This is a genomic window from Pseudomonas sp. NPDC099000, assembly GCF_044759925.1.
In the GTDB taxonomy this organism is placed as follows: domain Bacteria; phylum Pseudomonadota; class Gammaproteobacteria; order Pseudomonadales; family Pseudomonadaceae; genus Aquipseudomonas.
The window spans coordinates 54,735-112,405 of record NZ_JBIWAF010000004.1 but is presented as its reverse complement, the minus strand read 5'-3'; the positions used below and the strand labels follow the sequence as shown (position 1 = coordinate 112,405).

Below are 57,671 nucleotides of genomic sequence, written 5' to 3'. Positions count from 1 at the left end.
TGAATGTCGCCCGCGTTCACCGGGTAATACAGCGAGGTGTTGGTGCCCGGGTAGGTCGACAGGTTCTGGTACTGCGCTTCGGCCTTGGCGTGGTCCTTGATCCCGGCAGGAGTTTTCAAGTGCAGCGTGTAAATCGCTACGCCCGGATTGGCCGCTTCGAGGCGAACCTGCGAGGCGCTCAAACCGGTTTTCGACAGTTTGTCGTCGCCTTCGATGGCGCCCGCGTCGGTGATCAACACCACGTAGCGCGCGCCGAACTGGCTCCAGTCGACCTTGTCGATGCTTTCCATGACACCGGCAAAGGCGTCTTCGTCGAAACTGCTGCTGGAGACCTTGGCCTGCTTGAGGTCGGCGACTTTGGCGAGGAAGTCGGAGCTGTCCTTCACCTGAGTCGGGTCGGCGTACATCTTGGTGGTGTATTCCAGGCCCGGCACCGCCTGGGTGTTGGAGCGGAACGCCACCAGACCGAACTTGACCTGCTTGCCGAGGTTCTGTGCTTCGATCTGTTGATAGACCTTGCGGATCGCCTCGCGGGTGCGGTCGATGTAGGGGTCCATCGAGATCGTCGAGTCGATGACAAACACCACCGCCGCACTGAATTCCTTCAGCTGGTTGGCCGCTTTATCCTTGGCTTCCTTGCCGCCGGCCGCGCTGTTGGCAGCACTGCTCTTGGCGTTCTTGTCATCCGGTTTACTGACCGATGCGACGTTGAGCAGACGCGTGCGGAAACCGCCTTCGGTCATCACTTCTTCGCCGCTGAGTACCGGCAGCAGGTAGAACTGCTTTTGCAGGTCGACGAAGTATTCAGGTTCTTCGGCCAGCACGCCGGGCGCTTGCTTGCCCTTTTTCAGCGTGGCCCGCAGCGGCGCGACTTTGCTTACCGGGTCCGGCGCATCGAGGATGCCTTCGACGGTGGCGCGGTCCTTGAAGAACAGCAGTCGGTCGCGGTTGGCCGGGTTGGTGAAGGCCAGCGTCAGCTGCATCTTCCAGTCGGTGGTGCAGCTGGCGGGCAGCCAGCCAATGGTTTTGCCATAACTGTCAGGGCCGACTTTCAGCCACTCGGCGTTAGCCGCTTGCGCGCGTTCGTACACATAGAAACGGCTGAACACCGGTTGCTCATCGCCTGCCGCGCCACCCGCCGTCGGGCTGATTTTGCAGCCCGGGGTGGTCAGCACGCGCTGGAACAAGGTTTTTTTACCGGCCTGGATCAGCGGTTTGTCTTCAGCCTGGGACAACGGGCTGATGCACAACGCCAATAGCGCGGCGCTGCTCAGCAGGAAACGACTCAGGGGCGAACGCATCACTTCTGCAACTCCTCGAAGCGCTGCTTGGCTTCGGCGTTGTTCGGGTCCTGGGTCAGGATCGTTTCATACCAGTAGGCGGCGGTGGCGTTGTCCGCGGCCGGGAAGCACTCGCTGGCCTTCAGGTATTTAGGGTCGTATTCGCGGGCATAGGCGTTGGCAATCAAAGAGTCACCAGCCTGGGCCCGGTTGGCGTACAGACGCTGGGCGATGCCGCAGTGCTTGCCGGCCTTGGCTTCGTTGATGATCTCCAGCAACTTGGCGCTGTCGGGCGCGGCCTTGATGCAGGTCTGGACGAAAGTCAGCTCGGGCAGGCTGTTCATGCTGTCGAGGGTACAGGCTTGTGCGTCGGCACCGGCCGGTGCGGCGGCAGCGATGGCCGGGACAGGCGCCGGAGTGCGTTTGTAGAGCCAGAACCCGGCCGCTGCGGCCAGCAGCAACACCACGACAAGCGCCAGGCCGATGAGGCCTTTGTTGCTTTTCTTCACCGGGGGCGGAGGAGGGGTGTAGGCGGGTTCGTTGGGCACCGATTCCAGTTCGATTTCTGGCTCGGCGGTGGACAGGACAAGTTCCGGCAGCTCCGGAATTTCCGGTGCCGGCGTGCTCAAGTCTGCACCGCCATAAGTCGAACGCGTCTGGCCACCGGCCGTGGACGGCAGCACCCCGATACCCGGCCGGACAACGCCTTTGTCGGTGTGTCCTTGGCTCTGTTCGCGTAGTTCGATCTGGAATTGCGAGTTGGCGCCGCCTTCGAGCAGCGGATCGACCACTTCCGGGCCGACCTGGGCTTCAAGGGCTTCACCACTGGCCGCAACGCTGAAACGCGAGACCTTGAACCAGAATGGATTGTTGCTCCAGGCCTTCTGATCCTGGAGATAGAAACCGTCCTGGTTACGCTGAATGGAGAATTCCAGCTGTTCTTCGCCTCCCTGCCATTTCTTCACAGTGAGGCACGCCTGGCCAGGCACGTTGGGTTCTAAGGCGAGCAGGTCGACACGAATTGGCATTGCTTATCTCGCTGTGAAGGCTGTGAGCACATGGCCCAGCCGTTCATTCTGTTCAGGGGTGATTTCGCGACCGGCACCATGGCCGGCGTTGTCCTGCGTGATGTAGGCCAGGCCCGAGAGCCAGTCGCCCAGATACCGCTGCGCCTGGTTCGCCGGTTGCGGCGGCAACACTGGCACTTGTCCCGGACCGATGTCGGTATAGAACGAGAACAACGGCGCCTTGGCACCGGCGCGGCTGTTCGGGCGCTCGTTGACCGGTTTTTGCAGGTAGCCGAACCAGGACACGAAATCGCGCAGCACCCGTTGCACTTCCAGCACCTGGCGCTCGACCAGTTGATCGCGTCGCGCGCCGCTTTGCGCACGCTTGAGTACCGCGCGGCTTAGTTGGCCGGGCAAGTCCTGGCGGTAACCGGCGGTGATCAGTTCGTCGACCACGGCTTCGATCAACGCCTTTTCCAGCCCCAACAGGTTGAGCAGGCTCTGCCGGGTGGTCAGCTCGCGCAAGTGCGCAATCCAGGCCTTGAACGCGGCTTTGGCGAAGCGGTGTTCGTTGCTTTGCAGTTCCGGCGCCGGGGCGTTGGTTTTACTGCTGACCGGCGCTTCGTGGCTCAGGTCGTCGCCGAAATCAAAGTCGAAGCCGGCGTCGTTGCCATACAGGCTCTGGCTCGGTGTCGGCGCGGCCGGCTCATCGCTGGCGGCGGGCGCGTCATCGGTTTCGTACACACCGCTGAGGTACAGGTCGCGCACCGATTCGCTCGGCATGTCGAGCTCATCGATGAGCTCGCCGAGCACGGCCGGGCGACGGCCCAGACCGGTCAGAATCATCTGCGCCTGGGCTTTCTTGGCGGCTGCGGCGCCATCACCGTCGGCGTGATACCAGGTGCTCAGGCCATGCGTGGTCAGGCCTTCAAGGCATTCGCTCAACTGCTCTCGGATGCGCTGCAATTTGAATTCGATATTGGCCACGCCCTTGAAACTGCCGCTGAAGTGGCTGATGCCACCGTCATCGTTGCGCAGCATTTCCTTCCAGGCGTTGGCGGGATTATTGATGTGTTTGCACACCAGCTCGTTGCTGGCGAAGCTTGCACCCAGGGCGTCGACACGCTCCTGGTAACTGGCGTTGAGGCCGGTTTCGGCGCCGCTGGTGTCTTGCACGATGAACGCCGCGTCCATGCGCGGTTTGCGCACCAGGAAGGTGTTCTGGAACGGCGTGCCGGCCCAGTCGTTCATCCAGCTCAGGCTGCCGAAGCGCTCGAGCATGGTCAGCTTGACCATGCCGTTCCAGCTCTCGTCGTACTGATCAGGCGTCAGGCTCAGGGAGTTGGTGATGCGCAGGTCGAGCATGGTCAGCGCCCAGATCAGGCCGGTGTCGCGTTTGCTGCGAGCGGCCGCGTCGGCGCCCTGGGTCTTCTCGATCCAGCGCGTGAGCACCGGGCCGACGTCGTTGACGTCGCTCTGTTTGGTCGAGCCGGTGCAGACCACCAGCGCGTTCATTTCCTGATTGTCGGTGTAGCGTTCGAACAGGTAGGCGACCTTGCCGCGCAGAATCAACTGCGAGACGGAGTTGTCCTTGGTGGCGGATTCCGGGTCGCTGGAGTTGGCGATCTCGTGCAGCTTCTTGCGCCCGCGATAACCGGGGAAGTCCAGCAAATCGACCTGGTTGACGATGTCGTCCGCCGGGGCTTCGATCAGGCTGAAGGTCATTTCGGCAGTCAGTGCCGCCAGTTGCGCGACCGGGATGCCCTGACTGTTTTGCAGGCGTCCGTCGACCTGAGGCCGCACATCGATCGGCAAGTCCCGCGGGCTGCCGAAGCGTTCGAGGATGTCGACGTTCATGATGCTGTCGCGCTGGCTGTAAGTGTCGTTTTCGAAACTCACCAAGGCCTTCAATGGCGCGAACACGGTCTCGGGCAGGCCGAGCTTGTGCAGCGCACCGGCCAGTTGCTGGTACACGCGCGTCAGCTCGCCCTGTTCACCCCAAAGGATGGAGAACAACTCGGCACGTTCCTGGAAATTCAGGCGGGGCGCCAGTTGCAACGCCGTCGGCCAATACAGGTGCTCAAGCTTCTTCACCGAGTTGCGGAAGTTGTCGCGCAGGTAATCCCACAGCGACACCAAGTCGTCGGCGCTGACGCCTGGCTGCATTGGCCCGGTCTCGCGCCCTTCAAACGGTTTCAGCACGCGCTGGATGCGCTCTTCGTCGATCTCGTAGGAGATTCGCTCAAGGTCGAAGTCCTTGAACCACGAGTTGGCGAGAATCTTCGCCAGCTCGATTTCCTTGAACAGCGTCAGCTCCACCGGGAATTGTGGATCCTGGCTCGGCGTGGCGCGGCGGCTAAAGCGCGTCACCAGGCCGGTGGCTTCCTTGCCGCCACCCACCGGGTTGATGTGCTTGATGAAGTCCAGGCGCTGGCCACCGAAATCGGTTTCCAGCTTGCCGTTCTGACCGGCCGCCAGCGCCGAAATCAGGTAGGACTTGCCGGCCTGGGACAAGCCGAAAAAGCCAATGGTCATCGGCGTGCAGGCCACGCGACCGAGGCTGTGAGCCAGGTTACGGGCGCGGTGCAGGCGGATGTTCAGGTTGTCGGCTTCGCTGTCCAGCCGTGGCGCGTTGCCGCGCGTCTGGCCAATCCAGTCCAGCGCCTGACCGGCGCCTTCATAAACAGCGGCCCAACGGGCTGAAAGCTGAGTTTGTTCGGGGGTCAGGTCATTCATTTGCGTTTCACACTTCCACTGTCGAGCCAGTACTTGGTCTCGCTCAGGCCGGCGTCGAGCATGGTGTTGAGTTCCAGTTCGAGGTCGCTGCGCGGGTTGAAGTTGACGTTGTTACAGTTGGATTCGATGTCGCGAACCGAGAGGCGGTCGCTGACCAGATCCTGCTTGCGCGTGTACTTGTCGGCCGCTTTGACTTCGAAGCGTACCTTGAGCAGCGGCGCACTGCCGTTTTCCCCAATCGCCCGGGAGAACTTCTCCCGGCCGGCCTTGGTGAACCGCAAGGTGTAAAGCGGCGAGGCGGCCCAGCGATCGGCAGCCAACTGGCGGAAGCCGAGGCGCAGGTCGCCGCGCATTTCCAGTTGCGGCGTATCGGCGTCATCGCCCGTGCCGATTTCCGGCAACTTGATTTTGTAGTCTTCGGACTGGATGTCGCGGTACAGCACGTCGGCATCCTTGATCACGTTGTTCAGGTCGATGACGCCGATGTGCTTGACCGTCGAATACGGCTTGAGCGCCGAAGAGCGGAAGTAAAAGTTCGGCACGCTGTGGTTGGCGCACAACAGGCACAGCATGGCGCCCACCGAAGCGGTACTTTTCGGGTCGTCGATGCGGCCGTTCTTGTGGAACGGGTACCAGCCGCCGGTGCGGTAGTTTTGCAGCGCCAGAATGCGCCCCGGTGGCAGCGGCAGCACCTTGCGAATGAACGCCTGGATGCCCGGCAGACGCGAAGGGCGGCCAGTCAGCAGCAGGACGTCGCACGGGTAATGCGCGACTACTTCACAGAGCGCGCCGAGGATCTTGGTGATGTTGATCTGATCATTGAGGAACGCGGCGTGGAGCTTTTGCAGGTCGAAGCCGATCAGCGCTTCGTACAGGTCGAAACCGCTCTGGCCCCCGACGTCGCGACGCACGGCGGCGTTGACGTAGTCGAGCACGGTCTGGCTGATCGCGTTGTCGCCCAGCAACTGGCGGTAGCTTTGCGGGCTGACTTCCTGTGGGACTTGCGGGTCGTAATGCTCGTAAGCCTTGAGCAGCGCCAGGCCCAGCGGCGCGAACACCTGCAGGTTCAATTGCTGGCGCAGGATCATGTCCTGGGCGCTGACCGATTCATCGCCGCACAACCGCGACATCAGCGAATCCGGGGCTTTCACACCGGCATTCTGCAAGGCTTTCTCGAAGCTCGGCAGGATGAAGTCCTGAATCACGTCCAGCAGGATGTCGTCGCCGGCCACTTTAAAGCCATCGCGAAAACGCTGCTCGGGCACGATGTGCACGTTGCTGCCGCTGCCGGTGTTGCCGGCGCGGTCGAGGCGATAGTCGGTGATCACCAGGTCGGTGGTGCCACCGCCGATGTCGATGGTCGCCAGGGTGATGCGTTCGCGGTCGGTCTTGTCCGGTCGGGCGATGGTGTCGAAAAACTCTTCCGGGTGACCGGCGAAGTTCTCGTTGACCTCGGTGTACAGGTACACCAACTGGCCGCAGGAGGCTTCGTCCCATTCCACGCGGATGCTCGGGATCGGCGTGCGCGGGCTGACGGCCTGATCCTGATGCGGATCTTCCTCGCCGGCATGCCAGCCGAGGCTTTTCCACACCAGGCCGATGGCTTGCTGCATGCGTTCGTTGAGGATGCTGCGCTCGGCCTGGGGCATGCCCGGCGGCACGGTCAGGGTGATGCTGTTGAGCTGGCGCGGCACGCGGGTGTGACCCTGGCGCGAACGCTGGGCCGGGCTGTTGATCTGCGACAGCGCCTGGGCCAGCACTTCGGCGAGCATGAAGGTCATCAGCGAGCTGCGCGAGTAACGCGGCATGAACACCGGCAGGCGATCGTCTTCTTCGAGGCTGTAAAGTGCCTCGCCGGTTTCATTGATCAGGTGCGAGAACGGCGCGGCGGTGGCGTAGGGCTCGTTGTCGGTCTTGATGTAGGAGCAGTTGAAACGCCAGCCGTGACCGTAGGCGTTTTCGTCCCACAGGTATCGTTTCGGGCTGGACAGGCCAGTGGAGCCTTCGGTGCCGCGACGACGGCTGGCCAGACGGCTTGCCTCGTTGCCGACGCGGGCAATCGTGGCCCACTGGAACGCATCGTGACGGCCGCTCTTGACCGAGCAGTGGTCCTTGCCGAAATACGCCTGGGCAAACTCGACGCGACTTTCGAACGGCAGGTTGTAGGTGTGTTCGGGGGTGATCAGGTCGCGCAGTTCCAGCACGTAATTCTGCTTCAACCCGGAGCCGGCCTGACCGTGGTTCTCGATCAGGATGCCGCAGGTGCGCGAGTTGCCGACGTCCAGCACCAGGTCCACCGGAATCGGTTTGACCAGGCCATTGCTGTCGTTGGCGACCACTTTCAGCTCAGGGATTTCCACCTTCGGCCCGGCTGTCGACTGCGCTGCCGCGGACGGTGTGCTCAACAGGCTCAGCAGGTTGAGGTAGTGCGCCAAGTGATAGTTGGCGCGGATGTCGGTGTCCAGCTCTGCGCGCGAACGATGGGCATTGCCCTCGTTGAACACTTCCAGCAGCCATTCGTTGACCCATGGCTGGGCCAGGAACCAACGGGTTTCGCTGGCCTTGGTCGCCAGTTTGAAGGACACGCCGGAGCTGATGTCTTCTTCGTTCGGCGCCAGGTAAGCGGTGCCGTCACGCTTGGGCATGACGCGGCTGTCGAACGCCATGGTCAGGCGATGAGTGTTGCCGTCGATGTCGGGCGTCGCCAGTTTCACCAGGCGCATGCGCGACCAGTTGGTCGGGCCTTCGTCGAAGCGGTGTGGCGGCATGAAACGGAAAAACGGCGTCGGCAGCCAGACACCGTCCAGCAGCTCGAGGCTGCTTTTCATGTCGACGCTGAACGCCGGTTTGGCCTTCTCGACCTTTTCCGGTTCGGGCTCGTAGAAGTAGAAGTCTTTCTCTTCGTTGTACATCAGGCGGCAGATCAGCCCGCTGATCATCGGCGCGAACTCGCCCGCCGGTTCCTTGCGAGGATCCAGGCGCAGGGCGAAATCCATGAACTGGATACCGGTGTCACTGACGAGCGTGACGGTGTCTTCGAATTGGGTGACTTCAGGCAACATGTCGGGTTATTCCAGTCTTATTCGCCCATTTGCCGCATGGACATGGGGAATTGATCTTTTCCGTAACCGCCGGTGCAGTCCGCGACCGTGGTCGCCCCTTTGCGGCAGTTGACCTTGGGCATGTCGTAAGTGCTGCCATCGCCGCACACGGCCTGGCCCTGGCTGTCGATGGCGAGGCTGCCGCCCTTCATGGTAGCGCTTACCGGCCCGCTGCATTTCGAGCCGTCGGCCTGGTGCACGGTGACTTCGCCTTTACCGTCTTTTAACTGGTATTCCAGACGCAACGGCTTGCCGGTCCGGCGATCCTGAATGCCGGCACCAGCGCGGTACTGACCGTCGAGGAACTTGGCGGCGCCGTCGGCGGCGTCAGGCGGAATGCTCAGGGGCGGGCCCGGTTTTGTGGTTGCGGTTGCGGCGGCGGATTTTTGCGCGTCGGGCGGTGTGACGGCAGACGGAGCCTCGGTTTTGGCTTCGGGTGGCGTGGTTGGCGCGGTCGGGGATTCGGCGACCGGGTCTTGGGTTACATCAGCGGTCGCGGCATCAGCTTCGTTACCGGCGACGGCCGGCGCTTCCGCGCCATGGGTGCCAGTCACGGCGGTGCCTGTGGTGGAACCTGCGACCGTTCCGGTCACGGGGACACCATTCAGCGTTGTGACATTGCCGGTCAGTTGTGGCTCTTCCAGCTGTTTTTCCACCGGCACGATACCCTCGGGCAGCAAGTCCACCGCCACCAACGGAATCGGCACGCACCCGCGCAGGCCGAGCAACAGCCACAACAGCAGCAACAGGAACGGCAGCAGCAACAGCCACCACCAGCGACGCCACCACGGACGAGCCACCACTGGCACGACGGGCGCTACCACCGGTTCTTCGACCACGGGTGGCAGCGTGAACACAGGCGGAACCTGATAAAGGCAGTGCAGGGGATCGCGATTGCCGGTATTGGCGTGCTCGAAACCCCAGAAGGTCAGCACCGGTTTGCCTTGCACCAGGTAAACGAAGTTTTCGTCAGGGAAATGAATGACGCGTTTGAGCAGCTTGCCGAACACGGCTTTGTCACCTTGCTGCTGTTCGGCCGGATCCGTGCCCAGGAAACGCTGGCTCAACTCATCAAGCGCAGTCTTCAGGGCTTCAAGTTGGCGACGGGCCGGCGCGCGTTCTTCTTCGGTCGCGCTGCTCCACGGGATCACATCGCCGTCGAGGCCGCTGTACCAATCGATCTGATTGCCGAGTTCGTCGCTTTGAGGAATGGCCAGGTGATCGACCATGTCGGGGTTCTTGCGGCGAATGGCTTCGCGCAATTGCAGGGCTGCCCGGTAGACCGGTTGACCTGTTTCGCCCAGGGCTGTGAATGACCCGCTCTTACCGCTGCGTAATAGTGCCCCGCGCATTCAAACTCCGTATGTTCCGTTGCGCAAAAATGACAGACAAAGGTGTCTGTTCTTGCTCCTGCAATTAGCTGGCGACCTTAATGTCATAATGATGTCGCCGTCAATCTGCTGGAGGTTCAAAACCGTATGAGACTAGCGTAAGCGTGCGGAGGTTGCATGAGGTCAATTTAAATTGGCTTGGGAAGGCTCGGGTGTACGCTTTTTAAGCTTGCTGAATCGTTTCATCAGCGCTATAAAAATGCACAACTCCAAGAAAGGCTTCCCCATGACTCCGCTCAAATTCGTCGTTGCCTTTGGCGCGCTGTCCGCCTCCCACGCCATGGCTTGGGACTACGTCCTGCTCGACAGCGACAAGGCTGCCCAGAACTGGCAGATCACCAGCGAGCAACTCGGTGTCAAAACCGACAAACCTTTTTCCGTAACCCTGCGCACCTTGCACGGCGGTCGGCAGGAGGGCGTCAGCATCGTCGACATCGATAACGGCACGCTGAAACTTTCGGTGGTGCCGACTCGCGGCATGAACATCCTGCAAGCGTCGGTAGGCGATGTGCGCATGGGCTGGGATTCGCCGGTCAAGGACGTGGTCAATCCGTCCTTCATCGAACTCAACGGTCGAGGTGGACTGGGCTGGCTCGAAGGCTTCAACGAGTTGGTCGCCCGCTGCGGCTACGAATGGGTCGGCCATCCCGGTATGGACAACGGTGAACTGCTGACCCTGCATGGACGTGCCGCCAACATCCCGGCCAGCAAAGTCACCCTGCACATCGACGAAAAACCGCCTTACGCCATCAGCCTGCGCGGCCAGCTGAAAGAGCAGGCGTTCAAGAAAGTCGATTTCTCGGTGGTGACCGAATTGGTCACTGAGCCCGGCAGCGTAGCGTTTGCCCTGAACGACACGTTGACCAACAACGGCGACTATCCGAAGGAATATCAGGCGCTGTACCACAGCAACTTCAGCACGCCATTCCTGGAACAGGGCGCGCGTTTTGCGGCGCCGGTTAAACAGGTGTCGCCGTTCAACGAAAAGGCCAAAGGGGATTTGCCGGATTGGCAGACCTATCGCGCGCCGACCAAGGACTATGACGAGACGGTTTACAACGTCGTGCCTTATGGCGATGCCAAGGGCGATACGTTGACCGTGCTGCATAACAAGGCCGGGAGCATTGGGGTGTCGGTTGGTTTTAATACTCAGCAGTTGCCGGTGTTTTCGTTGTGGAAGAACACTGATACGCAGGGGCAGGGGTATGTGACCGGGTTGGAGCCTGGGACGAGTTTTTCCTACAACCGTCGGTATCAGCGGCCGATTGGTTTGGTGCCGATGATTGGGGTTAAAGAGCAGAAGCAGTTTCAGATTCATTACAGTTTGCTGGCGGATAAAGGGGCTGTGGATAAAGCGATGCAGCGGGTGAATGAGATTCAGGGTGGGCGGGCGACTGAGGTGCGACAAACGCCGTTGGTTGATCTCACTAAAGAATGATTCTTGTCAGTTTGTGCTTGGCCGATACTGCAATGCCTCCGCCAGATGTTCGCGGGTGATGCCATCGACCTGTTCAAGGTCTGCCAATGTGCGTGCGACCTTGAGCAGTCGATGGGCCGACCGGAGTGACAAGGTCAAACGCTCGCAAGCAGTTTCCAGCCACGCTTCGTCGGTTTTGGATAACTTGCAGTGTCGACGCAGTCCCGGCAAATCAAGGAATGCGTTGGCACAGCCTTGGCGTTTGTGTTGACGCTCCCTGGCGTCGGCGACCAGTTCCGCAGCAGTGGCAGTGTCATCACCCGGTTTGAGCGCAGGATTCAATGCCGTGGCTTCCCGCGCTACGGTCAGGTGCAGGTCGATCCGATCCAGCAGAGGGCCCGACAATTTGTTGCGGTAACGCTGGACCATGTCCGGTGTACAACTGCATTTGCCGCTGGGTTCGCCAAGATATCCACAGGGACACGGGTTCATCGCGGCAACCAACTGAAAGCGCGCCGGAAACCTCACGCGGTCCTTGGCGCGGGAAATCACGATGTGGCCGGACTCCAGCGGCTCCCTTAAAACCTCCAACACCTTGCGATCGAATTCCGGGAGTTCATCGAGGAATAGAACGCCATGATGGGCGAGGGTGATTTCGCCGGGTTGCGGCTTCGAACCGCTGTAGGACGTTGAAATTGATGCGACGGCCCCGTGCTACAGGCCTCGGATTCAGATATGCTGATTCGGCAATAGCCGCGTCAATTATCGACAATAGCTGCGACGGACCTACGAATGGTTAGAAATAGCTGCGACGAAACTAAACCGCGTCCTGTGCGCTCAATCAAGCCCACCAAGCGCAGCGTCTCCGGTGTATTCCCCTTTAGAGGAGAAGGTGGGATTCCTTACGAATCCATGCTTGAACGAGACTTCCTATTTCGGACTGAATTCTCAGGTGAAGTCTTGGAGATCATTCACCAACCAGTGCTGATCCCATTTCAGAAGAATGGTCGGTCATACAACTACACCCCCGATTTTCTGGTTTATTACCGGCTCGGCAAACGACATTACGAGAACTATCCAAAGCCCATGCTCGTGGAAGTGAAGCCTCAGGAGGCTTGGCAGGAAAATTGGAGAGAGTGGCTTTCAAAATGGAAAGCCGCCTGGCGTTATGCGAGAGATCAGGGTTGGGTATTTCATATCCATGATGAAACGAGAATTCGCGACACAGCCTTCTTCAACATTCAGTTTATCGAGCGTTACGCGCGGATGAATTTTGCTCCAGAAGATAGCGCTTGGATCATCGATTCCGTACGCGATATGGGCATTGCTCCTGTGCACTATCTCTTGGCAACGCACTCCTGCTCGCACTACCGCGGCCAAGGCATCAGCCACCTTTGGCACCTCATCGCCACGCGTCGACTGGAGTGCGACATCCGACTTCCTCTCAATGAATTTTTGGAAGTTTGGGTGCCAAATCGATGAGCAAAAACACACCGCTTGATGAAGATCTAATCCCGTTTGAACCAAACAGGATTCAGATGGCGATTGAGATCGGAGCGATGGTCGGTCACGGTGACTATGTGTACCGAATCGCACAAATTCTAGATTTCAAAACCGTCGTTGGAATTGAAGTCGAGTCCGGTAAGGCTGCAGCACTGCCTATCGGCGCATTAAATCCGTTGAAGCGGCAGAAGGTAGACGGGCTGTACGTAAACTACGATGTCGCTTCTATCGGTGTGAAGGATTGGGCCTCTGCCCGTGAGCGATTTGCGACGATAGAGCCTCTCTTGGGGAACGTCATCGTTGGCCGGCGTGAGGTACAGGCGAGAAGCGTCGCTACGGGAGTCGACGTTTCTACGATTTACCGTTGGATCAAGCTCTACAAAGAGTGGGGAGAACTTCTATCGCTAGTCCCACGCAAGCGAGGCTGGCAGGAGGGGAGCGCTCGGATTTCACCTGAGGCAGGTCAGATCATCGAGCGAGTAATCAAAGACTTCTACCTGAAGAAGCACCGGCCTACGATCCAGGCCACTATCAAGCGCATCAAGGAAGCCTGTGAGGCGGAAAATGTTACTGCCCCGGGCGTTTCAACCATCAGAGAAAGAATCAAGGGCGTACCTGATCGGGAGTTCCTCCGCGGTCGAGGTTTTGCCGAGAAGGCAAGGAACAAGTATTCGCCATCGCCAGGCTCATTCCCCGGAGCATCTTATCCTCTAGCTGTAGTACAGATCGACCATACGCCTTTGGACGTTCTCCTGGTCGATGATGTACACAGAAAATCGATTGGCAGGGTCTGGGTAACGTTCTCGATCGACGTCCATACCCGCATGATTACTGGCTACTACTTAGCACTTGATGCGCCTGCTGGCATTTCCGTTGCGATGTGCGTAGCTCATTCCATTCTCCCTAAGGAAGAGTGGTTGATAGCGCATGGCATCGAAGGCGAATGGCCGGTGTGGGGAATCCCTAAGATTTTGCACTCGGATAATGGGCCCGACTTTCAGTCAGGGGATCTGAAAAGGTCGTGTTCCAATTACGGCATCGAAAACCGTTTTCGGCCGGTAAAACGTCCTAAGTTCGGCGGCCACATTGAGCGCTTGATGGGTACATTTGCGCAGACTCTGAAAGACCTGCCCGGCAAGACTTACAGTAACAAGGACGATCGGGACGGCTACGATTCTGATGCAAACGCAGCACTGACTTTCAGCGAGTTTGAGAAGTGGCTGGTCAGGGAAGTCCTGATTTACAACGAGTCGTACCACTCCGGAATCTACATGAGTCCCAGCAGAAAATGGCACCTCGGAATCTTCGGTAATGCTGATCTCGACCCCCTTGTCGGGGTGCCGCCAAGACCGACTGATGCTCACACGATCCAGCGAGATTTTCTGCCTTCATTTGAACGTACGATCCAGCACTACGGTGTGCAGTTGGACGTCTTCTATTACTCTGAAGCTTTACGACCCTGGATCAATGCCAAGGACGAAAAAACCGGGAAGACGCGCACTTTCATTTTTCGTCGGGATCCGCGTGACATCAGCATGCTTTGGTTCTTCGACCCCTTACTCAAGCAGTATTACAAAATTCCTGTGGCCAACCAGGCGTTCCCCGCCACAAGCGTATGGGAGTTTCAGGCGGCTAAGAAAAAGGCCGTCGATGAAGGTCATGCAAATGTGAACGAGGCTCTCATCAAAAGGTACATCTTGGAAAATCGCGAGCTCGTCAATCGTTCAGAGTCGACAACCAAGAAAGCTCGACGCCAGGCGCAGCGCCAACGGGTTCACTCCAAGGGCTCGACGCCTGCGAATCCAACTCCTAAGCCGGTCCAAACAGAAACTCCTCATCCTATCGAGTTCAGCGACCTGATCTCCGGAGATCTGGATGACTTTGGAGATATTTCATGAGTGAGTACGCGCACATCCACCCCGACTTTCAAGCTGTGTTAAGCCTTTCCGACAAGGAGCGCATCCACTTCCTAAATGAGCCACGCTGGATCGGCTACCCGGCGGCGCAGAAGCTCATCGAGTTGCTAAGGCACATGATGGAGCTGCCTACTCGTGCACGCATGCCGAACCTGCTGATCGTCGGCGATTCAAACAATGGCAAGACGACCATCCTTGACCGTTTCAAGGAATTGCACGGTAAGGGCTATGTGAACGAAAACGCAGAACCTGTGAAGCCTGTCATCATCGTCGAGTCCCCGCCCACGTCAGATGAGAAAGCGCTCTACGCATCAATACTCGAAGAGTTTTGGACGCCTTACCGAGTGACCGACTCCGTAATCAAGCTGCGCTATCAGGTTATTCACCTGCTGCGTAAATGCAATGTGAAGATCTTGATTATCGATGAATTGCATTCGCTGTTAAGCGGCTCTGCGATCAAACAGCGCGAGATGATGAACACGATAAAGATGTTGTGTAATGAGTTGAAAATCCCGGTGGTTGGAGTCGGGACCTCCGATGCGGTGCGTGTGCTACATACTGACCCTCAGCACGCCAGTCGTTTCGATGTCCTGTCGCTACATCCATGGAGGCTCGGGGTCGATTTTCAGCGGTTCTTAAAAGGTTTCGAATCAGTACTGCCGCTGAGACAAGCTTCTGAGCTTTTCCGCCCAGAGATCGCTAAGACGCTGCATGCAATCTCCGAAGGAAATACGGGCAACCTTCACCGGCTGCTCATTGAATGCGCTACGGAAGCAATCAATTCCGGCAAGGAAAAGATCGACGTGGAAATGATTAATCGAAAATCATGGCTGCAGCCTACACGTGGCATCCGCGAGTTGATGTAAAGAACCCGCGGTGGCCTCTTGCTCAGAATCTGCTAGAAGATGAGCTGTTGACCTCATGGCTTGTTCGCAATGCGTTTGCTCATGGGTGCTCGCCTCTGGTTTTGACCGGGCACCTTTGGCCGTCGTGGAGGTGTTGGACGGTCGACCTCGACAGGGGACTCGCGGCAGATCAATCGCAGCTTCTCTCGAAGGCCGTGGGCATTGCGGTTAGTGATATTTCATCGTGCACGCTGCGGCCTATTGCTCAGTCCATTTCGCCCTGGATCGACGCTAAGACGGCAACGTGGCCATGGATAATGGTGATTGGTGGGCGCAACCGACGTCATGCTGGAGGTCTTCAGTGCTGCCCCCTCTGCCTAGAGGAGGGAGTGCCGTATTACCGGTTGTCTTGGCGCTTGGCGTGGCATACCTGTTGTGAGCAGCATATGACCAGGTTGATAGACAGCTGTCTCCACTGTGGTGCTCCCTTGCAGCCACATCGCCTCAACTATGAAGTAGCTGATTGCTCAAAATGCTATCGCTGTGGTCATCGGTTGGCGGGGCGTGATGGGCTGTGTTTGGACCCGGCAGCATTGGCCTTTCAAATGGACGGGGATCGTTATTTAAATGGTGATCAGCGTGTCACTGAGGGAGGGTTTGGTGATTCGCAACAATGGTTCTACCATTCGCGTTTCGTGTGGGGTTTGCTTCGAGAATCAGCCGTTCATGATACGAAAGCCTTCACCAGGTTTCGGGAGATTTTCAGTATCGGAAAGCTGAGTTCTCCTAGCTCCGGATTAGCCATTGAAATGCTGCCAGTGACTGAGCGAGTACCTTTCCTGAGTGCGGTTTGGAAGATCATGGCGACCGGGCAAGACCAGCTGTACGAAGCAATTATGGAAAGCTCGATGACCCGTACTTCCGTTTCTCTTCCCGCCGGCGAATCCCCAGTGATGCTGAGGCGAGTCCTTGGTGAGCTGCCGCTAGCGCGCCCGTATAACAAGTCGCATGCGCCTGTGCTGAAACGGGCCACTCCGCGCGCGGTGGTTATGAGGATGTGGGCTCGATTAAAAAGAAAGGCTTTGCGTGATGGATAACTCAGCGGTTCACCCGAGTAACTGTGATGGTTGCGGCAAGCCCATGGCCAAAGCCAAAAGGACCTATAAAGGGCTGCGCTACTGCGAACGGTGCTATTTGGAAAAGTTTAAAAAGCGCGTTTGCCATGGGTGCGGCAATCAAGTTCGCTTTTTTATCAAGGACCCATTAGCGATCTGCACCAAGTGCCTCAACGGTCGCCCGTGTATTCGCTGCAGAAGAGTAGGCCGTCCGGTGGGCAAGGTGACTGCGCAGGGACCTGTGTGTAATTCCTGTGCAAATTATGTCGAGGCGTCGGGGCACTGCGGAATTTGTAATAAGTTCAGCATTCGGTTGGCCAACAAAACAATCGATGGTCAGGTCCGACGTTGCTGCACCGGATGCAGCAACGTCTCATCTGCGACGTGTCCGTGCTGCAGGCGCTATCGCGTTCTAGTGGAGTCAGCTAGTGGTGCCATGCAATGCAAACTCTGCGCAGAATTAGGTGAGGTTGCGTGCGAGGTTTGCAGCAAAAGCATGCCCGCCGGATTAGGGCGTGAGTGCACGGATTGCTACTGGAGAAAAACCTTTCACAAACGGCTGGAAATCAACAGTGAAGGCTTCAGCAGTCAGACCTTTAGGGAAGAGTTTAAGGCTTATGGGCTATGGTTCATCGATCAGATCGAAGCCAAAAAGGGTGCGCTTTTAATCAATAAGCACATGCTCTTTTTCGTCGAGATGGCTCAGCATTGGAGTTCCTTGCCGTCTTATGATCAGCTGTTGAAGGCGTTTGGCGCAGATTGGCTACGCCTGGCGAGGTATCCCGTCCAGTGGATGATCGCCTGCAGGAATCTGGTGATCGATGAGGAGCTTAAACAGAGCGAGACTGAGCTCCGGCGCATAGAGGTGATCTTAGCGTCTGCTCGGTCAGGTTCATCGAGCGCATTACTGAAGGGATATCATGACGTTCTCACTGCGCGTGCCGCGGTGCGCAAAACTTCATTAGCAACGATTAGGACTTCACTTCGTAGTGCTGCGAACCTGCTTGCACTGGGTGAGGCATCTAAATCAGGACTGTCATCCAAAACCCTGCGGGATTTGTTGATCGACACTCCGGGCACTGCTGCCTCGCTCGTGGCATTCGTCAATTACCTGAACAAAACGCTGAACCTGTCGATTGAGTTTCCCGACCCTGGCGAAACAAAAAAGCTAGCGCGAAAGAAGCAGGGGCATGGTTTGCTTGCTCTCACACAACAGGCCCTGACAGGCACCGACGTCATGGAGCAATGGCTGCCCGCGGCGCTTAGCTATTTTCACGGGGTTTCGAGGCTCAAAAAATCTGACGCGACCACTGTGAGCGACGGCGATGGTTTACTGGTGACCGTGGGTGAAACGGAATTCTGGATTCCATCACCTACTACCGGCTTTCAGATGGAGTAAGGCCTGCTGTCGTCTTTTCCTTCCTCTGCAGATGCGTACCCAACTGACTGAATTTTGTCACTAGGACGTTTTCATACACGATGTCGCCGTGGTTTTCATCATGGCTAAATCTTGTATGGCTGTATTTGGACATAGGGCCGAATACGGACATATTGTCCTTAGGAATGCGCCCGCGGCAGGCACATAGTTTTTGTAGAATTAGTTTTATTTCAGTTTTGGCCGCGATGCTGTCACTGGGTAGCTCCACCATCAGGCCTCGATACTTTTCTTCTTTAAACGATGTCGATTTCTTTCCAGATACTGAAAAATGCCTTTTTCTTTGAATTTCAAATATGTAAAACTTGCGTGAACCGCACGTGACCCGGATGATCAAGACGCCACGTACATTTCGAGTCTTCGCGCTTAAATATGTCCATACTTTCGCATCGGCAGCGATTGGCTCTTTTGATGCGTGCGGTCTAATCGGTTCAAGACCTGGAGTTCCCCCCTCCACGAACTCATCATCAAAGGTGAACCATTCGATTTTCGTGATTGCTTCATATTCAGTCTTTAGATCGCTGCAGGTCTTCCACATTTTCGCAAGCGCACCCTCAAGAAAGTGTTCGGGTGCATTGCCTTCGCCCTTATGGGTTCCCTTGTCCCCGCCGTGGGCATCACCGGTTGAAACCTTTTGAGCATCGTCATCACCTTGTAAGGCAACACCGAGTTTTCCAGGTGCTTTTCTGCGCTTGGTTAAGCGCGGACGCTTTTCCCCCAGTCGTTTAAAGGGAGGATCATAAAAAACTCTCGGTGAGTCTGAATCAGGAGGCTCGGAGTCGGTGATATCCAATACTTGGTCAATTGGAATATCTCTAGGGGACAGGGTATAGACGCGCTCACCTTGCTCGCCACCGGTGGCGTCCGTCCCTTGTCGTTGTATGACGATCATGTCTCCAACGGGTTCACTCATCCCTTTGATATCAAGCATCAGAAAGGCTTTGCCTTCCTCCAACCAGATACCTTTTCCCTCAATCAGTGCCGCGCCTCTGAACCAGGGCCCGGTATCGAGGCGGGGGAGAGAGCCTTGCTTCATTTTTTGCTTGTCGAAGCATGCCTCAAGGGTCGCGTAAAACCGCTCGCAAATGTCTTTGGTGTAGTCATCGTAAAGTGCGTGATGTAAGAACACAGCTTCGCTGGATTTGACCCGGTGGTTTAGCTTTACCCATTTGTTTGCGTCAGGTTCGGCATCAAAATAGAACCTATTTTGTGCTTCCTTCCATGGGAAGCGTAAAAGTGTACGAACTGTTTCAGTGCTCCTGCCGTACGCGCGCACGAAAAATTCCGCGCAGGGGACGAGAATCTTCATGCCATCGTCGCTCATTAGCTCGATCAGCATGGTGTAATTGTCGGAATGATGAAGATGTAGAGGGCGAACCAATCCTGCGTCTCGGGCAGAAACCAGGCGCCAGTCACCTTCGTTGAAGGATACTTTCTGTTCGGGGAGATAAGACAGTTCCATATGGCCAACTAGGTTTCCCTTAGTCCAGGCACTGCCGAATCTCAAACTTCCCAAATGGGTCATAGCTGCGGGGAATCGCTTGAGGTTACCCAGCATGCCATTCGGCAGCAGCCTTCGAAAAAGTACGGAGTTGAGCGGTATTGTTCCTTCGTCCCCGTTTTTCGAGAGCGCGCCGTACCACCAGACGATCCACGTCCCGTCCTCCTCCTGGAGTTTTCCTTTGAGCGTGACTCGAGCTACGGATTGGCTTGGCGGAAGCAGCTGAATAGGTGATTGCCCAAGTGAATTTATGTCTTTAATCAATTGCCCAACTCTTCCCTTGTAGCTAGATATACCCGGCTTTAACACCCAGCCATGATCGAATCAGCGATCGCGATGGAGTACAAAAAAACTTCAGCATACTGGCAGGGTCCAGGTCGCAGCTGAGCTTTTTCCGTGCGGCGGCGTATCAGGAGGAGTGGTACGCAACCGTGCGAAAGCACACTAGACGGTGTGCTGGCAGTTTGATAGCTTTTCAGGTTCTTCATCCTGGATGAGCGGTGCGTTAAGTCTCCGCGAGCGAGTGAATCACGCGAGCGATGCTAAAACACGAAACGCGGGCGGGCACTTTTTCATCGCACGATCTACGAGTGGCACCTTCCATTCTGTTTTTGATCCGGAAAGGCTTGGTCGCTATCGCAGCATCGCTCACGACGTCGACGACTTGGTGTGAATGATGCGACCGACTCGGTATTCCATCCCGTCACATCAGAGCTTCTGCCTGCCCCAAAATTCTGGTGAGACGTCACTATCTCAAGAATGCTGCATCTACATTTTTTGGTAGGAGTGAGCGCAGTCAGCGGTCTTAGATGAGCGGTATCCAATTTTGACACGAGAATGAATACTGCTTTGACGTAAGGTTTCGGTACGGCTATGGTATGATTTTCTTACGAGGAATTTACGGTGGGACTTAAATCCGATATCGAAACCTTGCTTAGCAATTTCTGGGATCAGCGTGCCGTGGACATCATAAACGACCCGTTGTCGATCGATGAATTAGGCGCACCGCTTGATTCTATATCGGCTGTGGAGGCCTTTAAGGGGATCGACAAGTTAGTCAACCGCAAGCTACCGGTGGATTTGATCATCCGCCACGGTGGATACAGCTCCAAAGAGCAATTTGTCACTGAGATCACCAGCAAGGTCCTAAAGCATGTGCAGGGGGGCAAAAAATGACTGATCCACGGCAAAGCGAGCGCAATGGAATCGGTGACCGTTTGAGACAGGCGCGCGAGTATGTGGGCCTTTCCCAGGATGAAGTTGCAATCGTTCTTGGCTTGCCGCGCCCCTCGGTCACCAACATGGAGCTTGGGGCTCGCAAGGTGGAGGCACTGGAGCTAGGTCAGCTAGCTAAGCTTTATCGCCGAACGTTGGAGTACCTGCTTACCGGCATCGAGCCTGCGCCGGAAGGACCCAAGCAGTTAGCGTTTCTCGCCCGATCACTTAAGGGTTTGTCGGGTAAAGACTTGGAAGAAGTGGCGCGATTTGCCGAGTTTCTCAAGCAGTCGTCGCGTAAAGGAGAACAATAGCCAATGGTCGATTGGAACATAGCGCTCAAGACCGCCAAAGTTGCCCTCGATGTCCTCGAATCGTCGCGCGCTATGGAACGAATCGAGCAAGATGGCTATACACGGGTGGATCCGTTCAAAATCGCTGCCCTGGAAGATATTTCGGTTCTGCTCAAACCACTGGACCAGCTCTATGGTGCTTTTGTTCGCGATCAGCGGTCCGGAATTCTGGTGAATAGCGCCCGGTCCGCTGGGCTCATCCATATGACCTGTGCCCATGAGCTGGGGCATTATTTCATGGGGCACGATAGCGCAGTAGACGAAACCCTGGACTACCCTGCGAACGCCGAAGTTAAGGAGCAAGAGGCCGAAACGTTCGGCTACAACCTGTTGGTTCCTCGTCCCTTGCTCACCATTATTTGCAAACGCAAAGGTTGGAATCGCGCTTCGCTGACCAATCCGTTAATTATCTATCAGTTGTCCTTGCGACTGGGGATCAGCTACAGCGCCACGGCCTGGTCGCTGCTGCGTCATACCCTGATCACCTACAACGATGTGCAGGAGCTGCGCAAAACTCAGCCAGCAGCCATCAAGAAAGCGCTACTCAGGGACCGATTGCCCGATGCTACGAAAGAGGTTTGGTTGCTGGACGAGTCTGACCAGTCCTCAGTCCTAGAGCCTCGTGCCAATGACCATCTGGTGGTGCGCTTGAAAAGCCACGCTTCCGCCGGCTATCTGTGGCTCGCGGATTCCAGAGAAGAGGTGGCTGCTGAAGGTTTTTCGCTAGCACCACTTGCGGCGACGACGTCGGATCTGAGCACTATTTCGTTCGGTGCAGACACGACAATGGACTATGTGCTCTCCAACGGCGACAAGGAGGGCGGCAGTCCGCAGCCGGTGCAGTTGTCCGAAATCAGGCCGTGGGTTGGCAAACAGGAGGGTGATGCCTCTTTCCACTCCCGTGCTCACTTCGAAGAGATTCAGGAAGGGTTGACCAGAGAGGCGAAGCTTGCCCTGATGCGGGAGGTTACCGCGTCGTGATAACGATTCAGCGACTTGTAGACAGCAGCCCAGTCAAAGCAAGAAACCAGGGCAACCGCCCCACCTGTTTGGCATTCGCCGTGACCGATCTCAATCGGCAGCATGCGGCGGGTGACTTGGGGCCTGAATATTTTTATCAGGCAACGATTCATAGAATTCCGGGATGGCAGCCTGGCCAAGGTTTGCAAGCTTCGGCAGCGATCGACGCTTCCAAGCTTGGCCATCCTCTGGAGGGCGTTTTTCCGTACCAGAGCCATGAGCCCACCATTCCTTTTACTGCCCTTCCGACCTCGCTGAAGCTGCACGGCCAACCCGTTACTTTTTTTAAAGCGGATGTGTCGCAGTTGATCAGTAACATAGATGCCGGCGTTCCAACGGGCGTGGCTTTGCGATTGACTCGCGAGTTCTATTCGCCTGTAGGTGGGCTCATCCCTTTCAGCGCTGCAGTACTGCCAGCCCCAATGATCCACGCAGTTGTAGTGGTAGGGTTAGGTCATGACAGCCAAGGGGACCCTTGGTTCTACATCAGAAATAGCTGGGGCGCCAGTTGGGGGCAAGATGGTCACGCCTGGATTCCTGCCGCTTATATCAACGCGCATGCGGCCTGCGCTTTTGGAGTTTGAACATGGCAGTTCTGATTCAAAGTGAACGAGTTGTCCCAGCCTGGGTTCAGGCATCCCGTCACCTGATTGGTCGTAGCGGGCAAACCGATCGAAATCTGGTGCTGGAAATCGCCTCTCCTGGGGATGTCACGGCTGAGGATCGTCAGGTAATCAAAACTGTCGATGAGGCGCTCCGAAAGCGCTGGCCTCAGCTAAGCGTCCAAACCGTCGCCGGAACGATCTTCCCCAATGATCTGTACCGCAAGGACAAGCGTCCGGACTTTTACGATTCCTATATGAGCGCCATGGCTCACGGGATGAAGAAGGGTACATGGGGGACCTACGCCATGCGGATGATGCGCAGGGTGACCCGTGACAATAAAAAAACCTTCAATCCGCTTGAGGTCATCGTCCGCAAGCTTCAAGCCTCGAAGCATGGGCGTCGTATCCAGGCAGGCTATGAGATGGGATTGGTTGACGTTGAATATGACCTCGAGGAAGGCGTAGACGGGTTTGGTTGTGAATTGCCCCTTTACGACCCCGCCGCTGATCGTAATCGGTCCATCAACATGCCGTGCTTAAGCCACGTCAGTTTCAAGCTCACTGGTGACAAGCTGGATCTTACGGCGATCTACCGGTCGCATTGGTATGGACAGCGAGCGCTTGGCAATTTGATCGGGCTGAGCAACCTGCACAAATTCGTGGGGGCGGAATCCGGCTTTGACTGCGGCGTGCTGACCTGTATTGCCACTCACGCTTACCTGGACGTGGGGACTCTCGGAGGGTCGAAGGCGGCCAAGGAAATGCTCAAAGGCTTTCCCGGTCCGGTCTAAAACAGTGAGGCTTGGCGCTTGGGATTGAGTGTCTCGACCGGAATGTCGTAGAGAGCACTCATTCCATTGCGAAAGTCCCTAATGCCGCCGTAACTGGGATGACGGATCGCGACCACTTCCACGCCGAATCGGCTGGCATAGTTGAACGCATCCTGACCAATAGCGACGACTCGTCGAACTTTGAGCCATTGGATAAGCATCCCATTAAGCTCATCCACTTGTCGTAGCTCTCGAGCGGTGAATTTGCGATTGGTAAACGGATTGTCCGGTTCGTGCGGATGGAACGGGAAAACGTTCCAAAGCAGGGGAGGCAACTGGACGGCTCTCAAAACCGACCAGATCTCCGAGGCCGTGCGCTCGGCGAGCGCTGGGCCCAGTGTCGCTTGTTTGAAGTTTGCGCCTGGATAGCGTTGTGTCATCTCGGGTAGATGGTATTCGTCCGTCAAGGCAAGTCCCGTACGGCGACCGCCCCGATAGCCCAGATCCCGGCCCATCCAGATGGTGTCCACGCCAATCTCAGTCGCAGCTTTGAGGTACCCCCGCAGATTACGTCGCCGAGCGGCTGCGGCGTCGGATCGATCGTGCACAGGGCAAGTATCCGCGTAAGGATTGAACACGTTATCCAGTTTCAATTCGGATAGGGCGTTGACGAAGGTGGTAGGTGTCATGATGGCTGGGTCTTCGGTAATTTTTCGAAGTGCATTGAATGGTTAAGCACGTCGACGACAACGATTCCTCCGCGCTCTTTTTGCAGCGCGCGGAAGACGTCAAAGCCGTCCAGTATCGCCTGTTCCCACCGCCAGAGCTTGCACTTTTCGACCTCGTAGCCCTCGACCATGCTTTTGATCTGCTTCAAAACGCCATAGTCCAAGGCGCCGGCTTTGGCGCCGTCGTAAAAGTTGTAACCCTTAGCGTGGTTGAAGATCCAGGTCGCGATGCCTTCCTCGATGATCATCGCTCGAGCACCGTCTTCATTCTCGTCTTTGCGGGCATCGGACTTTCGCTTGCGCTTGAGCAAGGCACGCAAGACTGGCGACCATCCGAGGTGCGCGACGTAGGCCAGGTGAAAAACGTCGTGGAATCGATAATCGTCCGGCTCATTGCTGTTGTCTGTCAGTCTGTCGCCGATGAATACGCCGTGCAGGCTTTGCACGACATATCCCGTTTCGGGTGTACCCCGTTCCTCGAACGTCATTCGTAATTCTGTAGGAAAGCGCTCGTGCTCTGGTGAAGCAGCATCGAAGGCCGCTGGATACACGCGTTCTTCTTCGCCGGGCCAGCGACTGAGGATCTTTTCCAGGTTCGCTCGCGCGATGTCTTCAAGCTTGAGATTGAAGCTGGCGCACGCGATCGCAAGTTCAGCCAGGTGCATTCCCAGATGCTCAGCTCGTTTCTGAGGTGCCATCTGTATGTAAGCGCTGTAAGCCATCTCGGCTAACACACCTGCGCGATTGGCCAAAGTCCCCAGTTGTTGTGATCGATCGATTGAGCCAGGACTACGACGAACCTCCATTAGGCTGTCGATGTGGCGGAAGGATACCGGGATGATCGGTTCAAGCTCGTTTTCCCCATACCGTGAGCGAAGGCTCAAAATGCAGCCTATGCCGATTTCGTTGGCATCGACCTGCAACGCTGCCGCAATGTTGATGAGGTACCAGAGCGCGTCGCCCAATTCTTCCGCAGCGAGCTCGCTTACCGTCGCCACGAGATTATCGCGGCCGACTTTCTTAACAGCTGAAAGCAGTCCACCCACTTCGCCGAAATAGCCGAATTTGAGCTTGAGAAACCCCTGCTCGTCGGTTTCGAAACGGTTGGTCCCACAAGCTTTGAGCCTGTATTCAGGAATAGAGAGCGAGTTGGGCTGGGGCATGGGTTTGGGCATGGAGATTCCCTACGTTGGTTTCGGCTCGAGCTGTCGCTGCGAGATGGAGTTCGATCATCTCGGAGCGCATTTGCCGCGCGCAACTGACGATTGTATCCCTGTCAGCGTTGTGCGCCCCCAGCGCGATCGCGCGCGTACGTACGGATGTTGTCACGTCGTAATGGGGATACCGCGTCTTCGACTGAAACCAGCTGCGCCGCAACCCCAGCTTGGCTGCAAATGAATGCAGTTCGTCCAAAGAGTCGGCCACCAGATGGCACCACTCGCGACCCCGCCAGCGGATACCTTCATCATCGACATAAACAGCCATGGGCGCTCGCTTAATCGTAGAGAATGTGCAAGTATTTTGCACACAACTAGCAAATTTGCAATCTTAAAATGAATCTCAAATCACTGGGTTGTTCTATAAAAGAAGCTCGTCTAGCTCGAGGTATGACCCTTAAAAGTCTAGCCAAAGCGACGGGCGTCGATCATTCACAGATCTCGCGAATTGAGCGTGGAGAGAACGCCCTGGTCAGTCGTAATGTGCAAAAAATCTGCAAGTTTTTGCACGTTTCTGAAGTGGAGCCCGTGCCTCAAGGGCAGGGGAGCGGGGCGGCGGAGAAAATGCGCTCCATGATCGAAGAATGGCCGCAGTGCGAGAGGCTTCTGTGCGGCATTCTGGATAGCATGAGAGAGGCGTACGAGTCGCAGGTCAAAATGGCCATTCACAGAAGCCGAAAGTGAAGAGAAATAACTATAAATTTCAATGATATCAGTCTGACACTTAACTAATTTACAGACGCTGTGTAGACACTTAAGTAGGGTTAACCGTACTCTAGATCTAATTTAGTATTGATTCATGGCATTTTGCCATTAAACTATGTCTAATTCGCCCGCTGGCTGGGTCTCAGGAAGGGAAGGTCTACTGTCTACACTGTGCGTAGAAGAGAACCAACTTCATCCCTTGACGTCCTACAGCCAGGCCCAGCTGATAGCTGGTCATGAAGCACCCTGTCTGATGACGGGGTTATGTGAATGGATTCACGAGACCATGGACCACATTACGCCCATGCTACAAACCAATTCGAATGCTGTAAGCAGAAATCTCCCTCACGGTCTGACCCATGAGGTGGAGCGTTTGATGCTGGGCTTCGATTGGAAGGTGCCGTTGGATGGCGCCACGATGGCGAAGCTTGCCGCGGCTGGCGAACAGATCGCGGACGCACTGCCGCGAAAATTTGAAATCAGCACCTCACAAGCTCATGCGAGTTTGGGAACCATGTCGGGATTGTCGAGCTCAGACGACTCCGAGCTGTATGCCGTTTTATTTGATGATAATGAAGACAAGACTGCGCCCTTTGATGAAAAGTACGCGGAAGTCATGGTCAACACTGATGGTTTTTACTTTTCTGTTTATCATAAGTATGACGGTTGGGAAAAAACCCGTGCGTTAGCGTTAAAGCTATACACAGTATTTTATGAAGCGGTATTGAAGGATATTCAGATCGGTTCCATAGAATTCAGGGTTTCAAATTTTTTTGGTTTGGATGAATTCACCGGTAGCTTGGTCGATCTGTTAAACGAAGATTGCGATTCATTGCCTCCTCGAGTGTTTGCGGCCGACGGCCTATGGCATATTGATGAAGGCTATTATGAGCCACAAGGTGATCTGGATGGGCGTTACCTGCTCGTCAACCTGAATGTCTCTCAAGTCCAGGAAGAAAATCGACGGCAACTTCGTGTACGAACGATGCATCAGTATGATTTTGATATGGAGACCCCTGAGTCCCAAACTCTTGAATCTATTTTTGATCGATTTGAGACACTTCATTCGATCAACAAACGATTACTGGCTACCGTTCTGAATCCAGAGATAAGTCTCGCATTAGGTTTGCTTAATGAGGGGGTAACTACATGAGTGCTACCCAAAGTACCGTCATGAGACCTGAGCCTGGTTTTTTCAGAGACAGTCGAAAAGTTTCGACGCCCTCGATCAAACACTCTCATATGGCAGAGACCGATTATCTGTCTGAGATCGTTCACGCAGGCTTCCGTGCTGGCATTCATGCAGGCTTCCAGGCGGGCTTCCAGGCAGGTCTTCAGTGGCAGCATGCTCGCGATTCATACGCAGCTATTCCCCAGCAGTCTTTTTTTGAGGCGCTCAGGCGGTCCCTTCTCGGCAATTGGTGGGACGGCCGGTTGCCTCGAGAACATAGAATGGAACTGCAGATTACTCGGCATATCCAAGATTTGCGGGAAATGCACCTTATCATCGCCTCGATGGATAAAGACGGACATACGCAGTTTATCTTCGAGCGCCCCGTAGAACAGTCGCTACCCGATTACGAGTATGCGAATGATCGCATTAGAGTATTTGAGCAGGAAGAGCGGGGGTGGGATGGGGCTGATGGACTTCCCGCATCGCCGGCCGCCGCATCGGAAGTTCGTAAATTCCTAGCCGCAGCTCGACAAGAATTAATTCAAGTTCCTAGCCTTGCAATGGGCGGAGATGGTTCTGTAGCAGTTATCTGGACCGATGAAAGTTACTACATATCTGCCGACTTTGATGGCGCTGATAGCTACTCGTTCTTCATTTCAGAAGGCGATGATTTTATAGATGACGGTGTCTGTGCGTCCCATAAGCTCGATGATCGTTTAGCCAAGTACCTGAAGAAGTATTTCACGGATGACCTACACCAAAATTTGTAATAGTTGCATTGACGCGTTGAGCAAGAGAGTGAACGTACGCGACAACGCGTCAAAGTTTCAGGCTCTGCTGGCTTGCCCAAACCACTGCTGTGATCCGAGCTGCACTGTCAGTGAACATTCACCTCATCCTGTAACAGGCGATGAGCAAATCACTGCGTGTGCTAGCCACCCTCATCACACGGCTCGCAACGGCAGCATCACCCATAAAGTATTTGACCGGGCGTTTACCCAAGGGCTATCGGCGACGCGCATCAATTTGCCGGGGAAGAGCCTGCAGGACGTACTGCGGTTCTGCACGGTCATCGACGAGTCTAAAATGACGCGCCAACCGGAGCTGCTCTCGGTCGGTGTGGTTACCCTGGTGGCGAAAGATGTTCGGCAAGTCAAATTTCGCGATGACCAGCAATATGCTTTTCGGGTATACGACACCGCAGGTCGCGATAACCCAGCGCATGCCGACATAGTGGCTTCGAAATTTTTCGGAGAGTTGAGCTTGTTGCCTAAAGAGTTGCAAAGCGTTCGCACGTGGGCGCAGCTACAACTTGTTCGTAAAATGTCCCCGACGCTTGGCACGCCTGTCCTGGTTTAACATTGCTAGATGTGAGCAGCAGACGCCTTTCGTTTCAACTACATTACCAGCGGCATAATTATCGGCTGTATCAGATGTTATTAGCCGGGATGCGTACCGTGCAAACCTTGGCGTAAAACGGCGGGAATTCACCGTTCAGCTTATTTTTAAGGTAGTAACCGTAGGATACCTGGTAAATACCAGGAGATAGATGAACTGTCGAGGTCACGCTATTTGCTCCTGATGTTAAAGGGGTCTGCTTTGTGTCGACCTGGGTTTGAGAGTATTCGCCATCGACCCGATTGATGGACATAATGAAAGGCGAAGCAGTCTTTAGCAGCGACGCATTCTGCAGTTCGAAACCCACGGTGATAGGAACGCCCGGCTTGAGCATCTCTGGGGGGCAATAATCGCCCTTCACACCGCGAAGAATTTCTGTGGTGTAACCTTTGACGGTCGGTGGAAGAGAAAACACTTCCAAAGCAGAATTTTGGGCCAAGGCTTGCTTCAGGAGCTCTGTTTGAGACCGACCATCGAGGATGGTTTTATCCAATGGCGCGGCAAGGTCGTCAATCGCGTCTGACTGTTCGTCGTCGGCACTCCATCTTTTTATCGCGGCGTTCATATCGCCTGCAGTTAACTCGGCGGCGGATTTTTCAGCTTGTTGAGGTCGGTTGTTACTGGACCCGTTTGCGGGCGTTTTTCCCCGGGTATTTTGCAGGGTACTACCGTTATTTTCTTTTCCTCTAGACTGCCTCTCCAGGGTGGCCTGCAATTTCGACAGGTCCCTTTTCACTGCCTTCAGCTCTGAATTCTCATCCTGTTTTGCCGCAGTTGCGCTCAAAACAGAGATCGCAGCGGTCAGCTTCTCGATGTCATGCTTTGTCGCCCCTTGCCCATCGACTACGTTTACACTGATCGGCTGAGTTTTAGTGGACTCCGTGTCTACGACCACTTTGGAGGGCCCGCTCAGCGTATTGATGAGAGTTGTAAAGGCTACTCCGATGATGCCCCCAATACCCGCCCAGATCTGCACATGGATGTTTTTGCGGCTGAAAAACTTGTCGGTTCGCATATCTAACGTCTGGACTCGCTGAGGGGGTGATATTGTAATTTAAGAGCTTTCTGATTGCATCGCATTAAGCTTTCTGAGCAAAGGCCGTCCAGTGCAACGAAGTTGTTAGGTCTATATTGGATAAATCTAAAATTACATTTATTTAAAAATCTATCCTGATGCTGGGAAGCTCCTGCGCCAAGATTTTATTCAATATGTCATCTCGGTCCACATACGATGTGCGAATGCTGAAGCCTCCCGGAACCATTCACTACTATTGCGTACTCGACCACGCTCTGTTGGAGGTCGTTACCTACCCGCCTTATCGCATAGGGGCGTTCTTTGCGGCTGGCTCATGCCAGTCTCGTCAAGGGCTTAACGATCAAATGCGAATCACTCTGGATATCTTGAGCTGTGCGGCGTGGCTGTACTGATGCTCATTAAAACCACTGCCTTTTTTTGCCACCCAAGTCCCGCGATGTTCCCCTTCCCGCGACACAGCTAAACGCCAAACGCTACTACCGCAAGGATCACTTGGATAGCTACGGCCTCTTTGCAGGCAGTGGGGCAGGATCTCTCTGGCATCAACCAGATGACCGCCCAAATCGCTCAGGCTGCTCTGGAACAAACCAGCGCGGTCGTAGATGTGAATCAAAGTATCCATCGCATCGCTCAGTCAATTGAAACACTGAGTGACCAGGCGGCATTTTTGTCCGGGACTGCGCGAAATTTGGCAGGGCTCAACCATCAGTTAGAGAGCGCTGTGCGCCCATTCCAGCTCTGAACATCTGGAACCGCTAACGATGAGTCATTTTTACGAGTGGCTAAAACGCGCAGTTGCACCGGTGTCTGGACTCGATATATATCGAAATTAGGGAGTTTATGTCCTTAGCATAAACTCGCTAATTTCAGTACACATGCGGTCAAACGCACCAAGGAAAGGCAACGATCTGAGTGCTTTTATGGCTTGGCTGAAGTAACTCCAACACCACCAGTATGGTCTGATGCTGAGCATCAACAGTACGTACACACTGTGACGATGCGTGGCTGGGTGGTAATTCGCAGCTGACGGTCAATGCGTCTGCGGGGAGTTTGAAAGCCAGCCTCCGGCGAAGTCACCCGCCTGTTTGATCAATCTTGGCCCACAGTAGCCACGGGTCTCCGAGCTCACCCGGTGCCCTGGATACGGCGAGTACCTGCCATGCCGTAGAATTGTGCTGGTTTCATAACGAGCCTTTCTGAGACGCATAATGAATAAAGACTTGACGGAAGAAGAGATGCGCCACGCGTTGTTTGGTGTCGCAGCGGTTACTGCACCAATTTACCTGCCAGGAACGCAGCAGGGGGCCGAGGCAGCCATTGTGCTTGTGACGCCTATAAAGGCAGCGGCAAAAAAGGTTGTTTCGAAAGCCTTCACGCCGAGGTTGAGGGTCATCCTTCGGGTGGGAAATGAATTCGAAGGTGAAACGTATGAGATAACTCATGACGCCGATACCCTGAGTTCCCTCCTGGCAGAGCAAGAAGCAACCAAGGCTGCGAGAAAAAAGTTCAAATATGTAAACGTGATATCGGTCAAGCCGATGCGACAGTGATTTCAGTCAACTGCAATAGAAATCGAACGCTCTGAAAACGCGCGGCTTCGCAAACCTCTATCTCGGATTTGTCAAGAATGGAGCTTTCATGGACGGACAATTAGCGGCCAAGAGCAGACTCTGATCCGACTTCTGGATAGCGACCCAAAGTCCCAGCCCATAAGCAATTTTCAGAATACTGACTATGATGCCATTGTGCTTCTAGTTGCGGCGCGCACCAAAAATGTTCCCGAGAACGAGCGGACTGCTTTTTAGTAACGCTCGTGACCTCCGTGTAATGAAACTGTACGGATTTCCGGGCTTACCGTGTTTGAAAAAAGCAAACCGAACATCAAGGATGTGATTATGACGTCAGTATCGTCGGCCGTTCGATGTGCCTGCTGGACTGTTTCGCTATTTTTGTTGGCCTCCTGCAGTACGGAACTCAACTCGGTGCGGGTTAAGAAAACCGCTCCGGGTATAGACCCAGTAGCTCCTGCGGCAGGCGCGCCGTACTTTTTAACATTTACCCAGTTCGACATCGTGGTTACCCGACGCGTTGCAAGTTGTTGGGATGATGATGCCGGTGTCCCGGAGCTGAAAATAGCCGTGGAGATAAAAGCTTCCCGCAAGGAAGTACGTGACCCCCAACGTCATTACGTAATCGACTTTGCCGAGTTGCAAAGTGCTTTCAAGAGTACCGATATGGCCGTCGAATATTACGATACGGGCGGTATCAAGTCCGTTAACTTGACAGCAGAGGATCGCTCGGGCCAAGTCATCAGCAGTGTAGTTTCATCGGCAGCGAAGATTGTCGTTGGGGCTGTAGGTGTTGGGGGTGTTGCCAGTCGCGTATGCGTGCAACCGGTGGCCGATGCGGTAAAAGCTGCCGCGAAGTTCGAAAATGAAGTGAAGCAGAAAACCAAGTTCGTGGACTCTGCGACGGTCGAGCTCGAGCGGTTGACCACCATGGCGGCGGTTATGGGAAAAAGTTGGAGCACCCAGGAGCGTCGCGCACATGCCAACCAGATTTCACAACTATCGAAAGCAAAAGTGGATTTGGCCACAGCGACGGAGTCGCTTGAAGAACAGCTAAAAATAATTTCTATCGTCAATAAGGTCAGTTGGCCCACGAGTGGTGAAGTCTTCGACTCGCAGAAGGAAGACAAGCCAATGGTCGAAGGGCTGACCAATGACCAGATCCAGAAATGGGGAAGCCCGGGCGACGGAAACCTAGGCAAACAGACGGAGGTCTGGGCAAGGCTTGAGTCTGACGTTCCTGCCCGCGGCAAACCATGCGGTGAACAATGTATCGACGATTCTTTCAAGGGGCTGAAGTACCGAATGCCTGTGCCTGGACGACTGGTGCTGGGGTCTTGGAAGCCATCGACGGATGGTAAGCCGCTTGTTGAGGATGTTCTGACTAGAGAGGCTGGAATGATCAGTCAACTTGGGACAGTTTTCACCCTTCCGCTTCGCAGCACGGTTTTCTCGAACAAGACGATAGTTGCTACGTTCAACGAAGCGGGTGTTCCTACCAAAGTAGGCTTGAAGGCTTCCGCTGCAGCTGAAGTTGCGGCTTCGACACTAGCGTCGCTGGTGGATAGCGTGAATCCGGTGCGCAAGGCGAAGGCGTCTAGCAAGCTCGAGGAAGTGAAGGCAGAGACTGAGCTTCTGACGGCTCAGAAAGAGTTGGACGATGCGAAGAAGGCATTGAATCCGGATGATCAGACTCAGGCCGAGGCAACCTCCTCGTTTACCGCTGACACCGCTCTATTGCAGGCCGAACTCGCCAATATTCAGGCGCGCCGGGCTTTGGATGATGCAAAAAAACAAGTTGGGCTATAGGGAGGAACAGCAATGTCGAATGATCGTCTCGGCCCTCAACGAAAACAATGGACTCGGTTGGTGAAGCCCATGCCGGCGCAAGTGCTTCCAATAGGGGTAATCGCCGACGAGAAATCCTGGATGCAGGTCGAGTCCGATCTTTTCGAACGCCGCCAGCAAACAGCCCAATCCATTCGCGCGCAATACGATGGGCGAGAGCATGGACTCATAGGGACAGCCACGGACCAACTGACCGCGGCATCCTGCATCTCTCATGCTGCCTGTGCGGTGGCGGATGCCAGAAGACGCCTCGTGGGGCTTGGGTCGATTCCGCTTTCACCCAATTACCTGCATTGCTGTCTGTTACGGTTGGAGTCTGATTTAGGTACCAGGGCGGACTGGCTTGCCGAGCGCGTAAAGAAGGAAGGTGTGCCTCGATCAGTGGGTGGAGAGCAGAATCTGGAAGCCCCGAAGCAGTGCCCGGCACTCGGTAAAGTCGGGCGATTTGCAGTCTCGCATTTCTATCGATTCGAAACCGAGAAAGAGGTGAAGCAAGAGATTCTTCTGCATGGGCCAGTGATAGCTCATATGTATTTGTTCGATGACTTCTGGAGAAAGTATGGCGGGGGGATTTACTACGCGCCCAAAAAGACGAGTGCTTACCAACATGCAGTGACCCTGATTGGTTTCGATGACAAGCAAGGTTACTGGATCGGAAAAAATAGTCGTGGAAATGGCTGGGGGGAAAATGGCTGTTTCAAGATCGCGTATGGAGAGTGTGGAATTTTGAGTGATGGACTACCCGTCTACTCATTTGACATGACACCGGAAATTTAAACGCCCTTGGTGCACCGGATCATCGCATCGGCGTTTATGTGCTTGGCTTGCTGAGTGGCGGCCGTTTCGAGGGTGAAAGTGGTTCGCCTGAGGCTGGGCAGTCGGCGTCGTCGTCGGCGTCTTAGTGCTGGTTGCGACTTTCGCGGCTTCTATAGCCTTGCGGATCTACATTAGTGGCGGGTGAGGTGGAAGACCATTATGGGTGGTCACCGCCGATCATGATTGCTAGCTGTGCTGGTCAAATCTGATGCAAATGGCTAGTCAGCCGATTGCAAATGGATGGTCAAGTCAGTGACATTTCTCAGGTATCAGTGGGGCTGGACAACTGGTGCCCAACCTGCGGCGAGATCATCTAGGCTTCCCGCACCATTACTCAAGGATGATAGCCATGTCAGATAATTCAGAGGCCAACATCGTCATAGCGGATGCACTGACACTGCTCCTACACAATCAGCACGCTTTAGCCGCTGCCATAGAAGAGGTTACTAAATGGCTCTCAGAGAGCGGAGTTGTGAGTGTCGGCAACAACGCAATGACTGCCATGGAAACGCTGGACACAAATGCACAAGCGATGACAGATGCCATCATGCGGATACGCATGTCGTAGGCGTCATCTAACTTGGCCTGCCCCTCCTTCACGAGCGAATCCTGATTTAACGCGGGAATAATGGAATTCTACGCTGCCCAACCGTGACCAACAGGCGCCGTAATGACGACTGACTGAGACCGGCCATCCGCAGTCTGCATCACGCTTCAATTGGCGATGACATGGCGAGCATAATGAATCATACCCGCCGAGACCCAAATGTGAGTAACGTCATGACCGAATCCCAACGCTGGACAGTGAAATGCCTAGATCCCGCGGATGGAAGTGGCGAGGCCATCGTTGACTTGCCGCCGGACCTACTCGCTACTTTAGGACTGAGGATCGGCGACATCCTGACGATTGAAGTGATCGATGGTGCGATAGTTCTAACGCCTAAGTCGAGCGACCCAGATACACCCTGAGTCGTGCTGGCGCGCTTTACCTAATCTTCAAACGGGCGCATGCGAACGGTATATCTGAACGGCGGCGTTTGGCGGTGCTCTGCCAATCGTAGCCACGAAGCGTAGTGGTCCAGCTTGATGCAAATGGCTGGTTGGGTCGAATGCATCTGAGTGGGCAAATCTGTGCATTCCGCCAACTTGGGTGTTCAACGGCGTGAATGGTCATTAGGTTCTTATCGACTACCCACGCTTGGTTACCAGTCATTGTTTTTTTTCGGATTAAGACCGGTGGGTGTTGGCTTCTTGGGAGCGTTCCGCCGACCTGAAGCACGCTTGCGCTTTTTGCCTTCCATACGAATGACCTGCAGCGGGCTGGGTAGAACCTCTTCCAACAAAGAAATTAAGCGCTCTAGCTCACCAATTGCCCTCAGTACAGCCACGAGGTTTATCAAGGTGCCCTTTCCCTGATTTAGCAACGCATGCAGCGTTTGACGACTCATCCCTGCATTCTTGGCCACGTCCTCCAAGCTCACATTCTTCTTCAGCCGAATGGTTTGAACATGCGCCACTATTGCGCCAGCAATAGCTTGATCGGATGATGCTGTTAGTCGCATAGCGTCAGTACTCCTAGGCGTTAATTCGATAAAACGGCCTTTGTGTAAATAATTATGGACGTTGCATGTCGGCGAATTGGGGGTAATAGTATTGTCATCCGTGGACGACTCCGGACACCTCTTCCTTCGCCGCTGAGAGCACGCCTAAGGGATTGGCCGAGAGCACTTCCTTCGGCCGCTTCCCGCCGAGGAAGGTATTTGGCGACGCAAACCAGAACGCCATTGCCCACCCGTCCTTCATCGTGGCCCACGTCGCAATTACACTCTCCAACGCAGAAAACGGCCGAAATCCTTGTGTTGGGTCGAGTCCATAGATCGGGAAATAATCGACCCCTTCATGGCGCAGAGCAAAAATCTTCCCGGCATGCTTCCATTTGTTGGGCTGCGAGCTGGGGTTGCCGGATTTGAACTGTGCGAGATTCGAGATCTCCTTGGCCGTCACCCAGTCGTTACTTTGAAGGATCTCGGTTTTCGCCTGCGCCAGCATTCGGGCCTCGCGCCACAACGTCGACGGCACCGGCTTCTTAGGAACCATTAGGGAGACGATAGAAGAAATCGTATCGGCAGGGAGAGGGTGCATTTGAGCGAAAAATGCCTGGGTGAGCATTTCTACGGAGCGTACGTAGGCGTCGATTAGGTCCTGTGACTTCGCATCCACTGTAATGACAATCTTATGCCCAAAGCCCTCTGTTTGTTGAGTTGGGGTTTCGATCTCAACCACCAGCGATTCCTGAGCGATTTCAGCCGTGTTAGCTCTGAAAGTCATACCAATCTCCCTGAGGTTATCGGCGCGATCAATAAATCGCCTATACCCAATCTATCCCCCACTACCGGTTATCGCAATGACGGACTGACGGTTGTAACGCTGCCTCGCCGGCCTGGCTGAGGAGGGGGCTTATTGAGTCGGCAAGCGAAAATCACTTTTTGAACTGTCATGGAGGAGATCGTCTGGTTCTGTCTGATAGCGGTCTGCCGCGAACGTCAGCTTCCGGCCAGAAACCGCTGTCGCATGGTAGCCGTTCCTGAGTCGGGCGCTACGTTACTGATAGGTGGCGACTAGGGGGGGCATAAGCAATATCCCGGCGCAGGGTATGGTAGCGAAAATCCCGGAACATACTATCTGTCCACGATGGTATCGTGGATACATTGATGCTTAGTCAACTCATGGAGTTAAGGTAATACTCTACCATCTATAACGTGTAACATGATCTCTGTATAATTTTAGGCCCGCAACCCTAAAAACCACCCTTGGATTTAATTATCGGAACAACGAAATGGCATTTCCAGCAAAAGTAGCCGAAAAACTTGCATACAACTCAGCTTACATATGTAATTACCCAAAATGTAATACGCTGACGGTGGGGCCAACGGCATCTAATAAACATCTCGCCAAAAAAATTGGAGAGGCTGCGCATATGGAGGGTGAGGGGCTGAAGTCTGCACGGCACAATAAGTCGAATCAGGCTATGGTTCAGGATATCTCAAATGGAATATGGCTTTGCGCCAACTGTCATACGATGATCGACAAGAATGATGGTGTTGACTTTCCACTGCGCGAATTGCAAGCATGGAAGGCAGAGCACGAGATGCTCATATCAAGTCTTCTGACGATGCACAAGAGCCCACTTCCATTGATACGCCGGAACAGCTTGAATCAGAAGACAGCTCAGAACGCTATCGACCTCGCCGCCGATTGTGGGGCACTTTTTCAGGAAAGAAATTATGAAGATCCACTGCTAATCATTCAGTCCATCGGAACGCTACGCAAATCGCTCAGCGCTGAATTAAAAAAGGTTCAGGATGACAAGCAACTACGGGCACTTGTTCAAGAAATGCAGAGCGGCTGTAGGGAGCTTATGAATCTTTCGTCCACCGATATGAGTATTATTTGGCCGTCCCTTCTGGTTGTGCGCTACAAAGTACTAAAGGCTGTGAAGTCTTTAGCTGCCGAATTTGGATGTCAAATCCCGGCACAAATCACATCTTAAATTTGGTGCAGCTGTCGGCAAACTCTGGCACGGTGGTTGTATGACGTAGGAATTGTGTATTCTGCTTGCGTTGGCCACTCGTGCAGGAGCTCAATGGCTCCTTTGGACTGTTCAGCTTGTATTGACCAACTGTTTACGCTAAAAACCTACTTGGTCGACAGATAGATTACGAGCTCTCATCAACATAGCATGATAGCTTTTTGTTTCTGCGTTGCTCCGGTAATCCACAAAAAATAAGGAACGCATATGGAGATTTTTGCCTCATGTATGGAATGCATGCAAACAAAAGGCATGCCGCTTCTAAAACCATTTCCTGCGCCATACTTTGATGACCGGATTTCAATAGTAGATTGCGATTTCGGCCACAAAATGGCAATTGTGCTGAGGGCGCAGAAGTTTGAGCTTTTATTGGAGTCTGGAGCAAATGCATTAATCGCTGGCTTTACTCTCGAAGCTTCCGCCAGTTTCTCCGCGGCACTGGAACGATTTTTTGAGTTTTCAAATAAAGTTGTTCTGACTCACCTAGAAATTGGCGAAGCTCTTTATGATGATGTTTTTAAGTTTATGTCCAGGCAGTCAGAGCGACAGACGGGTGCATTTTTAATTTTGCATGCATTAGTCTTTAACTTTGCTTACATACCCAACACCAAATTGACCGAGTTTCGCAATGCTGTAATCCACAAAGGGACAATTCCCACCCCTGATAAAGCCATGGAATTTTGCGAGCTAGTTTATGCTGAGGTATTTAATATATCCTCTTTATTAAATAAGCACTGCCCTGACGCTATTAACTTGATTCTGGAACGTGATTTTGAAAGTCGAGCCTCGACAGTTCCTGAAGGTATAAGGATTCATAGTGCACAGAAAAGTTCTATTTTTTCAATTAGTCATGAAAACAACAAGGAAGACTTTGCAAAGGCTCTAGAAAATTACGAAAAATTCAATGCAACACTCCGCCATGTATCTAAAGAAGTCCCCAAAATATTAGAAGCACTGCAGGCTAACCCAGAAGCTAGCGCTTTGATCGATAGCATAAGGCCAAAGTAAACAATAGACCGTGCTGCTCTCACTGGCGCTAGGAAGATTGTATAAACGAACTTCCAGCTTTAGGACGAATAATCCAAGCCAGTCCTGTAATCAGCAAGGCCAGTATCAGCAAACCCCAGATAGTTCTTATGCCGATCCCTTCACCGAAAGTGGTTACAAGAAAAGAGTTGACCTTTTCATCGGGTATGTTTTCGAGCAGCAGGCAGATTAGTAGTGACCAAGCCGTAAGAAAAGGCAATGCCATAAAATCTTTACAGATTCTTGATTTAATGGCTCCAAAGATCTGATTTCATTCAGTGCGGTTTTCTTTGTTTACTGGTTGCGAGGTTGGTGTTTTGTAGAGTGATGTATCTTGTTCCATAAAATCTTCCTTTGTGGGTGAAATCATATGGTACATATAATTTGATCTGTATGGAAAGTGTGTTTATCATTTTTTATTGGTCGATGATTTGAAGTGTTGGTGTCTTGGTTTCAGCATTTGAGTGGTTGAGATGTCTGCGTTTTTCAGTTCATGCAGAACATGGATGAGTAAATTGAGCAGACGTAATGGTTATGAGTAGTGCCGGCTTACAGCGCCGAGCATGTTTGGCGCGTTTTTTATAGCAATATGATTATGTTGAATTTTAGGTTGTGAGTTGACTTGTGCTTTCTTGTGCTATCGCCCGTCGAGCACATAGGGTAGGGCTGACTCGCATATTCATCATATTTACACGGCACTTGTCGAAAGCAGTGAGTGGTCCCAATAACAATGGAGTTAACACGATGAACAGTGAGCGAGATCGAGGGGCTATATTTATTTCTTACGCTTGGGGCGGCGAGCTGCAAAATAAGGAGTGGGTGCGACGTTGCATCGTTGCTCACCTGGACTGGAATTATCGGGTGTTCTGGGACCGAGACAGTATTAATTTTGGCCAGTCGATCACCGAGGCCATCGATACAGCATTAGCTGAACGACCACTTTTGGTATTGTGCTTGTGCGATCAGGATTACCTGGATGCTGCTGAGCGGACGAATTCTGGTCTGTATCGGGAGCTGCAAGCATTAACCGAAGCGGCCAACTCACCAGGAGTCAGAATTGTACCTCTCCTCCTTAGTGAGGAATGCGAGGGGCAGTTGCCCGCTCCTTTAGACGGTCGTCTCTATCTCGATCTTCGGCCTCTGCATCTGCGTGGTCTAGATCTTGGCGCGGCGCTCTTGGCCATGGTTGAGGGTGTCAGCCAAGCGCAGGTTCAAAGGGGTATTCAGAGCCAAGTGGCGATGGCACAACTTCGCCAGCGCGCTTATGACTACCTACGACAGCAACCGTTATCGTTGTTCGGTGATGGGCTCACGCACGACGTGATGGTTCGTCCGGAAGGGCAGGCACATTTTCCTCTGCTAGCGCCGCAATGGATGTGGGACAGCAAAGAGTGGGGCTTTATGTTAGGCGAAGAAAATTCTACCTATTGCCCAGTCAAGGGGCGATGGCACTGGGACCGTTTCAGTGCTTCGCGTGGCATGCGAGCACTTGGGACTGCCACATTGTCAGCATTCTTTCCACGTTTAGTAGGGGAGCATGAGCAGCGAGCGTTGAATCTAGGAGGGGCTGTATTGGCTGTGCATTTTTTTACAACCAACAAAGTGAATGAATCCTTCACTTTCGATATGAACGACCTGATCACTTTCATGATTTTAGATCTTGATGGGTATGGAGTACTGGAAAGGTTGTTGGATGCTATGGATCGCCAGTAATACGTACTTCATATCAGTGTCCCACAGCCTGTGCACCTACTCATCAAGGCGGGAACATTCACCACCCACCTAGACTATTGGGCGCTTTACGTGTGCAGACATTGCTCAAAGCCGGGGTGTCCGAAATCCAGGCTTTCCATTTCTTCGGCGGTCTACCTGGCGTACGGCCGAGAGCACTGGTGGCCTGTGAACGTAGAGTATTGGCCTAAATCCCTGGTCTATTTCGGTGGGTCCAGTGTGAACAGCCTGCGAGCAATCCTATAGGCTCCCGTTCTATGTCCAACGCGGCGGTAGCCTCCAGGAAACGTTGTTGGATTTTTTGAGACCGATTCGCCAAGAGGTTCTGAGCTTGAATCTTCAGTTGCTCCTTCAGATACCACTTAGTGGTCCTAACTTTGCGCCTGCCTTTCATCGCCATTGCTAGAATTAGAATCAGCAGGCCGCGAGGCGGCAGCCGTGTGAGGCATGAAAATTCGCTCACCTTACGATTAAAAAGGGTAATGGATCTGTTAGCCCGATCAGCAACCGTTCCACCTGCCCAATGCCTGGGGTAGTGGAAAGCGTCTCGTAAGGTTTCCTACCAGCAAATCGTTTCTTTGGCTTTGAGAGCCATCGCACGGCTTTTGTTGAGTCGCCGAAAATTGCCCCCGCCATGGCTGTGACATGCACAAGCCTGAAGAGCCGGTCGCTTTCCTTTACCGTCAAACGCTGGTGTTGTGTCGCTCTAATTTTCAAAGCTTTGTTGGAAACGATCTGATCGCATTCTGACGAGAGAGGAAGGTAATGATTGTTGAGCGACATGACGGTGTCAGGCGTGAAGCCGTGCGCGATTAACTCATGGATTTCAAGATCAGAGGCTGAGCAGGGGATGCCTAGCAAAGTTTCCAATCGAGTCCGATAAAAACGGTAAGCATCTTTTTGCAGGACTTCGGCAAGCATCGCGGCACCTGTCACACGGTACGATCTGCAATCAGCATCCAGCAATTCAGGGACCTTGTGAAGTCAGTAGTCATTGAAAAAAAGAATGCAGGCGCCGCGATTATTTCGGGATAGAGAAACGGGAGCTGGCGAATTCACCCGCGACAAACCCACGAAAATTCGTCGCATTAATTTCCAAATCCTACAGTTTCTAAGTTTTCGAAAAGACTGCTCCGATAGGGCGACTGATAAGTCCTGAGCACAGTTCATGTGGCAGATCAGCGAAGGTCGCAGTAGCGGCAAAGGTGAACTGGCCTAATGATTTTGGACAAGGTGAAGGCGATTAGGTTGTCAGAAACGAACATTGCACTCACTAGGTCATTTTTTTCAATCGGGCCAAGCCTAGTTTGATGTGACCGGCGTTTTCACTCATCGTCCACAGTGCGCCACGGACATTCCCACCCACTTCCTATTCCCTGCTCCTCGATCAACAGGGTCAACTCCATAATGGCCGATCCCTTTTGAGAAGCCCCCAAGCATAGCAGCAGCAGTGTCCCTAGTTGGAACCTGGGAATCGAGGCGAACTTGATTCGGCTCCGACGCTCCGAGTCATGTGACAGCCACACCGATGGCACCCCCAGCGGCGTGACATGAGTTACACAGGTCAGCTGAAGTTGTCCATTGCCGAAAGGAAACGATGAACATCGTCCTGTGATGTGTACTGCGCAAGGCTGATCCTGACCACGCCATCATTCTCGTCAAGGCCCAGCGCTCTAATGGTTTCCGTACTGAAATTATTACCATACCAAAGGCGAATGCCTCGTTCGGCCATATGCTGGGAAACAACTTCACTAGGCGTTGAGTCTAGAGTAAAGGACACAGTTGGGACTCTACGACACAACTCAATCGGCTCGCAGTAGCCATAAATTCTTATGCCTGTGAAGCCTTTCAATCCTTCTAGGACTTCCTGCACCAACACCTGTTCATGTTCGACAACGGTTCGTGTACCGGCAACGATCTGCTGTCGTTTATCAGCTTGCTCGCTGGAACCACCAAACTCGCGACCGATCCATGCCAAATGCTCGATCGCCCCCAAGGCACCCGCGATAGCCTCCCGGTTTTTGGTCCCCGTTTCGAATTTAAAAGGAGGCTTGTCGGAGGTAGGACGAGGTTTGTAGGGGATGAGTGCCTCAAGCAACTCTAGGCGACCCCATAGAATTCCGTGGTGGGGTCCATAGAGCTTGTGCGAGGAACACACCAGAAAGTCACAACCCAACGCCTGCACGTCTATCACACCGTGAGGTGCGAACTGAACCGCATCAATGTAGACAATCGCGCCTTTGCGCTTAGCCAAGGCAGCAACCGCAGCGACATCATTGATGGTGCCCGTCACGTTGTTCGCGTAGCTCAATGCGACTATCTTTGTGCGCTCGGTAATGCTCGATTCAATTTCGGAAATATTGAAACCATAGGTGTTCAAATCGAAAGACAGCCAGCGAACGGTTAACTCCAAGTCTTTTGCCAATTCAAGCCATGGGGAAATATTGGCTTCATGATCAGATCGGGTCAGGACAATCTCATCACCTTTACGCAGGCTTCGCCCTAAACAACGCGACATATGAAAAGTGAGGGTAGTCATGTTTTGACCAAACACAATTTCCTCTGCACAGTTTGCATTGACTAACGCGGCAGCAGCACAGCGAGCCCGATCGATTTCTCTTTGAGCAATAGATGATGTTGAGAAATGCCCACCCAGATTCGCATTGTTTTCGATGGCCGCTTGTAAACTTGCATCAAGCGCAGTTTTGCACATTTGGGTGCCAGCAGCGCCGTCGAGAAATATTGTGTCTTTTAGAGTTGGCATCGAAAAAACTGGAAATTGCTGTCTGATACGCTCGATATCCAAGGTGTTGCTCCTTTCTAATTGATACTGAGGCACATTAGGCTTTCAGATCATTAACACTGACACCCTGCGCCAATAGCAAATCCCTGATCCGGTCAGATTCTGCCCAGTTCTTTGCTATACGAGCAGCACTGCGCGCATCAATCAAGTCGGCTTGCTCAGGTGTCAAGTCCGTTGACTCCTTGTCGAATAAGCCAATGCCCAACACGTAATCAAAACTGTGCAGCAAGTCAACGCGCTCTGATTCACTCAGTTCATTGGACTTGATAACCCACCATAACTCCGCAATTGCACTTGGCGTGTGCAGATCTTTCTCAAGCGCAGAAAAAAACCTTCTGTACGACGCAACATGAAGTTCAGAAAACGCCTCACCATGGTCAATTGTTTTTTCCTGGAAACTGTTGATCCGCCGTCGAGCTTTTCGCAATGCGGTAGCGACGTCATCCAGCGCCTCCCAGGAAAAAGTCAACGAGCTGCGATAGTGCGAACCTAAAACCAACAATCTGAACGCGCGTGGGTCGTAGCCCTTATCGATCAGCGAGTCAACAGTGAGAAACTCCCCTTTCGACTTAGACATCTTCTCAGCATCAAGATTGAGGAACTCACAGTGAAACCAATAGTTGACCCAGCGGTGCCCAAAGCAGCATTCAGATTGAGCGACCTCGTTAGAATGATGAACATTTATGTGATCTATACCTCCACAATGAATATCGATTCTTTCGCCGAGATATTTGCTCGCCATGGCTGAGCATTCGATATGCCAGCCGGGAAATCCAAGCCCCCAAGGGGATTCCCACTTCATGATTTGGTCGGGAAACTTCGAGGTCGAGAACCACAATGCGAAGTCCGACTGTGAGCGCTTCAACGGGTCATGACTAACGCGATCAGTGGCTCGCTGGTCTTCAAGTACTAGTTGACCTAGCTCATGGTAATTTGGAAATTTCTCTACGCTGAAGTAGACATTCCCTGCGCTTATATATGCTACGCCTTTTTCAAGCAGACGCTCGATCATAGATATTATTTCGGGAATATGCTGCGTCGCTCTGCATACGACATCAGGCCTTGCTATATTCAACATTGCACAGTGTCTAAAAAACTCTTCTTCGTAGAACCGAGCGACTTCCCAGGGAGTTTTGTTCTCACGAACGGCGCCAAGCATCAATTTGTCATCACCGGAATCGGCATCGGATTGCAGATGTCCAACATCAGTAATGTTCATTACGTGTTTTACGGCAAAACCTAGATGGCGAAGAGCTTTAGTAAGCACATCTTCAAAAATATACGTGCGCATATTTCCAATATGTGCGTAGTGATAAACGGTAGGCCCGCAGGCATAAATGCCTACGTTTTTTCCAATGGCCGGGACAAAGGGCATTACAGCTTTACCAAGCGTATTGAATAGTTCCATTTCCAACCCTTGCATCGATGTGTGATCTGAAGTAGTAAAGTTTTTCTTTCTTACTTCAGGATCACCAGTTTTGTAAGCAGAGAATTACTCGAAAACAATAAAACCACCTGCCCACACCTATGTTTTGCCTCCGCAAACATCCCGCTGCGGCTATTCCTTATGTTACTGACGCTCCTTTCCTGTGTCGATCAGCAAATTTTGAATAGCTGTTCTCAGGTCCGACAAGGCAAAAAATAACCAACTATGCGGTATTCTTCAGGCTCGGCAGCGTACTTTCACGTAGCCTAACTGGCGTTTGACCATACGGAATGGACGCTCTACCTTGGCTCTTGATTGCGTTTAACCCGTTAGACAAGGTGCTCGACATTGTTGGTTGGGCTGTGCTTGCTCAGGCGCGAACCAACTTATCGCCGCGCCGCGACTGCCAGATGAAGCGCTCTTCGCCAAGCTAAAGCTTGCCTCCTGCATCACATCGGCCACGTTGGCCACCGTACTCCGCGTCAGTGAGGATCATTCGTTTTCATGGTGGCCATGGATAATGGAGTTTATTTTCCGCTAGGTCGAGAAAGCCTCTCAGGATGTCCTTAGTAAACCGAACTTCCCGGGCTCAGTCCCTAATGGGTTCTTTGCACTCCTGCCGGTCGATATCCAACCACTCACGAACAGAATCACGATCCCAAGCTCGGAGGGCGTAATTTTTCAATTCGTCAGGGACCGGATCGCCACTGTAGATAAGCCTGTTCAACATACCCGCTGCGTCAACGTCGGCAATGCACCAATCCCCAAAAAGGAACTTTCGTCCGTCCTGGAGACTTTGCGATAGCGTCTCCACAAGCCGTTGGGCATCGGCGATAGCCAAAGCACAAAGCGGTTCCTTGATAGCTTCGATAAAGATGGTCTCAGTTGGCCTGTCACCGCGTAGGTTAAAGAAATCGGTCCTCAACCAGGCCTGGATTTGCCGGGCTTGGGCGCGGGCCTTGATGTCCACCGGGAACAGCTTTATACCCACCGAAAGGTCATTCATGTATTCAGCGATAGCAGATGATTCAGCCAGCGTAAACACTCCATCAACCAACGTAGGAACACGGTGGGTCAGCGAAATCTCGGTAAACGGAGGCCGTTGATGATCGCCTTGAGAGAGATCCAGGTAGTGCATTTCAAAATCAACCTGACACTCCCGAAGGGCCACAAAAGCTGACATGGCAAATGGTGAAGTACATTGGTGATCTACATATAATTTCATAAGGTATTGGTCCATCCCGATCAAGAGGAAGATCGCCAAAAACAAAAGGCTCTGAGCCGTGTTTGTATGGAAGGCCAGCAGGTCACCCTGTCTGGCCTTTCTAAAATCAGCAGACTTGCGCGATGGATTCTTTAGTGAGCTTCACGTCAAAAAAGCCGGTTTCCTCGGCTTCTTTCTCCCGTATCCAAAGGTAGTCGGCATGGGTGACGGCAGGGTCTTCATGAACGAGGTAGATAAAACCATAATTCGTAGAAATACCGATTGTAGGAGCTACACTATCACCGATTTCAGGGGCTCTGATCATCTTGAAAAAACTCAGCCTTGCGCTGAGCTCATCAAGCCAACGACGGTGTATTACCTTGCCTGAAACGCTGTTTATCATTCCGATGACTTCGCATGTCGCATTCGATCTGTTGACCTTCTCCAGCATCGAATAAAAGGTGTCAGGATCTGCATAGCACGCAGCGCAAAGGTTGATTGCGTTAACCCCCCGCACACGAGTCATCGCTGTAAGTTCTTGGGTTCCCATCATCCTTGCTGCCCACTCAATCAACATTGGCCCCTTATCTGTCACCATAACTTCCAGGAACGATGGGCCAACGTTGACACCGAAGGCATCCAGGCATTGATGGACGTAAGCGATGATAGGGGCAGCCTCTTCCGAAAGCAGATCAATCAGCACCTCACGGTCATTGACCACCCCGGCTCCCGGCACTCGTTTTCGGTTATCTCGCCAGATCTCGAAAACGAGATGCTCCCCCTCGTGGGAAACGGCCTGTACCAGATATTGTTGACCGGCCAAGTACTCCATCGCCAGCAGCGTTTCATTGATAAGCCCCATTTCATTGAGGCGCCCCAATTCTTTGTCCACAGCATGATGAACTTCCGTTGCTTCATAGCAAAAATGAATGCCGTCAGCGCCTGCACTATTCACCGGCTTGATGACCACCGGCCACCCGCCAACGGAATCGATGGCCCTTTCGACATCATCCATGTGATGGATCAAGGCAACTCGCGCGGCCGGGATACCCACATGGTGCAGCCGATTCGCCATATGCCACTTGTCTCTGCGACAGGCGGATAATGCCGTGCCGTTGCCCGGTGTGCCCATTAACTCACTGAGGTGATCGGCAAGCTCAACACCGGACTCGCATCCGGGGATAATAAAGGCCGGTTTAAAATCGGCTAATACATCCGTAAGCGTTTTGAGATCTTGCGTAGCAACAAATCGATGCTGGAAGTCCTGTGGTCTGAAGCTGTCCACGTCATATTCGAGAATTTCGGCTGATGTCTGGACGTGAATACAAGTTATTCCGTAAAGTTTAAGTTCGTCTGCAAGGCTTGCTCCAGTCGAGTAAGCATCCACAATCACTGCGTATTTCATATTTTAACTCCTTCAGTAGAAAGACGGCTGAGATGGGAATAACCGTTGTAAGTGGCGGCCAAACAAATGAGTACAATCCCTACGAAGCTGAATACTGAAAATGCTAACCTCGTATCGACCGTTTGAAAGATGATAGTGAATAAAGGCGCTGCTGCAAGAATCGATTCCGTCGTCACGGGTTCGCAGCGTTTTATTCCTTCTTGCAGCAAGAGTAAGGGTAAGATCACTCCAGCAAAAGCCAGCAAAATCAGTGTGTCAAGATGATTAATGACAGCGGAGATTTTGCTTGCGTTTATGCATGTATAGAAACCTGTAATTGCTAGTAAAATATAAAATCGATGGGCGTAAAGATAACGACTGGATACACCATGATCTGCTACGACTTTTGAAAGTATGCTCGTTAAAGCCATTGCAACACCACAAACAAACATCATTGAGAAACCCAGCAATACCTGATATCCACCCAATTCATCCTTTACTGCGGTGCGACCATCCATTGACGCCCAACCTAAGTAGATGCTGGCACAAGCAATTATGGCAGCTGCGATATAGTCGGCTGAAATCATTACGGCTGATGGGCGTAGTATCTTGTTTAATATAAGTGTAGAAATAATTCCGATCCCTCCTACTAGCGCACTGACAATCGCCGGCTCAATCCATTTCAACGCAAATAAAAAAGATATCCAAAGCGCTGCTGAACTGATATTCAGCATTAACAAACAATGTCTTACGGGCACTGCGTTTTCCGTCAACTGGTGTATGGCATTTTTTGAACGCTTTCTAGTTATATAGCCAAGAAAAAAAACAGGCCAGGCAATGGCAAACAATACGAATGTCACGACAACACTATCAAGACTCTGCAGCAAAATGCCAAAATACACTTCTTTGAGGCCATCAATCACGTTGACAACCATCAGCGCAGTAATTCCCAAAAACAGACTTCGTGCAGCGCGCATGGTATGGTATCCATTAGAGAAAACAGGTTATAAGGACGTTAGCGTACGGATATTCCCCTTTATTGACTGTTTGTATCGTTGTAAAAGTTCTTCCGGTTTAAGCTCTCCAGACAACTTTATAATTTCATTCAGGCCAATTTTTATATCGCTCAGCGTGCGGTCAAGACCGTTGTTTGAGAGTGTGTCGAGTGGATGAGCCCTCAACTGTTCAATTCCGTGCAAACTTTCCAATAGTGTATAGATTATTATGTCCGCTATCGTCGGTGGATTGATGACAAAACCGATTGAAAATGACTCTTCGTGGGCCACCGTACTATGCCAGTAACCTCTGGGCATAAAGGTCGTGGTCCCGGGCTTGACCAGTCGTTCCTGGTTGTTTTGTGGCATTACTACTGGCAATTTTTTACCGGTGTAGGGGTGAGTGCCTTCTTTATAGAACCGATTCGGGTTGTTCGGAAAAAAAGGATAAATCGGGTCTGGAAGCGACATATTTTCAGCAAACTTCCAAGTTTTTTCACCTTTGATTTGAATCATGAAATTCGTTTCATGATCAAAATGCACCGCCACCTCCACGCCATAGGTCGCTGCGAATGCTTCACAGCTGACATAGTGTCTTGGGATTTCAAGTACCTTCGCTAATTCATCACACGCCGAGGATACTGCAGGCAGCGCTTCCAAGTCTTTTATGTAAACCATCGCGGCACCATCACTGTATGGAGCAATGGCATCGGTGGACTCTGCTACGGTGATACGTTTGCCTCCTGGGAAGAGCAGGTCTACAGGCCCTTGCAACACACGAAATAGCTTTCTGATATCTTTGAATTCTTCCAACTCCGCCAATTCGGTAAACCGGCTCATCTCTCCGTCTGCAATGTAAGAGTGTTTTGGCCAGTGACTTCGAAGGAATACCTCGGTTTGATCACCAAACATCTGCTGTAAAATATTCATCACGCCTCCAATCCTTGAAGCGGCGCGCTAAGCGCGCCGCATTGTCAGTCACACGGCCGCTGCTTCAGGTTGAACACTCAATGTGGCGTATGAGGCGTTTCCAAGCTTATTGAGGTAGCCCTCATAGACTCGGGAAAGCTCGTCGCTGCGATCTTTCAATTGGCGTGTGGCACTGGAAAAAAGCTTTTCTTGTTCCTCCTGAGGCAAGCCAACCATTTCACCCTCGGCACGGCCCAGCGCATTGAATAGAAGCTTGGCAAGAAGCTCAGTTTCTGTCCGTTCATGGCCAATTCGTTGGCAAATGGTTTCGACAACTGCGGCGTGATCATGGAAGTGCCAGCCCAACCGGCAAAGGCGGAATTTCACCGAGATGGGAGAGTCTTCCCACCAGTTGCGAGAGGCTTCGAGCTCTGCGTCGGTGATCCCCGAAAACTCTTCCACCAATTGTTGGTGGCGCTTTTCCCAAAGGGTAAGCAGAGCCTGGATGCTGCCAAAGTTATAGGGTGCGGGCCCGTGTTTTTCCCAGTTGACCAACGCTGGACTAACCTTTTCCGATTTCTCGATATTCGATCGGCTGGTCTCCAGAGTCGAACGGATTGCAGGGGCATGAGCCCAGAACTCTGCCATTACGCAGTGGACAATGTTGTTTCGGATCGTCCGCTGCTTTCCGAGTGTGTAATTTTGATGAAGGTGTTGCTGATCATATTCACTTCCTTTGAGGCCAATTAAGCTTCCTTGCAGATCTCTGAAAGCCACCTGCCAGTCCCGAATAATCATTTGCGCACGGCTCAAGCTTTGGCCCTGTGGAGCTCGCTTATGAGCTGCCTCTGTCGCGACGTCCAACAGCATCTGATAAACGCCCAGACACAGCTCGCGTAGGCAGTCAGTGTAATGCGCCCATCCACCTTCACCTGGAATACCTGGCCAATCAACCATCAACTCATGGTCCGGTATCTGAATCAGCGTATTACAGAAACGTCGCACCTCTCGAGCGATGGGCGTCTGCGCGATCCCATCTTGGGGCAAGCTGTCGTCCGGATACTGCCCACGAGCCTGTACAACGGGCAGCCAATACTCCGCTTCCCGTACAGCCACGCTCTCAGTACTGCGGGTGTTCAATGCCTTTCTCAACAGCGATTCGGCGGTGGAGTAATTAAAAGAACCCATTGCTTGCTTAGCCAAGCCCACTGACAATTGCGAAATTGTTTCTTTGGCACCAATGTCGCCGTCGACATCGTGATGTACTCGGCAGTACCCCAGATCCAGTCGTGTGTGTAATGGAGCGCCCAAAAATTTATGGTAAATATCCCCATCGCTGGAAATAAGTTGAAGAACCGGCGACATGATAAAAATATGGCTTCCGACCAACTCAGAAATTCGAGGGTCCGGCTCGGAATTCTCCACTTCGACCCACACAGGAATCGCCGATTCGGTTACGGCACCGATAAGCTGAGGGTCGTTAAAAACAGTATTCACCAAGCGAATACAGCCGTCACAGGACTTACTATGAAAATAAATCAATATCGGCTTTCCAGTCGACTTAGATTGTTCAATGGCGCGGGTATAGAGTTTATGGTTAATCCAATTGATTTTATCGGGGTTGTTCATTTTATGCTTCCATTCACGGTGATTGAACATTTATTTTGCAGACTTCAATACATCTCCGAGCAGTTGCACTCGCGACTCGGGATTAATCCAGAGCGCTTGCGACTCCGGGGACAATGAATGCAGTGGGTCACAGTAAAGAAAAATTTTGTCTTTCTTTACCGCGGGAGCCCGGTAGACAGCAATACCAAGCTGTTTGTCGTAATAGTCGTAGCTATGTATATCTCGCTTCCCTCCACCGCCCGGTAAATCCACGATGAAATTGGGGGTATTATGTCCCGCGATTAAACCACGGGTAACTTTTTCCAGCTCTATCGACTCGGAAATGCTCGTCCTCAGCGTCTCGACGCCTTGGATCATATCTCCTTGAAAACAATAGTACGGACGTACATTTAAGTAAGCTAAGCATTCATTTAATCGATGCATCGACTGTTTGTTGTTATTCACCCCTCTTAATATTACAGCCTGATTTCTAACCTCAACGCCACGCTCGTAAAGAATACCCAGCGCTTTGGCCGTCATTGCTGTTATTTCATTGGGGTGATTGAAATGTGTATGTATTGCGATTGATTTCCCCATCTTCCGCGCTCGATCAGATAAGCGAGAAATCGCATCGGTCCAGTCATTATCGCTCTGGATTTTCATGGGCAATACGGCCAACCCCTTCGTTGCGAAACGCATGCGACGTACATGAGGGACGTCCAGCAAACGTTCGCCAATCTCGGTAATCTGCCGCGCTTTTAGCCGATAGGCATCTCCCCCGGAAATCACCACATCTTCAACGCTGGAGTTTGCTTCTATGTAGCGAAATGCGGGCTCCCAACGCTCTCCTGGCGCATTGATTTTCTTTTTTGTAACCATATCGGTGTCGAGTCCTACCGCATAACTGCGGGTGCAGTACCGACAATAAACCGGACATACATTGGTCGCCAGAAACAGGACTCGGTCGGGATAGCGGTGGGTAAGGCCAGGTGCTGGTGAATCGTCCTGCTCCCCCATCGGGTCCAGTTTCAACATCGGATGATCAACTAATATTTCCGAAGCAAGAGGCAAAAACTGGCGCCGTAGCGGATCGGAAATAGGGTTGTTCCAATCAATCAATGAAAGTATATATGGCGTCAGCCTGATAGACATAGGCGCCAGTTGGTGGCCTTCTTCAATATCCCTCAGAAATGACGTGCTGGTCCTGTTTTTAATCAGATCCCCCAGTGCTAAAACACTGGTAATGGCGTTTTTTTCTTGCCACAGATGATTTAGAAAAAATTCAGCGTCAATATCTTTCCAGCGATCCAAGTCACGCCAGAATTCATCACTTCGAAATACATATCTCGACGATGGTAACGATTCATAATATTGCGCTTGGATAGAACTCGCAATCACTGAATTTAATTGAGCAGAAGCAGTGTCACAACCCATGATAGTACTTGGCATTTTTGTCATCCCTTTCATGTGACAGCGCCCATAGATTGAAAATACTAAAAATCGCCTTTAAGTCAACAAGCCTTAAAAATATTTGATTAGCACTTTTTAAGGGCGAATTTATCCAATCACAATTTGAAATTGCAATTTCAGACAACGCCATCCATATCTTGTGGTCGGTGTGAGTCTCGTTAGTACGCTAAGTACTTTCGTACTTAATTAACTAGAGGCGGTTCAAGCGACTGTGTTCAAATAAGCGACGACTCAATTAGGGGCAACTGCCGCTTTTTCTTTAAGGCTAGACACCGTTGTCGAAGTTGCGAGAGCGCCTGTCTGATTATGCGCAGTGCCGGAGGCCTGTGTTGGGGAAGACTGGAGCAAGTATTGCGATACATTGGCAATGTCCTCGTCATTGAGTGACTTGGCGGCAGCCACCATGACGGGAGAGGGACGAGAGGTATCACGGAACGCTCTCAGTTGTATCTCAAGGTACTTGGCGAACTGTCCGGCCAATTTCGGATATTCGGCGTTTTCTGAAGCGCCGGCCATGCCATGGCAGGAAGAGCAAGCAGGAATGCCCCGAGTATGATCTCCCTGGTTGTAAAGCCGCTCTCCAGCCTCGACGTTAACCGTCGCGGAGACAGCTGGCTCATCAAACGGACAGGCATCCGGTTGGGCTTTAACGACGCCCCCCATTTGCGTGCAAGTGCCTTTAGGGACAGCGACCCATTCACGTGGATCGTTGTCAACTTTGCTCGTCTCCGAGCAGTCGTGAAGACAGCTGCTATCGGAGCAATCGTTATGACCGGCCTTGGCCACGCCATAACAGACCTCGGTTTCCACTTTTTTGTCAGCGGCAACGTCGGCCATAGTGGCACCGCTGACAGAGGCCAATGCTGCGGCTACTAGAATGTCTTTCAGATTCATCACGCAAGTTCTCGGTTAAAGATTAGTGCAGTTGGTTTTTTTTTTGACGATTCGTGCACGAACTTGCCCACCCTATTCAGTCTGAGGGGCGTCGTATGGATAAAGCGGATTGTTTGAGCAGACCGATTATTTTGGTTCGCACAGGTGCTTACATCGGTCACCCTGACCAGCAAGTCGTGCTAAAGGTTGCTCAAAGAAGTGATCGAATTCGGGAGGGGATATAGCGATGTGGCGGCGAACTTTGCTCTCCTGCGGAGTTGGGCAAAAGTACTCCAGCGCATGCCAAGTGAAGGCACTGGTAGCTCATCAGATACATTTACCGCTCCTTTTTAACCTCTGCCACCTGGATGGTGGAGTCGGAATCCGTTCCTGTGATGCCACACCGCTTATTCGTATCCGAAGGTGATGTGTGCCGTTAAATCTTCGTTGTAATCACTCGCTACAGGGTGAGGCAACAAAGCACGTTTCTATTTGTAGCTCATCAATTAGATATGTCCAATTGGAATAAGGATATAAATGTTTCAAGATGTGTCACCTTTGATCCATTAGGCGAATGGTTCAGCCAGAGGACTGCGCACGAGGTCGTGGGGTTGGTGAGACTTGACAAGATAAGCGCCTTGGAAGTGGCTAGGGTACGGCGACCAGAAGAGCGTCACTTAACCAGCGAGCGACCAATGCGGCACTATCGACGAGCTGGGTAGCAGCTTCGGAGGTTGAGTAGCGTTCTTGAGCTGACAGCAATGCTTCACCCAAGGTCGCGCCCTCCATCAAGCGGGTCAACGCAGCACTTTCCCAAGATTCGATCTCGCGTACCTCTACAGTCCAGCCTTTTCGATACACGAGTGCCGTGCAGGCCCTGCGGTCCACAGGTGGCAAACGATGACCGTCATGGCGATGAGCATCCCATATCGCAACGACCGGCCACTCGCTGGTTAATAACGCACTGCCTGGTGACAAGGTGAACCGTTGGACATCTAGCTCATGACTACTCAACGCAGAAAGTGTCTGAGCGTTCAGTGCGGTGGCTTCGCAAGCGCGGGACGCGCGATGGATTGCCCATTCTAAGGAGGCCACCGATCCAAAATAAGGATACGACACTACGGGCAGGTACTCGCCGAGGAAAGTCGCCAGCCGTTCGCCGAACATTCCCAAGTCAGGATGCCTAGACGGATATCGTCTGCCATAAACGCAAGCAAGGGTGCGGAAGAAATTATCACCAACCAACGCCTTAATGACCGGATAGGTAAGCGCCAGCGATTGTTCCTGATGCTGCCAGAGGCCGCTACGATAGCGGGTAAAGCGCCGCATATTGCTGGCTGTTGTAGTCTTCAGCCATCCTTGCGGCAATATAGGCGATGACGATGGACAATCCAGTGCTTCAGTAAAGCTAAGCTGCAACGCCGCCAACTCTTCAAGCGTCATTAAACACCTCCCTAGCAATCGTTCGAGCTATCTCAACCTGATCGATCAACTCTCTCAGTGGCGGCAGACGTGTGTCCCACTCAACCAGCACCGGTACAGGGCCGAACTGACGTAATGAACTTCGATAGAGCGACCAGACTGGCCCTGTCACTGGGCTGCCATGATCATCAATCAGTAAATCCTCAACTTGACTATGGCCGGCCAGATGGAGCTCGCCGACGGTGCCCCTAGGCAGGTTCTCCATGGCGGCGTGTGCACACTCGCCATGGTTGCATTGGTTTACGTAGAGATTATTGAGATCAAGCAGCACGGCACTTCCTGTGCGGGCCGCTACTTCAGCGAGAAACTGGGACTCCCCCAGAGTGTCACCGTTGTAACGCAAACTGGTAGAGACGTTCTCAAGCAACAACTGTTGGCCCAAAGTGTTTTGTACCTGATCGACTCGATCACAGATTAGATTCAGCGAGGTTTCAACCAGCGGTAAAGGCAGCAGGTCGTTCAGGCAGCGCCCTTCTACCGCCCCCCAACTCAAATGCTCGGAAATCAGAAAAGGACCGATATCTGCAGCCAAGACACGTACTCGCTCTACATGCGCGCTGGAAAACCCATGGACCGAACCGATGCCCAATCCGACCCCATGTAGGCTGATCGGATAGCGCTGCGCCAGACGACGAAGAATATGAAGGTCTTTCCCGCCAGGCCCTAGATAGTTCTCCGTGTGAACCTCAAGCCAATCAACGGGAGGATTGCTGTTAAGAAAATCTTGATAATGGGGGGCTCTGAGGCCAACACCAATCCGTGGTAATGGGCGCACTTGTTAACTCGCTTGTTCAATAGGTCGCAAATGATCATAGCGCAGTATCAGGCGCCAGACGGGATATGGCGAAGTGCGCTGCATTAGGCTGGGATTGGGCAACTCTCTGCCGCCGCTATAGATTCCATCCCCACACCAGCGCGGGATTCTCCCGGAAGGCTTTTGGCTGTCCCTAAATCCCTAGGATCTTATCCAGCCTATACTCCTGTGAGTTTCTCACGGTAGGTGGATATACCGCTTCCGGCGGAGATGCGTATGCGTCCGGCCAAGTCATCTACCCAGCCCCGCAAAGCCAAGACATGGTGTGCACTTAAATTTTAAGTGGGCACCAGTTCTAGCCTTTTAAGCGGGTATTTCATGCAGCCAACACGCCGTTCCTATTCCAAGTCCTTCAAGGCCCAGGTCATTCAAGAGTGTGCACAGCCCGGCGCTTCGATTGCCAGCGTCGCGCTCGGCCATAGCCTCAACGCAAACCTCGTCCACAAATGGATTCGGCTGCAAGCGCAGAAAAGCCCTGCGCTCCCACCTGCATTTATTCCGTTACCCATGCCGCTGGCCGGGGCAAACTCCCATCCAGCATCATCGAATATCTGCGTTGAAATACAGCACCCGCGCGGCACCATCAAAGTGAACTGGCCGACTGAAAGTGCTGTCGCGTGTGCGACTTTTCTTCGAGACCTTTTGCGATGATTCGCATCGACTCCATCTGGCTCGCCACCGATCCGATGGACATGCGCGCAGGCACCGAAACGGCGTTAGCCAAGGTGATCGCCGTGTTCGGTGCGGCGCAGCCGCACTGTGCTTATCTGTTCGCCAACCGCCGCGCCAATCGCATGAAAGTGCTGGTGCATGACGGATTTGGAATATGGCTGGCGGCGCGCCGGTTGAACCAAGGCAAGTTCCACTGGCCTGGCATTCGCCATGGTTCTGAGGTGGAACTGGATACCGAGCAACTTGAGGCATTGGTGCTGGGTCTGCCATGGCAACGCGCAGGTTCTGGGGGCTCGATCACACTGCTTTAACGGCTGCCATTAGCCTATCGGTCTATCGCCGCGAAGCACCTGCTCCGGCAAAATCCGGCGCATGACTTCTTCTCCAAATCTCGACCAAATGTCCCCCGACCAACTGCGTGCTTTGGCAGCGCAGTTGCTGTCGCAAGTCGACACGATGGGCAAGAAAATCAACCGCGACCAAACGCTGATCGAGAAACTGACCCACGAGATCGCCCAGCTCAAGCGTTTGAAGTTTGCCAAGCGCAGCGAGCAGATGAATCCTGAGCAGGCCAGTTTGCTCGATGACCTGATTGATACCGATATCGCAGCGATTGAAGCAGAGCTTCAGGCCTTGCAGACAGTGCCAGCAGCGACCGAGAAAAAGCAGAAACCCAAGCGCACCGCATTACCGGCTGAGTTTCCACGCACGCTGATCCATCACGAACCGGACAACACTCACTGCCCATGCGGCTGCGCCCTCAAGCGCATCGGTGAGGACGTTAGCGAGAAGCTGGACTACACGCCCGGCGTGTTCACCGTCGAACGCCATGTCCGTGGCAAATGGGTTTGCGATGACTGCGAAACGCTGATCCAGGCACCGGTTCCGGCGCAGGTTATTGATAAGGGCATCCCGACTGCGGGTCTACTGGCACACGTCATGATTGCCAAGTTTGCTGACCATCTGCCGCTTTACCGTCAGGAATCGATCTTCGGTCGAGCGGGCCTGGCGATTCCACGTTCAACATTGGCTCAATGGGTTGGCGTGACGGGCGTGCAGTTGCAGCCTCTGGTCGACGCGCTGCGCGAAGAAGTGCTTGGGCAACAAGTCATCCACGGAGATGAAACCCCGGTGCAGATGCTCATGCCGGGAACAAAGAAAACTCACCGATCCTATGTGTGGGCCTACGCCACCAGCCAGTTCTCGGACTTGGCAGCGGTGGTTTATGACTTCAGTCCCAGCCGTGCCGGTGAGCATGCTCGCAACTTCCTGCAAGACTGGAGGGGCAAGCTGGTCTGCGATGATTTTGGCGGTTACAAGGCCAGCTTTGAACTGGGGGTGACAGAGATTGGGTGCATGGCCCATGCACGGCGCAAGTTCTTCGAACTGCACGCTACGAATAAAAGCACGCTCGCCGAGCAAGCCCTGCGCTATATCCAGTTGTTGTACGAAATCGAAAGAGAAGTCCGCGACCTGGAGCCGGATTTACGGCGTCGAATACGGCAAGAAAAAGCCGTCCCAGTGATGAATATGTTGCATGCCTGGATGATCGCCCAGCGTGACCTCGTGCCCGAAGGCTCAGCCATCAGCAGAGCACTCGATTACAGCCTGAAACGCTGGGCAGCGCTAGCGCGCTACCTTGATGACGGGGCCGTACCCATAGATAACAACTGGTGTGAGGTGCGACACGAAGTCGCTTACAGAAGTTGTTCTCCTTTGAGGGAACCACCTGTGTCACCGGGTGAATCTAGAAGGCTGAATCAAGAGCGCCTTCGACAATGTGACGAGGCACCGCAAGGTGCGGGGTACTAATCGTGAGATGCGTACCCTTCTGGCAGCCATGGCCGGACAAGGGCTAGATAGTCGGTATGGTGAACACATGTGAACCTGCGCAAAGATCGTTAAGTTGAACGAGCGGAAATGGCTTACACGCTCGAACCAAAAGGTAGCGGAGATGGGAACAGCGTTTTTCTGCACGCGCGTTC

General features: G+C 53.2%; 50 protein-coding genes and 3 pseudogenes (1 of these 53 only partly in view). 27 read left to right on the top strand and 26 right to left on the bottom strand.

What is annotated here, in order from left to right; all coding sequences use genetic code 11:
• The 5 genes in view from ACIQV9_RS07405 to ACIQV9_RS07385 are tightly spaced (at most 17 nt apart) and all read right to left on the bottom strand, a layout consistent with a single transcriptional unit that may run on beyond the window.
• A protein-coding gene (locus ACIQV9_RS07405) for a vWA domain-containing protein (protein WP_403099762.1) crosses the window boundary here: on the bottom strand, positions 1–1,301 show its 5' portion. The gene continues 691 nt to the left of window position 1, outside the view; 1,301 of the gene's 1,992 nt are visible here — the first part of the coding sequence; it begins with the start codon at positions 1,299–1,301; the stop codon falls past the left edge of the window.
• The gene (locus ACIQV9_RS07400; protein WP_403099760.1) at positions 1,301–2,308 is read right to left on the bottom strand and encodes a hypothetical protein; all 1,008 of its coding nucleotides are present in this window, start codon (positions 2,306–2,308) and stop codon (positions 1,301–1,303) included. Before ACIQV9_RS07400 ends, ACIQV9_RS07405 begins: the two co-directional genes overlap by 1 nt.
• A 3-nt stretch (positions 2,309–2,311) precedes the next feature.
• Positions 2,312–5,023, bottom strand: a complete 2,712-nt coding sequence (locus ACIQV9_RS07395) for a putative virulence factor (RefSeq protein ID WP_403099758.1) — start codon at positions 5,021–5,023, stop codon at positions 2,312–2,314.
• Entirely contained in the window at positions 5,020–8,085 is a 3,066-nt protein-coding gene (locus ACIQV9_RS07390; protein WP_403099756.1) for a virulence factor SrfB, read from the bottom strand. Before ACIQV9_RS07390 ends, ACIQV9_RS07395 begins: the two co-directional genes overlap by 4 nt.
• Positions 8,086–8,102: 17 nt before the next feature.
• A complete protein-coding gene (locus ACIQV9_RS07385) occupies positions 8,103–9,476 on the bottom strand; it encodes an SrfA family protein (protein ID WP_403099755.1) in 1,374 nt (457 codons plus the stop codon).
• A gap of 265 nt (positions 9,477–9,741) precedes the next feature.
• On the opposite strand from ACIQV9_RS07385, the gene ACIQV9_RS07380 reads away from it, so the two are divergent.
• On the top strand, positions 9,742–10,953 hold the full coding sequence (locus tag ACIQV9_RS07380) for an aldose 1-epimerase family protein (RefSeq protein ID WP_403099754.1): 1,212 nt from the start codon (positions 9,742–9,744) through the stop codon (positions 10,951–10,953).
• Between the two features lie 6 nt (positions 10,954–10,959).
• Here the strand turns inward: ACIQV9_RS07380 and ACIQV9_RS07375 are convergent.
• Positions 10,960–11,610, bottom strand: a pseudogene (locus ACIQV9_RS07375) (ATP-binding protein); the annotation flags it as partial.
• 234 nt (positions 11,611–11,844) lie between these two features.
• Between ACIQV9_RS07375 and ACIQV9_RS07370 the strand changes: the two are divergent.
• From ACIQV9_RS07370 to ACIQV9_RS07345, 6 genes and pseudogenes are all read left to right on the top strand, one after another.
• Positions 11,845–12,414, top strand: coding sequence for a TnsA endonuclease N-terminal domain-containing protein (locus ACIQV9_RS07370; protein ID WP_403100020.1), 570 nt, complete (start codon positions 11,845–11,847; stop codon positions 12,412–12,414).
• Positions 12,411–14,333, top strand: coding sequence for a Mu transposase C-terminal domain-containing protein (locus ACIQV9_RS07365; RefSeq protein WP_403099752.1), 1,923 nt, complete (start codon positions 12,411–12,413; stop codon positions 14,331–14,333). The genes ACIQV9_RS07370 and ACIQV9_RS07365 overlap by 4 nt, the downstream gene beginning before the upstream one ends.
• Positions 14,330–15,217 (top strand): TniB family NTP-binding protein, encoded by an 888-nt coding sequence (locus ACIQV9_RS07360; protein ID WP_403099750.1) that lies wholly within the window; start codon positions 14,330–14,332, stop codon positions 15,215–15,217. Before ACIQV9_RS07365 ends, ACIQV9_RS07360 begins: the two co-directional genes overlap by 4 nt.
• A pseudogene (locus ACIQV9_RS07355) lies at positions 15,178–15,642 on the top strand (TniQ family protein); the annotation flags it as partial. The gene ACIQV9_RS07360 and the pseudogene ACIQV9_RS07355, both read left to right, overlap by 40 nt.
• A 42-nt stretch (positions 15,643–15,684) precedes the next feature.
• Positions 15,685–16,293: a hypothetical protein gene (locus ACIQV9_RS07350; RefSeq protein WP_403100028.1), complete on the top strand. Its 609-nt coding sequence runs from the start codon at positions 15,685–15,687 to the stop codon at positions 16,291–16,293.
• Positions 16,294–16,747: 454 nt separating this feature from the next.
• The gene (locus tag ACIQV9_RS07345) at positions 16,748–17,710 is read left to right on the top strand and encodes a hypothetical protein (protein WP_403099748.1); all 963 of its coding nucleotides are present in this window, start codon (positions 16,748–16,750) and stop codon (positions 17,708–17,710) included.
• Here ACIQV9_RS07345 and ACIQV9_RS07340 read toward each other — a convergent pair.
• Positions 17,688–19,511: a hypothetical protein gene (locus ACIQV9_RS07340; RefSeq protein ID WP_403099746.1), complete on the bottom strand. Its 1,824-nt coding sequence runs from the start codon at positions 19,509–19,511 to the stop codon at positions 17,688–17,690. The genes ACIQV9_RS07345 and ACIQV9_RS07340 overlap by 23 nt on opposite strands.
• Positions 19,512–20,150: 639 nt before the next feature.
• Between ACIQV9_RS07340 and ACIQV9_RS07335 the strand changes: the two genes are divergently transcribed.
• The 5 genes from ACIQV9_RS07335 to ACIQV9_RS07315 all read left to right on the top strand — a co-directional run bounded on the left by ACIQV9_RS07335 (position 20,151) and on the right by ACIQV9_RS07315 (position 23,231).
• Entirely contained in the window at positions 20,151–20,423 is a 273-nt protein-coding gene (locus ACIQV9_RS07335) for a hypothetical protein (RefSeq protein ID WP_403099745.1), read from the top strand.
• Positions 20,420–20,776, top strand: coding sequence for a helix-turn-helix domain-containing protein (locus tag ACIQV9_RS07330; RefSeq protein WP_403099743.1), 357 nt, complete (start codon positions 20,420–20,422; stop codon positions 20,774–20,776). Before ACIQV9_RS07335 ends, ACIQV9_RS07330 begins: the two co-directional genes overlap by 4 nt.
• Positions 20,777–20,779: 3 nt before the next feature.
• A complete protein-coding gene (locus ACIQV9_RS07325; RefSeq protein WP_403099742.1) occupies positions 20,780–21,796 on the top strand; it encodes an ImmA/IrrE family metallo-endopeptidase in 1,017 nt (338 codons plus the stop codon).
• An 80-nt stretch (positions 21,797–21,876) separates the two neighbouring features.
• Positions 21,877–22,419: a C1 family peptidase gene (locus ACIQV9_RS07320; protein WP_403099740.1), complete on the top strand. Its 543-nt coding sequence runs from the start codon at positions 21,877–21,879 to the stop codon at positions 22,417–22,419.
• Positions 22,420–22,421: 2 nt separating this feature from the next.
• Positions 22,422–23,231, top strand: coding sequence for a hypothetical protein (locus ACIQV9_RS07315; RefSeq protein WP_403099739.1), 810 nt, complete (start codon positions 22,422–22,424; stop codon positions 23,229–23,231).
• On the opposite strand, the gene ACIQV9_RS07310 is transcribed toward ACIQV9_RS07315, so the two are convergent.
• Genes ACIQV9_RS07310 through ACIQV9_RS07300 form a run of 3 tightly spaced genes read right to left on the bottom strand, consistent with a single transcriptional unit; the run spans position 23,228 to position 25,423 of the window.
• Positions 23,228–23,899, bottom strand: a complete 672-nt coding sequence (locus tag ACIQV9_RS07310) for a uracil-DNA glycosylase (RefSeq protein ID WP_403099737.1) — start codon at positions 23,897–23,899, stop codon at positions 23,228–23,230. The genes ACIQV9_RS07315 and ACIQV9_RS07310 overlap by 4 nt on opposite strands.
• Positions 23,896–25,113: a nucleoside triphosphate pyrophosphohydrolase family protein gene (locus ACIQV9_RS07305; protein ID WP_403099736.1), complete on the bottom strand. Its 1,218-nt coding sequence runs from the start codon at positions 25,111–25,113 to the stop codon at positions 23,896–23,898. The genes ACIQV9_RS07310 and ACIQV9_RS07305 overlap by 4 nt, the downstream gene beginning before the upstream one ends.
• Complete coding sequence (locus ACIQV9_RS07300; protein ID WP_403099735.1) at positions 25,070–25,423, bottom strand: DUF4031 domain-containing protein; 354 nt, start codon at positions 25,421–25,423, stop codon at positions 25,070–25,072. The genes ACIQV9_RS07305 and ACIQV9_RS07300 overlap by 44 nt, the downstream gene beginning before the upstream one ends.
• A gap of 68 nt (positions 25,424–25,491) precedes the next feature.
• Here ACIQV9_RS07300 and ACIQV9_RS07295 point away from each other — a divergent pair, with 68 nt between their 5' ends.
• From ACIQV9_RS07295 to ACIQV9_RS07280, 4 genes are all read left to right on the top strand, one after another.
• Positions 25,492–25,839: a helix-turn-helix domain-containing protein gene (locus ACIQV9_RS07295; protein ID WP_403099734.1), complete on the top strand. Its 348-nt coding sequence runs from the start codon at positions 25,492–25,494 to the stop codon at positions 25,837–25,839.
• A gap of 307 nt (positions 25,840–26,146) precedes the next feature.
• Entirely contained in the window at positions 26,147–27,013 is an 867-nt protein-coding gene (locus ACIQV9_RS07290; protein ID WP_403099733.1) for a TIGR04255 family protein, read from the top strand.
• Entirely contained in the window at positions 27,010–27,804 is a 795-nt protein-coding gene (locus ACIQV9_RS07285; RefSeq protein WP_403099731.1) for a hypothetical protein, read from the top strand. Before ACIQV9_RS07290 ends, ACIQV9_RS07285 begins: the two co-directional genes overlap by 4 nt.
• A complete protein-coding gene (locus tag ACIQV9_RS07280) occupies positions 27,782–28,393 on the top strand; it encodes a hypothetical protein (protein ID WP_403099729.1) in 612 nt (203 codons plus the stop codon). The genes ACIQV9_RS07285 and ACIQV9_RS07280 overlap by 23 nt, the downstream gene beginning before the upstream one ends.
• Positions 28,394–28,463: 70 nt before the next feature.
• Here the strand turns inward: ACIQV9_RS07280 and ACIQV9_RS07275 are convergent, their stop codons facing one another.
• Positions 28,464–29,447 (bottom strand): hypothetical protein, encoded by a 984-nt coding sequence (locus ACIQV9_RS07275; protein WP_403099728.1) that lies wholly within the window; start codon positions 29,445–29,447, stop codon positions 28,464–28,466.
• A 361-nt stretch (positions 29,448–29,808) separates the two neighbouring features.
• Entirely contained in the window at positions 29,809–30,090 is a 282-nt protein-coding gene (locus ACIQV9_RS07270) for a hypothetical protein (protein WP_403099727.1), read from the bottom strand.
• A 586-nt stretch (positions 30,091–30,676) separates the two neighbouring features.
• Here ACIQV9_RS07270 and ACIQV9_RS07265 point away from each other — a divergent pair.
• The 5 genes from ACIQV9_RS07265 (at position 30,677) to ACIQV9_RS07245 (ending at position 34,669) form a co-directional block, all read left to right on the top strand.
• Positions 30,677–31,018 (top strand): hypothetical protein, encoded by a 342-nt coding sequence (locus tag ACIQV9_RS07265; RefSeq protein ID WP_403099725.1) that lies wholly within the window; start codon positions 30,677–30,679, stop codon positions 31,016–31,018.
• A 306-nt stretch (positions 31,019–31,324) separates the two neighbouring features.
• Positions 31,325–32,845 carry a hypothetical protein gene (locus ACIQV9_RS07260; protein WP_403099724.1) on the top strand — a complete coding sequence of 507 codons (1,521 nt, stop codon included), beginning with the start codon at positions 31,325–31,327 and terminating at the stop codon, positions 32,843–32,845.
• A gap of 12 nt (positions 32,846–32,857) precedes the next feature.
• Positions 32,858–33,661: a C1 family peptidase gene (locus ACIQV9_RS07255; protein WP_403099722.1), complete on the top strand. Its 804-nt coding sequence runs from the start codon at positions 32,858–32,860 to the stop codon at positions 33,659–33,661.
• Between the two features lie 388 nt (positions 33,662–34,049).
• A complete protein-coding gene (locus tag ACIQV9_RS07250) occupies positions 34,050–34,268 on the top strand; it encodes a hypothetical protein (RefSeq protein WP_403099720.1) in 219 nt (72 codons plus the stop codon).
• A gap of 161 nt (positions 34,269–34,429) precedes the next feature.
• Positions 34,430–34,669, top strand: a complete 240-nt coding sequence (locus ACIQV9_RS07245) for an AbrB/MazE/SpoVT family DNA-binding domain-containing protein (protein ID WP_403099718.1) — start codon at positions 34,430–34,432, stop codon at positions 34,667–34,669.
• A gap of 233 nt (positions 34,670–34,902) precedes the next feature.
• On the opposite strand, the gene ACIQV9_RS07240 is transcribed toward ACIQV9_RS07245, so the two are convergent.
• A complete protein-coding gene (locus tag ACIQV9_RS07240; RefSeq protein ID WP_403099717.1) occupies positions 34,903–35,262 on the bottom strand; it encodes a helix-turn-helix domain-containing protein in 360 nt (119 codons plus the stop codon).
• A 94-nt stretch (positions 35,263–35,356) separates the two neighbouring features.
• The gene (locus ACIQV9_RS07235) at positions 35,357–36,028 is read right to left on the bottom strand and encodes a hypothetical protein (RefSeq protein ID WP_403099715.1); all 672 of its coding nucleotides are present in this window, start codon (positions 36,026–36,028) and stop codon (positions 35,357–35,359) included.
• A gap of 508 nt (positions 36,029–36,536) precedes the next feature.
• On the opposite strand from ACIQV9_RS07235, the gene ACIQV9_RS07230 reads away from it, so the two are divergent.
• The 3 genes from ACIQV9_RS07230 to ACIQV9_RS07220 all read left to right on the top strand — a co-directional run bounded on the left by ACIQV9_RS07230 (position 36,537) and on the right by ACIQV9_RS07220 (position 40,028).
• Positions 36,537–37,250 (top strand): HNH endonuclease, encoded by a 714-nt coding sequence (locus ACIQV9_RS07230; RefSeq protein WP_403099713.1) that lies wholly within the window; start codon positions 36,537–36,539, stop codon positions 37,248–37,250.
• A gap of 246 nt (positions 37,251–37,496) precedes the next feature.
• Positions 37,497–38,297, top strand: coding sequence for a hypothetical protein (locus ACIQV9_RS07225; protein ID WP_403099712.1), 801 nt, complete (start codon positions 37,497–37,499; stop codon positions 38,295–38,297).
• A 762-nt stretch (positions 38,298–39,059) separates the two neighbouring features.
• Positions 39,060–40,028: a toll/interleukin-1 receptor domain-containing protein gene (locus ACIQV9_RS07220; protein WP_403099710.1), complete on the top strand. Its 969-nt coding sequence runs from the start codon at positions 39,060–39,062 to the stop codon at positions 40,026–40,028.
• A gap of 477 nt (positions 40,029–40,505) precedes the next feature.
• Here ACIQV9_RS07220 and ACIQV9_RS07215 read toward each other — a convergent pair whose 3' ends face one another.
• The 12 genes from ACIQV9_RS07215 to ACIQV9_RS07160 all read right to left on the bottom strand — a co-directional run bounded on the left by ACIQV9_RS07215 (position 40,506) and on the right by ACIQV9_RS07160 (position 54,975).
• Positions 40,506–40,967 (bottom strand): antitoxin Xre/MbcA/ParS toxin-binding domain-containing protein, encoded by a 462-nt coding sequence (locus ACIQV9_RS07215; protein WP_403099708.1) that lies wholly within the window; start codon positions 40,965–40,967, stop codon positions 40,506–40,508.
• 643 nt (positions 40,968–41,610) lie between these two features.
• Positions 41,611–42,852 carry a cysteine desulfurase-like protein gene (locus ACIQV9_RS07210; protein WP_403099707.1) on the bottom strand — a complete coding sequence of 414 codons (1,242 nt, stop codon included), beginning with the start codon at positions 42,850–42,852 and terminating at the stop codon, positions 41,611–41,613.
• A gap of 34 nt (positions 42,853–42,886) precedes the next feature.
• A complete protein-coding gene (gene cysS / locus ACIQV9_RS07205; RefSeq protein WP_403099706.1) occupies positions 42,887–44,257 on the bottom strand; it encodes a cysteine--tRNA ligase in 1,371 nt (456 codons plus the stop codon).
• A gap of 607 nt (positions 44,258–44,864) precedes the next feature.
• Positions 44,865–45,500, bottom strand: coding sequence for a glutathione transferase (gene yfcF, locus ACIQV9_RS07200; protein WP_403099705.1), 636 nt, complete (start codon positions 45,498–45,500; stop codon positions 44,865–44,867).
• 106 nt (positions 45,501–45,606) lie between these two features.
• Positions 45,607–46,884, bottom strand: a complete 1,278-nt coding sequence (locus tag ACIQV9_RS07195; RefSeq protein WP_403099703.1) for an ATP-grasp domain-containing protein — start codon at positions 46,882–46,884, stop codon at positions 45,607–45,609.
• Positions 46,881–47,840, bottom strand: coding sequence for an EamA family transporter (locus ACIQV9_RS07190; protein ID WP_403099701.1), 960 nt, complete (start codon positions 47,838–47,840; stop codon positions 46,881–46,883). The genes ACIQV9_RS07195 and ACIQV9_RS07190 overlap by 4 nt, the downstream gene beginning before the upstream one ends.
• A gap of 27 nt (positions 47,841–47,867) precedes the next feature.
• Positions 47,868–48,788, bottom strand: coding sequence for a JmjC domain-containing protein (locus ACIQV9_RS07185; protein ID WP_403099699.1), 921 nt, complete (start codon positions 48,786–48,788; stop codon positions 47,868–47,870).
• A gap of 48 nt (positions 48,789–48,836) precedes the next feature.
• Positions 48,837–50,396 (bottom strand): thioredoxin family protein, encoded by a 1,560-nt coding sequence (locus ACIQV9_RS07180; protein WP_403099698.1) that lies wholly within the window; start codon positions 50,394–50,396, stop codon positions 48,837–48,839.
• 30 nt (positions 50,397–50,426) lie between these two features.
• Positions 50,427–51,824 carry a KamA family radical SAM protein gene (locus tag ACIQV9_RS07175; protein ID WP_403099696.1) on the bottom strand — a complete coding sequence of 466 codons (1,398 nt, stop codon included), beginning with the start codon at positions 51,822–51,824 and terminating at the stop codon, positions 50,427–50,429.
• 252 nt (positions 51,825–52,076) lie between these two features.
• Positions 52,077–52,739 (bottom strand): DUF2282 domain-containing protein, encoded by a 663-nt coding sequence (locus ACIQV9_RS07170; RefSeq protein WP_403099694.1) that lies wholly within the window; start codon positions 52,737–52,739, stop codon positions 52,077–52,079.
• A 627-nt stretch (positions 52,740–53,366) separates the two neighbouring features.
• Positions 53,367–54,161, bottom strand: coding sequence for a putative DNA-binding domain-containing protein (locus ACIQV9_RS07165; protein WP_403099692.1), 795 nt, complete (start codon positions 54,159–54,161; stop codon positions 53,367–53,369).
• Positions 54,151–54,975, bottom strand: a complete 825-nt coding sequence (locus ACIQV9_RS07160; RefSeq protein ID WP_403099690.1) for a DUF692 domain-containing protein — start codon at positions 54,973–54,975, stop codon at positions 54,151–54,153. The genes ACIQV9_RS07165 and ACIQV9_RS07160 overlap by 11 nt, the downstream gene beginning before the upstream one ends.
• A gap of 357 nt (positions 54,976–55,332) precedes the next feature.
• Here ACIQV9_RS07160 and tnpA point away from each other — a divergent pair, with 357 nt between their 5' ends.
• The 3 genes and pseudogenes from tnpA to tnpC all read left to right on the top strand — a co-directional run.
• Positions 55,333–55,665, top strand: coding sequence for an IS66-like element accessory protein TnpA (tnpA, locus tag ACIQV9_RS07155; protein ID WP_403099688.1), 333 nt, complete (start codon positions 55,333–55,335; stop codon positions 55,663–55,665).
• Positions 55,662–55,997, top strand: a complete 336-nt coding sequence (gene tnpB, locus ACIQV9_RS07150) for an IS66 family insertion sequence element accessory protein TnpB (protein ID WP_403099686.1) — start codon at positions 55,662–55,664, stop codon at positions 55,995–55,997. The genes tnpA and tnpB overlap by 4 nt, the downstream gene beginning before the upstream one ends.
• Before the next feature lie 61 nt (positions 55,998–56,058).
• Positions 56,059–57,366, top strand: a pseudogene (gene tnpC, locus ACIQV9_RS07145) (IS66 family transposase); the annotation flags it as partial.
• Positions 57,367–57,671: the final 305 nt, after the last annotated feature.

Bases quoted from the DNA above. Each gene is read 5' to 3' on its own strand.
- ACIQV9_RS07215 (WP_403099708.1), bottom strand. From the start codon at position 40,967: ATGCTTGCCGAAGTCCTGCAAAAAGATGCTTACCGTTTTTATCGGACT.
- ACIQV9_RS07315 (WP_403099739.1), top strand. From the start codon at position 22,422: ATGGCAGTTCTGATTCAAAGTGAACGAGTTGTCCCAGCCTGGGTTCAG.
- ACIQV9_RS07400 (WP_403099760.1), bottom strand. From the start codon at position 2,308: ATGCCAATTCGTGTCGACCTGCTCGCCTTAGAACCCAACGTGCCTGGC.
- ACIQV9_RS07305 (WP_403099736.1), bottom strand. From the start codon at position 25,113: ATGCCCAAACCCATGCCCCAGCCCAACTCGCTCTCTATTCCTGAATAC.
- ACIQV9_RS07270 (WP_403099727.1), bottom strand. From the start codon at position 30,090: ATGGATACTTTGATTCACATCTACGACCGCGCTGGTTTGTTCCAGAGC.
- ACIQV9_RS07390 (WP_403099756.1), bottom strand. From the start codon at position 8,085: ATGTTGCCTGAAGTCACCCAATTCGAAGACACCGTCACGCTCGTCAGT.
- ACIQV9_RS07245 (WP_403099718.1), top strand. From the start codon at position 34,430: ATGGCGAGCATAATGAATCATACCCGCCGAGACCCAAATGTGAGTAAC.
- ACIQV9_RS07185 (WP_403099699.1), bottom strand. From the start codon at position 48,788: ATGAATATTTTACAGCAGATGTTTGGTGATCAAACCGAGGTATTCCTT.
- ACIQV9_RS07290 (WP_403099733.1), top strand. From the start codon at position 26,147: ATGGACCACATTACGCCCATGCTACAAACCAATTCGAATGCTGTAAGC.
- ACIQV9_RS07165 (WP_403099692.1), bottom strand. From the start codon at position 54,161: ATGACGCTTGAAGAGTTGGCGGCGTTGCAGCTTAGCTTTACTGAAGCA.
- tnpB (WP_403099686.1), top strand. From the start codon at position 55,662: ATGATTCGCATCGACTCCATCTGGCTCGCCACCGATCCGATGGACATG.
- ACIQV9_RS07250 (WP_403099720.1), top strand. From the start codon at position 34,050: ATGTCAGATAATTCAGAGGCCAACATCGTCATAGCGGATGCACTGACA.
- ACIQV9_RS07310 (WP_403099737.1), bottom strand. From the start codon at position 23,899: ATGACACCTACCACCTTCGTCAACGCCCTATCCGAATTGAAACTGGAT.
- ACIQV9_RS07180 (WP_403099698.1), bottom strand. From the start codon at position 50,396: ATGAACAACCCCGATAAAATCAATTGGATTAACCATAAACTCTATACC.
- ACIQV9_RS07195 (WP_403099703.1), bottom strand. From the start codon at position 46,884: ATGAAATACGCAGTGATTGTGGATGCTTACTCGACTGGAGCAAGCCTT.
- ACIQV9_RS07330 (WP_403099743.1), top strand. From the start codon at position 20,420: ATGACTGATCCACGGCAAAGCGAGCGCAATGGAATCGGTGACCGTTTG.
- ACIQV9_RS07300 (WP_403099735.1), bottom strand. From the start codon at position 25,423: ATGGCTGTTTATGTCGATGATGAAGGTATCCGCTGGCGGGGTCGCGAG.
- yfcF (WP_403099705.1), bottom strand. From the start codon at position 45,500: ATGAAATTATATGTAGATCACCAATGTACTTCACCATTTGCCATGTCA.
- ACIQV9_RS07240 (WP_403099717.1), bottom strand. From the start codon at position 35,262: ATGCGACTAACAGCATCATCCGATCAAGCTATTGCTGGCGCAATAGTG.
- ACIQV9_RS07365 (WP_403099752.1), top strand. From the start codon at position 12,411: ATGAGCAAAAACACACCGCTTGATGAAGATCTAATCCCGTTTGAACCA.
- ACIQV9_RS07280 (WP_403099729.1), top strand. From the start codon at position 27,782: ATGACCTACACCAAAATTTGTAATAGTTGCATTGACGCGTTGAGCAAG.
- ACIQV9_RS07325 (WP_403099742.1), top strand. From the start codon at position 20,780: ATGGTCGATTGGAACATAGCGCTCAAGACCGCCAAAGTTGCCCTCGAT.
- ACIQV9_RS07395 (WP_403099758.1), bottom strand. From the start codon at position 5,023: ATGAATGACCTGACCCCCGAACAAACTCAGCTTTCAGCCCGTTGGGCC.
- ACIQV9_RS07370 (WP_403100020.1), top strand. From the start codon at position 11,845: ATGCTTGAACGAGACTTCCTATTTCGGACTGAATTCTCAGGTGAAGTC.
- cysS (WP_403099706.1), bottom strand. From the start codon at position 44,257: ATGGAACTATTCAATACGCTTGGTAAAGCTGTAATGCCCTTTGTCCCG.
- ACIQV9_RS07220 (WP_403099710.1), top strand. From the start codon at position 39,060: ATGAACAGTGAGCGAGATCGAGGGGCTATATTTATTTCTTACGCTTGG.
- ACIQV9_RS07175 (WP_403099696.1), bottom strand. From the start codon at position 51,824: ATGCCAAGTACTATCATGGGTTGTGACACTGCTTCTGCTCAATTAAAT.
- ACIQV9_RS07235 (WP_403099715.1), bottom strand. From the start codon at position 36,028: ATGACTTTCAGAGCTAACACGGCTGAAATCGCTCAGGAATCGCTGGTG.
- ACIQV9_RS07380 (WP_403099754.1), top strand. From the start codon at position 9,742: ATGACTCCGCTCAAATTCGTCGTTGCCTTTGGCGCGCTGTCCGCCTCC.
- ACIQV9_RS07225 (WP_403099712.1), top strand. From the start codon at position 37,497: ATGGAGATTTTTGCCTCATGTATGGAATGCATGCAAACAAAAGGCATG.
- ACIQV9_RS07265 (WP_403099725.1), top strand. From the start codon at position 30,677: ATGAATAAAGACTTGACGGAAGAAGAGATGCGCCACGCGTTGTTTGGT.
- tnpA (WP_403099688.1), top strand. From the start codon at position 55,333: ATGCAGCCAACACGCCGTTCCTATTCCAAGTCCTTCAAGGCCCAGGTC.
- ACIQV9_RS07255 (WP_403099722.1), top strand. From the start codon at position 32,858: ATGTCGAATGATCGTCTCGGCCCTCAACGAAAACAATGGACTCGGTTG.
- ACIQV9_RS07295 (WP_403099734.1), top strand. From the start codon at position 25,492: ATGAATCTCAAATCACTGGGTTGTTCTATAAAAGAAGCTCGTCTAGCT.
- ACIQV9_RS07190 (WP_403099701.1), bottom strand. From the start codon at position 47,840: ATGCGCGCTGCACGAAGTCTGTTTTTGGGAATTACTGCGCTGATGGTT.
- ACIQV9_RS07345 (WP_403099748.1), top strand. From the start codon at position 16,748: ATGCAATGCAAACTCTGCGCAGAATTAGGTGAGGTTGCGTGCGAGGTT.
- ACIQV9_RS07230 (WP_403099713.1), top strand. From the start codon at position 36,537: ATGGCATTTCCAGCAAAAGTAGCCGAAAAACTTGCATACAACTCAGCT.
- ACIQV9_RS07285 (WP_403099731.1), top strand. From the start codon at position 27,010: ATGAGTGCTACCCAAAGTACCGTCATGAGACCTGAGCCTGGTTTTTTC.
- ACIQV9_RS07275 (WP_403099728.1), bottom strand. From the start codon at position 29,447: ATGCGAACCGACAAGTTTTTCAGCCGCAAAAACATCCATGTGCAGATC.
- ACIQV9_RS07360 (WP_403099750.1), top strand. From the start codon at position 14,330: ATGAGTGAGTACGCGCACATCCACCCCGACTTTCAAGCTGTGTTAAGC.
- ACIQV9_RS07385 (WP_403099755.1), bottom strand. From the start codon at position 9,476: ATGCGCGGGGCACTATTACGCAGCGGTAAGAGCGGGTCATTCACAGCC.
- ACIQV9_RS07170 (WP_403099694.1), bottom strand. From the start codon at position 52,739: ATGAATCTGAAAGACATTCTAGTAGCCGCAGCATTGGCCTCTGTCAGC.